The organism is uncultured Clostridium sp. (genome assembly GCF_947039605.1).
Lineage (GTDB): Bacteria > Bacillota > Clostridia > Clostridiales > Clostridiaceae > Sarcina.
This window is the reverse complement of record NZ_CAMQZG010000023.1, coordinates 1-54,868: the sequence shown is the minus strand read 5'-3', so window position 1 is coordinate 54,868 and position 54,868 is coordinate 1. Positions and strand designations below refer to the sequence as shown.

Genomic DNA, 54,868 nt, shown 5'->3' with positions numbered 1-54,868 from the left:
GTTCACCCTAATAAGGTAAGTCAAAGTATGCAAATAAAATATAGTGAATTAGTTGAACTTGTAAAAGGAAATAGAGAATTAAACTATAGTAGTAATAGTGAAAAGATAGATATAGCGTTAAATAGATTAATTTTTGGAGCGCCAGGGACTGGGAAAAGCTATAGAATTAGTTGTGATATAAAAAAATATAAGCTTGAGAAAAGATACGAAAGAGTAACGTTTCATCCTAATTATACGTTTAATCAATTCGTTGGGTCATATAAACCAGTTAGTAGAGTTATAGAAGGTGAAAAAAAGGTGTTTTATGAATATATACCAGGACCTTTTTTGCGAACTTTAGTAAAGGCTATGAAGGATAAGGAAAATAATTATTTATTAGTTATAGAAGAACTAAATAGAGCTAATCCAGCAGCTGTGTTTGGTGATGTTTTTCAACTTTTAGACAGAGAAAATAATGGTGAAAGTAGATATAGAATAAGTATATCAGAAGATATAAAAGATTATTTATTTGAAGAAAATTTAAAAATTGATACATTGAAAATTCCAGGGAATATGTATATTTGGGCTACAATGAATAGTGCTGATCAAGGGGTTTACCATATGGATTCGGCATTTAAAAGAAGGTGGACACCAGAATATATAGGAATAAATGAAAATAGTGAGGGAATAGAGAGTATTAAAATTATATTAAATGGAAAAGAATGTTTTTGGAATGATGTAAGAAAGAAAATAAATGAAGAATTATTGGAGAATAAAATAAATGAAGACAAGCTGATTGGAGCATACTTTTTTAGCTTAGAAGAGTTAAAGAAAGATGTGAAAGAGTTTGAAAAGATATTTATCGATAAGTTATTAGTTTATATATACGAGGATATATTGAAAAATAGAAAAATAGACTTTTTCAATGAAAATGTGATGGGAATATCTGATATAAAAAAATATTATGAAGAAGAAAAACTATTTACTTTTGATCTTTTGGCTGACACTATATTAAGCAATAAAGAAGTAGTAGAAAGTTTGTGCGAAGAGTAGTGATAATATGATGATATTTTTTAAAGAGTTGGAATATATGACTAGTTTAGAGTTTGAGAAAAAATTGCCTACTAAAAATATAGATGAATTATGGGCGTGTTTAATTAAAAAAAACATTATTAAATATAACAACAAAGAGCAATTTTGTTTTGACTATGTTGGAATAATAGCTTGGAGAGAGATTATTATTAGCATAAATCCTAAATATACGAGTTTAGGTGATAATAAGTACAGTTCTTTTAAGACTATATTTAAAATACTAAAAAAGATGTATTTAGAAAAAAGTGTTGAAAGAAATATATTTGTTGGTAGTGAATGGGCAGAAAGTAAGAAGATGAACAGTAAAATATATAATTCAATTTTAATTTTAGAAGATTATATAAGTAACGGGATATATTTTGAGGAATATAAATTAAAAATTATAAATGGAAATGGGGCTATTGATTGGGGAGATACGATAGATAGTTTAGATCCATTAGTATTTAATGGACAATATATTTATACAGAGTATTATACAGAGGAAAACATGGATGAAGAAGATAATTTTATTACAAAATTGCATTATTTTATATTAAATGATGCAATTGAATTCCTAAGAAAAAAAGAAATTATAGATATATTAGGGTATGAGATAGATATAAACTTAAGGAATATTATACAAATAGAAGATTTTATATTTTGTGCTGAAATATTGAAAAAAGAGTTAGAAGTACAATTTAAAGATAGCAAAATAAATACAATAACATACATGATTAATTATCTGGAAATGAAGAGTGTGAGTGAAGTTGATAATGAAATGTATTTTTATGGAACTCGAAATTTTAAGTATATTTGGGAAACTTTATGCTCAAGAGTTTTAAATAATGAAATAAAAAGCATTGAAGACAAGTATAAATTTGAAACACCAAAATGGGTAATTGATAATAAAGAAATGTATAATAAAAGAAATATATTAAAGCCGGATATTATGACGATGTGTGTATATGAGGGGAAAAAATATTTATTGATCTTTGATGCTAAGTATTATTGTATGAAATATGAAGATGATAAAATAAGTGCTAACCCAGGTATTTCTGATGTAACAAAACAATATTTGTATGAAACAATATGTGAAAAATATATAAAAGAAAATGATATTGACTATATATATAATATATTTTTATTTCCAAGTGAATTAGAAACTAGGAAAGTAGGTCAAGTTGAATTAGAATTTATGAAGAGTGTGAAAATAAAAGCAAATCAGATAGTTTTAATGAATATAAATGATACGGAGTTTATTGAAATATTTTCTTCTAATAAAGTTTTTAACTTTATAAAAATAATAAAGCTATTGAAAGATGTTAGATAAGTGTAAAGAATAGGGCGTTGTAAATGAAAAAAAATTATAGAGGTATTTAAGTTATCGAAATAATTAACTAATTACAACACCTGAATAGTTAGAATAAAATATAAGAATAAGAAAGCTATGCTAGAATTTAAATTTTAGCACAGCTTATTTTACTATAAAATAAAAATAATATTTATGAATATATTTAGAAAACTTTGGAACAATAGTATAGATAAATATTAAAAATAAATCCATATAATATTATAAAAGAAAATGAGGTGAAAAAATGAAATTAAGAAAAACTAAGATTATAGCTCCGTTAGGTCATTTTAAAGTTCCACTTCAAGGAAAGTTACAAAAAACATATGACAAACCACCAATTTCATCAATAGTTGGAATTCTCCAAAATTTATTTGGAGAAAATATAAATGATTTTATTTTGGGATTTACTTTTGAATATAAAAATATAAGTAAAGAGTTTAATAAAATATATAAAGAAGTTGATGGAAGAAAAAACAAATATACAGCTGGAAGAAGATTTACAGGTGATAACTTTATAACAGAACATCTAGTTGATACAGAGTTGATAATTTACACAGATATAGATAAGAAAATTATTTTAGATGAAACTTTAGTTATGGGTAAAGCAAATTATTTAGCAACATTAGTAAGTGATGAAGAAGTAAATCTTATAAATCAAAAAGCTCAAGGTTTTAATCAGTGGACAGATATGAGTATTGAAGGTGGAATGCCGGTAAGAATTAATACTTTGACTAAATTTAATTCTGATAAATGTGCATATGATTATGAAACGGAACTTGTTAAAAACAATAAAGAATTTGAATATGACAAATTTTATGATGAAGAAGAAGAACAAAACATATTCTTATGGAATTGGAAGGATGGTGAAATAAATGCAGTTAGATAGAAAAGTAATTCACTTCATAGCAAATGAAGATAGTGTAATAAATTATAACTATCAATATAAATCAATGCAAGATGCGTATAAATTAATGACTATGATAGATGCTGAAAAAACTAAAATAATTCATAATGAAGGATTTAAAGTTGAAAACAAAAGATATAAACTATTCAATTTTCATGTGTATTTTGAAGGTGCAAATTATACAAGAGAAGGAATTGAAATTAAAAAAGGTAGTGCGGTGAAGTTTACTATTAGTGGAGCAAATAAAGTTTTAAATTTATTATTCAAAGGTATTTTAAAAGCTGGAGTAATACAAATAGATAATTGTAATTTAACACTTAAATCAGTTGAAGATGATAAGAAATTTAGATTCAATAAAATAATGCTATACAAAGTTAGAAATCCAGTTGTTGAATCTATATATAATCCTGATATGAAAAAAGCAGAATTCTTAAATCCTTGTGATATGAGATATTATGAAGCATTAGGGAGAAATCTACTTAGAAAATACGAAGCAGTGTATAGTAAAAAATATGAAGGGGAATTATTCTTTGAAATAGAGGATTTCTGCAAGATAAAACAAAAGTTTATAAAAGATATACATAAAGATGGATTTGTCATAGGATTTTCAAATTTTGAAATATATATTCAAGCTGATGTAGATATGCAAAAAATAGCTTATAACTGTGGTTTAGGCCAAAATAATTCACTAGGTATGGGGCATCTTTCATATATATGTGGAAGGAATGAGTAGTTGTGAAAAGAACATACAATGTATTTGTTGATAATGGACTTTTTATATTGGCTTACTATTTAGATAAAGAAATAGAAGATATTACAGAACAAGATATAGAAGATAATATAGAAAAAATGAGTGAGAGAATATTTGATTTTACTGGATGTGAAAAGTATGCAAATTTAAAAAGTATGGTTTTTCCTAATTCGGCACTAACACAAAAAGGGAAGGGTTACAAAGAACTCTCAGAAAGTATTAAAACTTCATTTGAATTAAAAGGCACAGAAACTTGTTGTAGGTGTGGTGAAAAAAAAGTTAATATATTTAATTTAATCAATAAAACATATGTGCCAGGGATAGTTTCACTTACAATGTATAACTACTCTAATAACCTACAAGGTGTTAACATATGTTCTCATTGCTTAACTTTAACAGTATTTTCTATGCTTAATTGCAGAGTTGTGCAGGATGTTATTTTATATAATCACACAGATAATGATTTTATGTATGATTATACTGAAAAAATTCAAGTGCAAAACAATAGAGATATATCCATGAAAATAGCCAAGGATAAGAAAAATGAAGCAACAAAAGTAGACTTAATAAAAGAAATGTGGGGAATTAAAGTTAATAAATATTATAATGGCTCACTTGAGCAAGTTAGATTTAACAACATAGGTTTAGGCATGCCAACATTTGAAATAAAAGGTTTAGATTATAAAGATATAGAAATGTTTAATAAACTTAAAATCAATGGTTTGTGGGATGAATTTACTACACCGGAATATTACTTGCTTGTAAATATGCTAGAAGGAAGGCTCACAGATAGTTACATAAAAAATATTATAAAGTTTGATAAGTCTAATAATAGATTTGAGATAAAATGCAGTAAAGAATTATTAGAATTTTTAAATAAGGAGGTAAATAGATTGAATACTAAAACAATTGAATTAATAGACAAAATTTGTGATGGAGTTGTAGAACTAAAGAAAATACAAGAAAGTTATAAGACTTTAAAGTATCTGAAAGAAGGTATAAGTCCATTTGAGGATTTCCTTATAGATACTTTAGGATGTTACTTAGAGCTTACAGGTGAAAAACTATTTAATTCTGATGAATTATTAGTATTAACTAATAGAATGAAATATAGAAGTGTAAAAAATTTAATGATAGTAAAATTAATAGAAAGAATGTAGGAGCGGGTTAAATTATGATGATAAGCAATGGTACAAAAAGATTTTTAAATATAGGTTATGGTATAGAAATTATAAATGGTAGGCTTTCAGGAAGTGCATTAGATGTGGAAAAAAGCAATTCAACTAATACGACATTTGTTAAGAAGATAAACGGGAAAGGGATGCTTTCAACAGTATCTGCTAAGCATGGGCTAAAACAATTCATGGGAGAAGTTGATGGGTTAGAGCAGTCTAAAAAAGTTATGCAACCTGGTGAAAATGGAAATAAAAGTAGAATAATTTGTGATCCACATCCAGCTAAATTTGCTAATGATGATATATTTGGATATATGATGGCTACAAAAAAGGATACTATAACAGAGGAAGATTATAATGCGTTAGATGAAGCTTTAAAGGCAATGTATAGTGAAAAAGGAAAAGGAAAAACTTTAAAATATGAAAAGATTGGTTCAGGAACTATGAAAAGAAAATCAAGAATGCAAATGAGTCCAGTTGTAGCAGTTGGAAATGAAAGAGTTAATACAGAATGGTGCGTTTCAAAAGATGAAACAGGAAAAAACTTACCTTTAAATATAGAAACATATGCAGGTGTAAGTTATGGAATTGCTAATTTAAACATAGATAAAGTTGGTAAGTTTGTTGTGGCTGATGAAGATTTAGAGTTTAGAGATTATTCAAAAATAGCAGCAGAAAATTTAAATGTAAAGGATTTAGAGAATGATGAAATATTTAAAAGAATAAATTCAACTCTTAGAGCTTTAGAATACTTAGCAATACAAGGGAATCAAAATAACTATTTAACTGACACTAAACCAAAGTTTGTAATTTTAGGTGAATATTCATGGGGTAATAATGTATTCCAAGGATTAATGAATGGTAAAGGGTTAGATATAAAGATGTTAAGACAAACACTAGAAAAAAATGAAGAGTTTAGAGTAAGTGATGTATTTATAGGTGTAGATAGATTTAATGCAGAATCTTATAATGAGATTGAAGAAAGTTTAAAGGTAATAACAGAGGAGTTTGAGTTTGTAAAAGTAGATAATGTTCATAGAAGTTTTGGGGCTTATAGAGAGTTTTTAGCCAATTCACTTGATGTTACAATAGAAATTTGAATTTCACAGTAGATTTATTTTTGAGAGTACTAATTAAACTAAGTTAGATATAAAGACCGAATCGTCAATAATATTTATACAGCAACTTGGAAGTATTAATTAAACTATATTAGATTTTATAAAAAGGAGCTACAATAAAAAATGTTAGATGAAAAAAAATTGAAAGATATTCAAAATGAATGTAAGAAGTATAATGCAAAATCAATAGAAGAAGATAAAAATGTATTTGAACATAATCAAGATTTAGATGTGATAAGAAAAGAAATAAAAGAAGTTTTTGGATTAAATGAGGTAATAGAGAGAAAATTAGATTTAGCTTGCCAGCTTCATGATATAGGAAAATGTGTTAAGTATTTTCAGGATAACTTAGAAACTAAAAAGAGAACAATAAGACATGAAATTTATGGAGCATCCATTAAAGGTTTGCCTGATAATATTAAACTTGCAATCTTAACACATCATAAAGATTTAGATAAACTTAGGGAAAATATAGTAAGAAATGAGTATAAATCCGAAATGGATGAGTTAAGTGAAAAGTTTAATTTAGAATTTGAAGATATAACTCACTTTATAGATTTATGCAAAACAAGAAAAGGTAAAAAATTAGTTACTGATTTAGATAATATAATTTTAAAAGGGTTATTGAACTATTGTGACCATATGGCATCAGCTGGAATAACTACAATAGACAAAGGATTAGATACAATAAATAAATTTGAAATTCAAGGTAAACCTAACTCCATTCAAAGAGAAGTTATAGCATTAAAAGAAGAAATTGATATATTAATTATGGCTATGACAGGATTGGGAAAAACTGCAACTTCAATGTTTTGGAGTGATATAGTTCAGAATACAGATAAGAGTAAAAGAATATACTACATACTTCCATATACAGCTAGTATAAATTCACAATATAAAGATATGAATGAAATGGGGTTAAGTGTAGCAATGCTACATAGTAAAGCTGAATATTTTTTAGGCAAGTATAAAGATGATTTTACAAAAGATGATTATAAGGCGTTTAAGAAAAGTACGAAGCAAATTAATATTTGTACTATATTTCAATTAGTTAAAGCTATGTTTGGGTGTAAAAGATTTGAAATGTTACTGGCTCAAATGAAAAATTCAATATTTATAGTGGATGAAATTCATTGTTTTGATATGAAAGAGTTAAGTTATATATTAGAAATGTTAAAATGGCTTAAAGAAAATTTAGGTGCAAGTGTATGTATTATGAGTGCTAGTATTCCGACCTGTCTACAAGAAGTTATTAAAGAAAGGTTGGGAATAACTAAATTTATAACTGCTGATAAAAAAGATTTAAGAATAAGGCATAAAATTCATAGAGTAAGAAAAACTATTTTAGATGATTTAGATAAAATAGAAAAATGTTTAGAAGAGGGAAAGCAAGTGATTTTATGTGTAAATAATGTTGAAACTTCACAAGAGTTATATGAAAGGTTTTCTGTGAAATATCAAACTAAATTAATACATGGTAGATTTAATACAAGAGATAGAGAGGTTGCAGAACAAGGATTAAAAACTAATAAATTACTTATAGGAACACAAGCAATAGAAGTTTCACTTAATATAGATTATGATGTAATGTTTACTGAAATAGCTCCATGGGATGCTTTGCTACAAAGGTTTGGAAGAGTAAATAGAAAAGCTGAAAAAGACATAGCGGATATATTTGTTTATGATAATATTAAGACTATTTATGATGAAGTTTTGATAGAAAATACAGATAAAGTAATAAGCGAAGTTATAGAAAAAGATTCTAGTATAATTTTAGAAGAAAAAGTTAATTATTATCTTGATAAAGTATATAAAGAGTTTAACTGGGATGAGTATAATAAATATATAGAATATTTTGATTTACTAATAAAAGGTTTAAAAATTGGTTCTTATAATTCTGATGCTACAGATGATATGTGTGGATCAGAAACTATAAGTATATTACCAAAGTGTTTATATACAGAATTTAAAGATTTAATTAAAGAAAAGAAATTCCTTGAAGCTGAATCATTAAAAGTTAATGTAAGAAAAGTTAAAAAGTTTGTAGATAAGGATTTATTCACTTATGATACAGAGAATTATATTTATATAGCCAATTATAAATATGATAGTAAAACTGGACTTAAATTCGATGGAAATATATAAGATAATTTTGCATAAAAGCAATTTGCAGTAGACCTATTTGGGGATAAAAGCAATTTGAAACTAGTCATATCAATGCTTTAGAGGGTGTTTTTAGGAAGATTCAAAAATAGGACCGGCGGTCTACTGCAAAGGGAACTTGGAAAATACAAATTTAGGTACTACAAATGGCTTGAAATAGTCAAAAAAGCGCTAAAAATTTTGGGTATTAATTTAACTATATTAGATATAAACCTTGTAATTATTGATGAATTTAAAGTATTTTTATCAAGTATTAATTTAACTATATTAGATATAAACAGTTTAGATGAGCAAACAGATGTATTAGAAAACTCAGGTATTAATTTAACTATATTAGATATAAACTTTTTAAATCCAGCTAGATAACAAATTAAACCTCCGAGTATTAATTTAACTATATTAGATATAAACATATAGATATAAGGTTCGATTCAAACATCTAGTTTCGTATAAATTAAACTATACTAGATATAAATTATAAAATTATAAAAGTGAGTATAAATTAAACTATATTAGATATAATTATTATGGATTTTTGGAAATAGAGATTTGTAATTGATAGGAAGAAGGTGAATTTAAAAAGTTCATCTTCTTTTTTATCTAAATGCAAAATATTAAAAAATAATGATTAATCGTTAAAATAATAATAATTATAAAATAATTTTACTATACTTATTAATAAGCAATATTTAAAGGGTGTTATTTTGATTATATTTTTAGAGTACATTCTATATTTTTTCATTTATTCTTTTCTTGGTTGGTGCTGTGAGGTTATTTACTGTTCTGATTTTGAGAAGAAGGAGTTTGTGAATAGGGGCATGCTAAAGGGGCCAGTCTGTCCTATTTACGGAGTTGGTTCTTGTATTCTTATTTTTTCCATTTACAGGTTTAGTGAGAATATTTTATTAGTATTTTTTCTTGGGATTCTTATTACTTCTATTATTGAGTATTTTACGTCTTTTGCTTTAGAAAAGTTATTTAATGCTAGGTGGTGGAATTACAGTACATATCCATTAAATATTAATGGTCGTATCTGTCTTTTAAATTCTGGTATGTTTGGTATTATGGTAGTTTTTCTTATAAGGTATGTTCATAAAGAAATTGAGGGTATTATTTCTGGGATAAGTGATAATACTTTATTTATAGTAGCTATTATTTTACTTGTGATTTTTATCTATGATTTTATTTGTAGTGTTAAGAAACTTAGGGTATTTAATTCTAAGTTAGATGAGATTAGAGATTTAAATATAGAGCTTAAAAAATACAATATAAGTTTAAGAGATAGGTTAAGTGGAAAGCATGATTTTGAGTTTGATAAAAGAAAACATGATTTAAAAGAGAAGATAAATAAAATCAAAGCTTCATTTAAGTATGAAAAAAGGATATTAAAAGCTTTTCCAAGACTAGAGCATAAAAAATATGGTGAGGAAGTTAAAAGTATTAGAAGTTATTTTAGATGTAAAAATAAAAAATAGTGAGATAGATTAAAGTGATTTATAGAGGGGTGAATTTTGTGTGTTTAAGAGTGGGGATAGATGCTGGTTCTACAACTGTTAAGCTAGTTGTTTTAGATGATAAAGATAATATTATATATAAGAGTTATAATAGACATTTTTCTAAGATACGAGATGTAATTTTATCTGAGGTAGATAATATTAAAAGTATAGTAGAAAATCAAGAGTTTAAACTTGCTATAACAGGTTCTGCTGGGTATGGAATTTCAAGGGAAACTGATATTGATTTTGTTCAAGAAGTTTTTGCTAGTACTCTTGCGATTAAAAAAAGACTTTCTAATATAGATGTCGCTATTGAACTTGGTGGTGAGGATGCAAAGATAATCTTTTTGACTGATGGTTTTGAGGAGAGAATGAATTCTAGCTGTGCTGGGGGAACTGGTGCATTTATAGATCAGATGGCTCATCTTATGCATGTTACAAACAAAGAGCTTGATGATTTAAGTTTAAAGGCAGAAACTATTTATCCTATTGCTTCAAGATGTGGAGTTTTTGCTAAGACAGATATTCAGCCTCTTCTAAATCAAGGTGCTAAAAAAGAAAATATCTCTGCTAGTATATTTCAATCAGTTGTAGACCAAACTGTGGGAGGTCTTGCACAAGGGAGAGAGATAAAAGGAAATATACTATTTCTTGGGGGACCTTTGTATTTTTATAAAGGTCTTAGAAAGAGATTTAGAGAAACTTTAAATCTTGATGAAAAGACAGGAGTGCTTGAAAAAGATGCACAGATATTTGTGGCACTTGGGAGTGCTATATATGCAAAAGATAGTGAGAAGATGTATTCTTATAAAAAACTTACTGAGCTTTTGAATGATAAATCAAAGCTTAGAAAAACAACTGATATAGTTCCATCACTTTTTAACTTAGAAGAGGATTATATAAAGTTTAAAGAAAGACATGATAAAGCAACAGTAAATTATAAAGATATAAAAGAATATAAAGGAAATATATTTCTTGGTATAGATGCAGGGAGTACAACTACAAAGCTTATTCTTATTGGTGAGGGTAAAGAAATTTTACATACGTATTACTCATCAAATAGGGGGAACCCAATAGAGGTTATAAGAGATGAGCTTACTCATATATATAATTTGCTTGATGATGATAAAAGAATTATTTCTTCATGCGTTACAGGGTATGGAGAGGAACTTATAAAGTCAGCTTTTGGAGTTGATTTTGGGATAGTAGAAACAATAGCACATTTTAAGGCTGGGGCATTTTTTAATCCTGATGTAGACTTTATCTTAGATATAGGTGGGCAGGATATAAAGTGTTTTAAGATAAAGAATAAGATTATTTCAAATATAATGCTTAATGAGGCATGTTCTTCTGGTTGTGGGTCTTTTATAGAAAGTTTTGCAGGACAGCTTGGATATAGTGCTAAAGAGTTTGCTAAAATGGGGCTTTTTGCAAAGAATGTTGTGGACCTTGGTTCAAAATGTACAGTGTTTATGAATTCATCAGTTAAACAGGCACAAAAAGAGGGGGCTACTATAGATGATATATCAGCTGGACTTTCTATTAGTGTTGTTAAGAATGCTTTGTATAAGGTTATAAGGATAAGTGATGCTAAAGAGCTTGGGGAGAATATACTTGTTCAGGGTGGAACAATGCATAATGATGCAATTCTTAGAAGTTTTGAACTAGAGCTTGGTAGAGAAGTTATAAGATCAAGTATTGCAGGACTTATGGGGGCATATGGTGCAGCACTTTATGCTATAGAAAATCAAAATATTAAAACATCATTTATTAGAGAAGAGGAGCTTAAAGACTTTACTCATAAATCATCTGTAACAAGGTGTGGAATTTGTACTAATAGATGTAATCTTACTATAAATACTTTTAATGGTGGAATAAGATTTATATCAGGTAATAGATGCAAAAGACCAGAGGGAAAAAAGAATCAAGGTGATATAAAGAGTATATATGCTTATAAGTATAAGAAAATAAGAGAATATAATTCAAAAGAAGAAAGAAAAGATAAGGTAGGTATTCCTTTAGTTATGAATATGTATGAGTTTTTACCTTTTTGGAGTAAGTTTTTTGAAAGTTTAAATATACAGGTAGTTTTATCAGATGATTCTACAAGAAAGCTGTATACAAAAGGACAACATACAATTCCATCTGATACGGTATGTTATCCAGCAAAACTTGCTCATGGACATATAGAAAGTCTTTTAGATAAGGGGATTAAGAATATATTTTATCCATGTATGAGTTATAACTTAGATGAGGGGCTTGCTGATAATTGTTTTAATTGTCCTGTGGTTGCATATTACCCAGAACTTTTAAATGCAAATATGAAAGTGTTAGAGAATAAGAATTTTATAATGCCATATTTAGCATTGAATGATAAAAAACTTTTAGCAAAAGAATTATACAGTTCACTTAAACATATTTTTGATATTAAATTAAAAGATGTTAAAAAAGCAGTTGAGCTAGGATTTGAGGAATATAATTTATATAAAAATAATGTTCGAGATGTAGCTAGGGAATATATTGATTTTGCTAGAGAAAATAACAAGAAGATTATAGTTTTAGCAGGAAGACCATACCATATAGACCCAGAGGTTAGTCATGGAATTGATAGGGCTATAGCAGAACTTGGAGTGGTTATAATATCAGAGGATTGTTTAAGTAGCACAGATGATATAGCACAGGTTAATATTCTTAATCAATGGACTTATCAAGCAAGGCTTTATAGTGCGGCTAAAAGAGTTGCAAGAGAGACAGATATGGAGTTTATACAGCTTGTATCATTTGGGTGTGGGACAGATGCAGTTACAGCTGATGAGGTGAAAGAAATTTTAGAGAAGAGTGGAAAGATATACACGCAGATAAAGATTGATGAAACAAGTAATCTTGGTGCAGCAAAAATTAGGATAAGAAGTCTTTTAGAGGCTATAAGGGAAAAGGATGGTGAGGGTATTGAAAAGTAGAAGGTATCCAGAGTTTACAAAGAAGATGAAAGAAGATTATACAATAGTAGCTCCAACAATGCTTCCTATACATTTTAAAATAATATCTAAACTACTTGGTGAATATGGCTATAATCTTGAATTTTTTGAAGGAGATTCACAAACTGCTTTAAAAGAGGGGCTTAAAACTGTGCATAATGATATATGTTATCCTGCTATGATAGTTATAGGGCAACTTATACATGCAATCAAAAGTGGTAAGTATGATAAAAATAAAACTGCGTTTATAATTACTCAGACAGGTGGAGGGTGCAGGGCATCAAATTATATTCATTTACTTAGGAAAGCACTTAAAGACAATGGATTTTCTAGTGTACCTGTAATTTCTTTAAATGGTTCAGGACTTGAGTCACATTCAGGATTTAAGTTATCACCTATACTTCTTTTAAAACTTGTTAATGTAATGTTTTATGGTGATGCACTTATGTATATATCTAATCAGTGTAAAAGTTATGAAAAAGTAAAAGGTAGTACTATAAAAGTAGTAGATAAATGGATTGATATAATTGCAGAAAAATCTAAAGATATTAGTGTGTTTAAGAGTGATAAGATATATAAACTTATGTTAAGTGATTTTTCTAGGATAGAACTTATTAAAGAAGAAAAAATTAAAGTTGGAATTGTAGGGGAAATTTATATGAAGTATTCTCCACTTGGAAATAATAAACTTGAAGAGTTTCTTCAAAATGAAGGGTGTGAGGTTGTGATGTCTGGAGTTTGTGATTTTTTTATGTATTGCCTTGCAAATTCACAGGTAGACAATAAGCTTTATGGAATGAATAAAAAATCAAAGAATATTACAAGGATAGGTTATAATTATTTGGTTATACAGCAAAAAAAAATGATAAAGGCTATTATAAAATATAGTGATTTTAAAGCGCCAACAAAGTTTGAAACTGTAAGAAGTTATGCTAAAGGTTATATAAATGAAGGTGTCAAAATGGGTGAAGGGTGGCTTATGACAGCTGAAATGTTAGAACTTATAAAAGATGGAGTTAATAATATAGTTTGTGCACAGCCTTTTGGATGTTTGCCTAATCATATAGTTGGAAGAGGCATGGTTAGAAAAATTATGAGCACGTATAAAAATGCTAATATAGTTGCAATAGATTATGATCCATCAGGAACAAAAGTTAATCAAGAAAATAGAATAAAACTAATGTTGTCTAATGCAAAAATGAATAAAGTTTTAGATGTATAAAAATGGCTTAATTAGAAATTAGGCTATTTTTTTTGTATTATTTTAGGTTTACATAAGTTTTTAGGGAAATTTTGTATATATAAAAGGTTTTTTTAGTATATATATAGAATATATTAGCTTTAGGGGTGATGTTAGTGAAGATAGTAATAGGAAGTATATTAATTTTAATATTACAGCTGCTTATGATTGTATTTGGAGCTGGTATTTACTTTAGTATTTGGACTAATCCAATAGGAGTTCTAGGATTAATTTTATTTACAGTATCGGTAGATGTGATAACTGTATTATTTATAATAGATAAATTTTTTTATAGGGTAAGTTAGGTGATAAGATGGAAGATTTAGCAGGGATAATAATTGAAAAAAAATATCAACTCATAGAAACAGTTGGAAAAGGTGGGATGGGAGCAGTTTATTTATCAAAAGATTTAAAACTTAATACGTATTGGGCTATAAAGGTAATAAAAAAGAATAAAGATGGTGGAAATTTACTTGCAGAACCTAATATGTTAAAAATGTTACAACATCCAATGCTTCCAAGAATTACAGATATTAGCGAGTCTGATAAATACTTTTTTATAGTTATGGATTTTGTAGATGGAAGAACTTTAGAGAGTATAGCAAAGGAAACTGGGGCTATAAAAGAAGCAGTTGTAATTGAATGGGCAAAACAAATATGTAATGCACTTGATTACCTACATAATTTAAAGCCCAATCCAATAATATATAGAGATATGAAGCCGGAAAATGTAATGCTTACAAAAGAAGGTAGCATAAAGGTTATAGATTTTGGTATTGCAAGAGAGTTTAAAGTTGATGCAAGTGAAGATACTGATTATCTTGGGACTAGAGGATATGCAGCTCCAGAGCAGTACAGAATAAGTAACAGTCAAACAGATGCAAGAACAGATATATATGGACTTGGGGTTACTATGTACAGGCTTTTGACAGATAAAACTCCAGATGAGCCGCCCTATGAAATTAAGCCAGTAAGAGAGATAAATAAAAAGCTTAGTGAAGGTATAGAACATATAGTGATAAAATCTACAGCACTTGACCCTAGTTTAAGATATAAAAATATTAGAGAGATGCTTTACGATTTAGATAATGTTAAAAATATTGGAATCGAATTTGAAAGAAAAAATAATATTAGAAGAGCTAAAACTTTAATGACTATTGCTGTTATGATACTTTCAATTAATACAATTTCAAGTGGACTTGGAAATTATAGAAATGAATTAAATGAAAAATATGATGATTATATGGAAGCTGGAAGCGAAGAAAAAATAAAAATGGATTTTATAGCATCAATAGAAGAATTTAAAGAAGCACAAAAGTATAAACCAGGTGATGAGGCGAGCTCTTATGAAATAGTGAAGGCATATATATGTAACTGGGAAATTGAAAAAGGAATTATTTATTTAAATAATTTGATAGATACTGATAAAAAGTTTGAGGATGATGAATATTTTAATTATCTTTTTGGAAAATTATCTTTTTTAAATGAGGAATATGAAAAAGCAGTTGAGTATTTTAATAAGGTTGATAATAAAAAGCGAGTAGATGATGACTTTAGTGCATTAAATAGGCTGAGTAATGAACTTAATCAACCACTTAAACCTAATAGTAGCAAAATTATTGTAGATGCAATAACTGAATTTGAAAGATTTATAAAAGAGAATGAGGTAGATAAATTATTAGCAATAAATTTATACTCTGCAATAGCTAATATATATTCAAGTTCTGAAGTTTCTAAAATTGTAGAAGATAGTATAAGTAAAAAAATAGTTATATTAGAAAAGGCTGATGATCTGTTAAATGGCGATTATATAATTGCAGAAAAATTGGCAATAGCTTATAAAGAACAAGCTGAAAAGATAAAAAAAGAGGGCAAACATGGTGTAATTGATATACTCGGAAATGAAAGTAAAAGTAAATATGAAAAATCTTTAGAAAAGTCTTTAGAAAAATATAAAAAATGTATAGAGATACACCCCAAAGTAGATATATACATGAATATAGGTGATATTTACTTAGAACTTGGAATTTATAATGGTGAAATTAAGAATAACAAAGGTGTAAGTGAAAGTTATAAAGAGGCAATTGAGAGTTATGAGAAGGTAATAAGTTTAGAGGGTGAAAGTTATTTAGCTAATTTAAGAATAGTAAATATATATTATAGGCAGGGAAGAATTGATAAAGCAAAAGAAAATTTAGAAAAAGCTGAACAGTGTGTAGGATTTGATAAAAATAATACTGAATATAAAAGATTAAAAAAGAGTTTAAGATAGGTGATGTTTAAATGAGTATAGGGATTTTGAAAATGATAATAGGTACTCTAGGGCTTATTATTTCAGGAATTCTTTGTTATATGTATGTAAAACAAGGGGTTAAAGTTAAAAAAAATAAAATGGATATGAGAAAAGTAAGAAAAAATATGTATATGAAAAATGAAATAAATATATCTAAACAGGAAATGAAAAATTTTAATTATGATACAGATTATTTAGAAGAAATTGTAGCAGGAAGTAAAAATGATACAGATTATTTAGAAGATGATACGGATTTTTTAGATGACTTTTTAAGATAGTATTTTTAAGAAAAAGGTGGGGAGAAGAAACTTGAATATAAAGGAAGATATAAAAAACAATACACTTGAGATTAATGTGAATAAAAAAGAAGTTTTAGCTTATCAAATAGGTATGGTTAATAGAAATGATGCAATAAAAATAATGAAAATAGATAACATAAAAATGAATAGTCAAAATATAATATTATTTGATTTAACGGGTAGAATTTCATTAAAAAAATATCTATTAAGCAAAGAGTTTACTAAGGAGGAGGCATTAGAACTTTTAATTAAGATAATAGATATAGTTTTAGAGTCAGTGAATTATTTATTAAGTGAAAATAATTTTATTATAGATTCAAGATATATATATTATGAATCAGAGAGTACAGATATTAATTTAATTTACATCCCAATTAATGAGGAAGTTAATAGAGATATAAACTTAGAGTTTAGAAAGTTTGTTAAAGATGTAATGGTAGATTTAATTACTTTTTCAGAAATTTATGAAACAGATGGGTTTATAGGTATTTTATTAAATTTAACTAAAGAGAAAAATTTAAGTATAGAAAATTTCAAACAGAGAATAGAAGAACTTTTAAATATGCATCTAGCTAAAACTAAAAAAAGTATAAGTTCAGCAATATATTTAGATTCAGAAAAAATAGAAATAGTTAAGGAGATAGGTGTTACAGAAACTAATAGGGCTAGTGAATATTATAAATATAGTGATAGTTTAGATGAGTCTAGTATTAGCGGTGTAAATAAGGGTGGAAAAGAGAAAAGACATATAGCACTAAATTGGGTTAGGTATGGAATTATTCTAGTGCAGGTATTTGCAATCGGAATAGTGAGTATGTTAATAGTAATGGAAATTGAAACAAAAATGCTAATGTTAAGTTCATGTATCTTAATTTTAGTTGATTTAATCATAGTAAGATTTTTGATGCAACACAAAATGAATCATGATGAGATAAGTATCGCGAAAGAGGAGTCAGAATTTTTGGATAAGCAAAAAAATGATGAAAAAGGTTTTATAAATATAGGGAAAAAAGAAATAGTAAGTCAGAATGTTTATAGAACTGAAATGCTAGAAAAATCAGAACCATATTTTTTACTTATAAATGAAGGAATAACAGAAAGAGTTTATTTAAATAAAAATAATTTTATCATAGGAAGGCTTGGAGGAGAGTGTGACTATGTGATAAATAATAATACAATTGGAAAAAGGCATATAAAAATAACAAAAGTAAATAAATCAATGTATTTAGAGGATTTAAGTTCTAAAAATGGAACTTATATAAATGGGAAAAAGTTAGATGTTGGAAGACTTTATAAATTAGAGGAAAACTTTAAAATTAAAATATCAAATATATTATTAACATACAAAGAGATATAAAGGAGCTTTTATGGAGGGGAACAGATTTGAGGTAGGAGCTTTAAGTGAGGCAGGACTTGTTAAGCCTAATAATGAGGATAATATATTAGTGCAAGTTGGGGAATATAAAAACAATGATTTTGGACTATTTGTTGTATGTGATGGGCTTGGAGGGCTTGCTTATGGAGAGATAGCCTCGGCAATGGTTATAAATAAATTTAGAAAATGGTGGAATGAAAAGGTTGTTAGGATAGTATTAGCAAAGCATGATAGTTCTGTTATAGAGTCATTAAAGCAAGTAGTGTATGAGGCTAATCAAGACATTATAAATTATAGTAATAGAATTAAAAAAAGAATAGGAACAACAGTATCGGCTTTATTAGTATTAAAAGAGAGATATTATATTGTTCATGTAGGGGATTCAAGGATATACAAAATTAGTGGAGGTATAGAACAATTAACAGAAGACCATTCGTATGTAGCAAATGAAGTTAAATGTAAGAGAATGACTATAGAAGAAGCTAGAGTAAGCAATCAGAGTAACTTGTTGTTACAGTGTGTTGGAGTAAAAGAGGATATAAATATATTTTCAAAATGTGGGGAAAGAAGAGAACGAGATATATTTTTAGTCTGTAGTGATGGTTTTTATGGGACACTAAGTAATCGATATATTCAACAAATAATAAATAGATGGAAGTATTCATTACATCGAAAAGATATAAATGAAGTGATGAATAGCATGGTAGATGAAGTTAAAAGAAATAAAGAAAGGGATAATATATCTATAATTCTTACAACTTCAGCTCTTAAACAAAAGAATATGGAAAAGGATACGTCAAGATTATAGTAAAGGAGGATTAATATGGGGAAAATTAATTTAGTGCTACTAAGTGAGGATATATTTTATTTAAATAATTTGAGAAGTTATATATTTAAAAATTATAGTGAAAAGTTTAATATATTTTGTATGAGTAATGAAAATATATTAAAAATTGAGTTAGAAAAGATTAAGAGTGGCATAGTGTTAGTTAGTGAGAGCTTGTATACTGAAAGTTTAAATAGTTTTAAATTTGATCAGATAATTATACTAAGTGAAAAGGAAGAACTAGGTCATAAAGATGGAAATAAAATTTTAAACAAATATATAGCAGCTAATTTACTTTGTGAAAATATAATTAGTATTTATAGTAATAAAGTAAATGAATTTAGTGAAGAGGAAAGTATAAAAGATATAAAGACTAAGGTTTTAAGTGTCTTTTCACCAATAGGAGGAGCTGGGACAAGCAGTATAGCAAGTTCAATAGCGATATTTTTAGCAAAGCTTGGAAAACAGGTTTTATATATAAATTTAGAACGTATAAAGAGTACAGAGTGCTTTTTTGAAAATAGAGAGTATAGTGATATAGCATTTGAGGAAAATGATGAAATACCATTTTTAGCAACAATGCAAAGTGGCTTAAGGAAAGATGAAAAAACAGGTGTGTATTGTTTTGATTATTTTGAGGATAAAATAAAAGAACTTACAGATTTAAAGAAGGTATTAGATTATATAGCAGATACTAAAATGTTTTCAGAAATTATTATAGATGTAGATTCTAATATTAGCGTTTTAAAAAGAGGGATATTAAAATCTTATGATAAGGTTTTAATTCCAATTTTGAATGATAGAGTTGCATGTTTAAAACTTAAGTATTATATAGAACATTACGGAATTGATGGAGATTTGAAGTTTATTTTAAATCAATATAAAAAAGAAAAAATAAATGAAGAAATTTATGAAGCTTTAGGTGAAGTGCAAATTAGTAAGGTTATGTTTGCAAAGGGGCTAGCAGATGGAGTGTATAAAAATATATATGAATCAGTAAAGTTTATGAGTTCTATAAGTGAGATTGTAGATGAGGTTCTTTAAAAGGGTTTTAAATAAAAGTTTTAGGAGGATTTATGAAAAAGATATTTTTAGTTGCAGTTATGGGGATAGCGTTAACAGGGAGTTTTATAGGGTGTGGAGCTAATGAGAAAAAGACAGAGGGAAAAGGAAGTGTAGTAGAAAGAAAGCAAGAAGAGAAAAGTGCATCAGAGGGAACAAAAGAAGCAGATAGTGATGGAAAAGTAGAAGAGGAAAAGTCAGAAAAAGATAGTAAGGTAGAGGATGAAAAAGAGGAAGCAGATAGTACTAAGGTAGATAAAGAGGTAAGACCGGAAATTTCAGAGGTATTAGAAGAAAATAGTGCAAAAACTAAAGATAAGATTACAAAATTATTAGAAGAAAATTCTATAAAATATAGAAATGAAGAAAGTAAGGGGCTTGAAAGAATAATAGCACAAGACCAAGTTTTAAAAGATGGTGATATAAATCATGGTCTTTCTGTAAGTATAAATTATAATACAGGAGTATTTAAGTTTACAGATTTCATAGGTTATGATGAAGAGATTATAAAATCTAAAAAGCCAGTTATGGATTTAAATAGTGGACTTACTAAAAAGTTTATAGATGGTATAGTAGGAGAAAATGTAGATTTTGCTGAATTTAATAAAAAGGTTAATGCACAGATAGAAGATAATTATCCAAAACTTGTTCATGAGGATTTAGAAGAGTTTAAAATTGAAGTAAATGGATTTAGAATTAGTGTAATTCCTAACATGGGTATGTATAAAAAAGGATTAATATTAACTATCGAAAGTGATATATCAGAATAATATTGATAAAATAAAATATGAAAGATAAGGATAAACTATAAGTTGAAATACTATGGATTATTTTTATTTACTTAGAAGTAAGAATAAAGTGACAATTAAGAAAATATAAAGAATTGTATTTTCTAAGTGTTTTAATTTATAATTAGTTTATTAGTAAACTAATTGGAGGGTTGAAACTGTTAAATGAAATATATAAATATCTATAAAAATATATTGTTATAGATATGGTTGTATAGTTAAATTGAGGTGATTATTTATGAAATATTACTCAATAGGAGAATTTGCAACTAAAATAGGAAAAACAGTTCAAACTCTTAGGAATTGGGATAAAAATGGAACATTAAAACCATCACATATAACTGATGCTGGAACAAGGTATTATTCACAAGAGCAACTTAATCACTTCTTAGGTTTAAAATAAGAGGTGCAACTAAATAAAAAGACTGTTGGTTATTGTAGAGTTAGTTCTCATAAACAAAAAGATGATTTAGAAAGGCAAATAGAAAACGTTAAAACGTATATGTTTGCTAAAGGTTATTCTTTTGAGATTGTCACAGATATTGGGAGTAGGATTAACTACAATAAAAAAGGATTAAATCAACTAATAGATATGATTACTAATTCAGAGGTTGATAAAATAGTAGTTCTTTATAAAGATAGATTAATTAGGTTTGGTTATGAACTTATAGAAAATCTATGCAAAAAATATGGAAAAACTATTGAAATTATTGATAATACTGAAAGAACTGGTGAACAGGAATTAGTTGAGGATATGATACAAATAGTTACTGTATTTAGTGCCCGACTTCAAGGTAAAAGAAGTCATAAGGTTAAGAAGATGATTAAGGAGTTGTTAGAAGATGATACTTGCGAAAAAGGTTAGATTATACCCAACAGAAGTTCAAGAGCAAAAGCTATGGCAATCCGTTGGTACTGCAAGATTTATCTATAACTGGACTATTGCAAGACAAGAAGAAAATTATAAAAATGGTGATAAATTTATTTCTGATAACGACCTTAGAAAAGAAATAACAATTATTAAAAAAACTGAACTTACTTGGCTTACGGAAGTTTCAAACAATGTAGCAAAACAGGCAGTTAAAGATGCTTGTGATAGTTATAAAAGATTCTTTAAAAAACAATCTGATAAACCAAGGTTTAAGAGCAGAAGAAAATCTAAAGCATCATTTTATAATGACAATTGCAAGTTAAAAATTAAAGATAATGCAGTCAACTTTGAAAAAGTAGGTTGGGTAAATATTAAACCTTACTCAATTCCTTTAGATGTGAAATATAGTAATCCTCGCATTAGTTTTGATGGGAAGTATTGGTATATTTCAGTAGGACTTGAAAGGGAATTACCAAAAGTAGAACTTACAGATGAAAGCGTAGGAATTGATGTTGGAATAAAGGATTTAGCCATTTGTAGTAATGGTATGGCCTTTAAAAACATCAATAAAACTAAAAAAGTTAAAAGACTTAAAAAGGTCTTAAAAAGAAAGCAAAGAAAAGTTAGTCGTAAATACGAAAATAATAAAATAGAGAAAGGTGGTGAAAACCGTTGTCAATTCAAAAAGACTAGCAATATTATAAAACTTGAAAAGCAGATTAGATTACTTCATAGAAGATTAACTAATATAAGAAATAATCATATTCACCAAGCAACGAATAAGATAGTGAAAATCAAACCATCAAGAATAGTTGTTGAAACGCTTAATATTAAAGGAATGATGAAAAATCGTCATTTATCAAAAGCTATTGCAGAGTAATGTTTATATGATTTTAAAACTAAAATAAAATATAAATGTGAGTTATATGGAATAGAATTTGTAGAAACAGATAAGTGGTTTCCATCATCAAAAACTTGTAGTGCTTGTGGAGCTATTAAGAAAGATTTAAAACTTAAAGACAGAATCTATAAGTGTATCAATGATAAGTGTAATCTTACTATTAATAGGGACTTTAACGCAAGTTTAAATCTTTCAAAATATAAATTAGCATAATATCACCTAAAAGATAAATGCTAATATGTACGATTCGTTGTATCGGAATTTAAGCCTTTGGACTGTCATATAAAATGAAAGTAGCTTTGAATTTATTCATTGTAAAATCAGACAGGATGAATAAGGAATTAAACAAGATTTGTAGATATTTATAGATTTTTGGCAACGGTAATAATGAAAAATTCAAAGCTCAATAAAGAAGAGGGTTATAAGTATATAATTTATTTTAGAAAAGCAAAAAAACTTTATAAAAATTGTGTTGAGAAGGATTTGAAAAAATATAATTTAACTCAAAATGAGATAGAAATAATAATGTATATAAATAGAACTGCAAATCAAAATACAGCTAAAGATTTAGTTGAATATTTAGGGCTATCTAAAGGCATGATTTCTAGAACTATAGATCAATTAATTTCTAAGGAAATTTTACAAATAGAAAAAGATAAAATTGATAAAAGAATTTGTAGGTTAAATATAAACCCAGATTGTACAGGACTTACAAGTGATTTGAAAAAATCACGAACTAAGTTTTTAGCAGCACTTGCAAATAATATAGAAGTAGAAAAATTAGATATATTTGCAAGTGTGTTAGAGGATATGATTGATAATTTAAAGGAACTTGAAAAATAGTGGTTAATTTTATTAAATGTTAAGAAAAGTTTACAAAAGTAATAAAAGTTATATAATAGTATAGTGGATTAAGTTAATTTTTGATGATTTTGGATTGTATAGCTACTAAATTTACATAATAGGGGTATTAATGTATTAAATAGATTCAAATTTCAAAGACTAAGTATAGATTAACTAAGGGGGAAGTTTCTCTTACAAAATAATAAATTTTGGAGGAATATAATGAAATACCTTAAAGTCTTACTTATATTTGTTCCTATAAGTATTATAGGAATGTTTTTAAAGTGGTCACCGACCCTTTTATTTGTGGTTTCAGCTTTAGCAATTATACCACTAGCTGGAATGATTGGAGAAGCAACTGAGGAGCTTACTTTTTATACAGGTGCAAAACTTGGTGGGTTTTTAAATGCCACTTTTGGAAATGCAACTGAACTTATTATTACATTTTTAGCTATTAAAGAAGGTCTTTTTGAGCTTGTAAAAGCTTCAATAGCGGGTTCTATAATAGGGAATTCTCTTTTTGTATTAGGAGCTAGTATGCTTGCGGGTGGACTAAAGTTCAAGATACAAAAGTTTAATAGAAGAACTACTGATACGACAGCTAGTATGCTTTTATTTGCAGTTATAGGACTTTGTATACCAGCTATATTTATGCATACAGTAAAGCCAGCAGAAAGTGCAGGATATGAATATTTAAGTATTATAGTTGCGGTTGTAATGTTTATTATTTATATATTAAGTTTAATTTTCTCATTCTTTACTCATAAAGAAGTTTTTGCTGTTATTCATGAAGATGTTGAAGATGCAGACGAAGATGCAGAACCTGAAACTGCTAAATGGTCACTTGCAAGATGTTTAATAACTCTTGTGGGAGTTACAATATTTGTTGCTCTAATGAGTGAAATTTTAGTAAGTGCTGTAGAACCTATGACTAAGACTATAGGGCTTAGTGAGTTCTTTGTTGGTATTATAATAGTTCCGATAGTTGGGAATGCAGCAGAGCATTCAACAGCAGTTGTTATGGCTCTTAAAAATAAAATGGATGTTGCTGTAGAAATAGCTCTTGGTTCAAGTTTACAAATAATATTACTTGTATTACCACTTGCTTTATTCTTTAGTTTATTCTTTACTCCTATGAGTATAATCTTTAATCCATTTGAACTTGTAGCACTGTTAGCTTCAGTTGTTATTGCTAATAAGGTTGCTAGTGATGGTGAATCTAATTGGCTCGAAGGAACATTACTCATTGGAATTTACATAATACTTGCCCTTGGATTCTTTATATTAAAATAATTATTTTAGACATACCCAATATTGGTATGTCTTTTTTATACTTATAAATAGTAAACTTTAACAAATGCTAAACCTTAACTATAAAAGGAAGATTGATTTTATTTAAATTATCATTAAGGACATTCTTACTAATTTTAAAAAAATGGGAAAGAATAAAATAGAGGTGATTTATATGAAAATATCACATAAAAATAAATATGATAAATTACAAACATTACTTATGTGTTATCCAGTAAATTATGATGTGACTAAAAAAACAGTAAATTTTAATTTAATGTTTCAACAATATAATAATTTTATAAATCTTTTAACTAAAGAAGGTGTGGATTTATATTTTTTAGATCCTATATATGGTGTGAATCAGGTATATACAAGGGATATAGCATTTGTAATTGATGATATACTCTTTATTTCTAAAATGACAAATGAAGCAAGACAAGAAGAGCATAAATCAATAGAAGAATATATAAAAGATAAAGATTTACATAGTTATAAAATGAAAAATAATATAGAGGGTGGAGATGTTATTGTATATAACCAATATGTTTTAGTTGGTATGAGTAAAAGAACCTCTTTAAAAGCTGTAGAAGAGCTTCAGGAGTATTTAAATAAAAGTGGGAAGGAATATAAGGTAATACAAATAAAGTTTGATTGTGATGTTATGCTTCACTTAGATTGTGTGCTTAATATTATAAATAAAGATAGTTGTATTGCATCTAATTTTATTTATGACAAAGATAAGATTGAAAATATCTTCAAAAATTATTATTATATAGATAACAGAACTTCTTTGGAACTTGGAACTAACATTATCTGCTTGGGTAAAAATAAAGTAATTTCTGGAAATAAACAAGTCTGTAAACTATTAGAGGATAAAGGAGTGACTACATTTTATATTAATTATTCTGAAATTATAAAAGGTGGAGGGGCTTTTACATGCACAACTCTACCTATATATAGAAAATAATTTCTTGGGAAATATTAGGGGTTTAAGGCAAGGCAAAACATAAGACTTAATAGGAGGTACAAATGAAGCAATTACAACATAATTCAATTGTAAAAGATGAAGAAAAAATTAGGGAAGTTAAAAGATTGGTGAATAATAGAGAAAAAGAGTTTTTAAATTTCTTTAATCATAATGATCATCATAACGGATTGGCAAAGGAAAATCATGAAAATATACATGAAAATATAGTGGAAAATAAATATATAGTTCTTATAAATCCTAGTACGGATGATGAGGAATTATATAATTGTTTTGCAACTTTAGATGCTGCAAAAGATGCTTATAGAAGAATTAATGAAGAAAACAAAGCAATTGCAACCGGAAATATTACTTATAAAATGATTCTAGGTGTTATTTTTGTAAAGAAGTATGAAATAGAAGCCTTTATAGATATTAAAGAGGTTTAAGAAAAAGATAAAACGCGAAAGAATTTAGTAAATTCTTTCGCGTTTTATTTTTTAGTTAGCTTTTTGACACCAATAGTTACTTGATGAAGCATCAAAAATTATTTTACCACTTGCAAGTTCTACAATTCTACTTGAAATAAGTTTTGCAAAATCCATATCATGAGTTATTATAATTACTCCAATATCTTTTGATAAGTTTTTTATAATATTTGCAACCTCGAGTGTAGTTTTAGGATCAAGTGCAGAGGTTGGTTCATCAAAACATATATAGCATGGATTTAAAATCAAAGCTCTTGCAATAGCAACTCTTTGCTTTTGCCCACCAGAGAGTTCATATGGATAAGAATTTTCTTTTTCTGAAATACCAAGTTTTAAAAGAAGTTTTTTAGCATTTATAATGGCATCTTCTTTTTTTGCTTTGTGAACATATACTGGTGATTCTATTATATTTTCAAGGACTGTCATATGTGGGAATAAGTTAAAGCCCTGAAAGACGAGTCCAATTTTTTTTCTAATATTTAAAAGTTCTTTTGAAGAACAGTATTTATTATCTTTTAAAAGGTAAGTATCCTCAATTTTTATAGTTCCAGAATTGCATTTTTCAAGTCCAGTTAATGAGCGAAGTAGAGTTGTTTTACCAGCTCCAGATTCACCAAGGATACTTAAAATATCGCCCTTAGCTATATTAATATTTATATTTTTTAAAGCAGGAACATTTTTAAAATTTTTATTTAAATTTCTTATTTCTAACATAATAATAGCCCCCTAATTATAATAAGAATATTTTTTTTCAAGTTTATTGAAAATTAATGTAAGGATTGCAATGACGATAAGATAAATAGCCCCAACTAGTAATAAAGGTACAAGTGATGCATCTCTATTACTAGCTATCTTACCAGCACGAAGAAGTTCCCCAAGTCCCACTACATATACAAGTGAAGTGTCTTTTACAAGAGTTATAACTTCATTTGCAATTGCAGGAAATACTTTCTTAATCATTTGTGGCATTACAATTCTTAAAAGTGTGTGTGCTTTAGAAAATCCAAGGATTTCACTTGCTTCTATCTGACCATTATCAACATCAAGTATACCAGCTCTAAATATTTCCCCAAAGTAAGCGGCATAGTTTAGGATAAAGGCAAGTATAGCAGCAGGAAATCTATCTAAATTAATATCAACTAAAGGCAAGCCAAAGAATATGACTACAAGTTGAAGCAGTAAAGGAGTTCCCCTCATTACCCATACATAGATTCCACTGATTGATTTTATTATTTTAATGTGTGATATTCTACAAAGTGCAACACCCATACCAAGAGGTACAGAAAATAGCAATGTAACAATGAACACTTTTAATGTAACTACAAGACCTTCTAACATTTGTGGTAATAGTGAACCTACATAATCCATAACTAAAACTCCCTTAAATTATTATTTAAACCATTTATCTTTTATTTCAGCAAACTGCCCAGATTCTTTCATTTTTGCAAATTCAGAGTTAAGAGCATCTAAAAGTTCAGTATCATCTTTTCTAACACCAACACAGTATTCTTCATTTGCAAGATTATCTTCTAACACTTTATATTTTGAAGAATCTTTTTTTGATATATAATATCTAGCAAGTATTTCATCAGCTACAACGGCATCAACTCTACCAGCTTCTAAATCCATAAAGGCTTCGTTGTAAGTATCAAAAAGTATTGGCTGCCCATCTTTTATTGCAGTAACAATAGTATTATCTTTATTGATAGCATCAAGTGAACTAGATGCTATTTGTGTTGCAATAGTTTTATCTTTTAAATCTGCTTTTGAGTTTATTAGTGAATCACTTAGAGTGATGATAGCTTGTGTATTATTCATATAAGAATCAGTTAAAGCAACCTTTTTAGCTCTCTCTGGTGTGTTAGTATAACCATTCCAAATTGCATCTATTTTGCTGCTGTTAAGTTCAGTTTCTTTCATGTCCCAGTTTATAGGTTGGAACTCAAATTCATATCCAAGGTTTGCAAAAACAGCGGTTGCAAGGTCTACATCAAATCCAGTAAGCTTCCCAGTCTCATCTCTAAATCCCATAGGTACAAAAGTGTCATCAAGTCCTATAACTATTTTTCTTTTATCAGATTTACCATCTGTTGTTTCAGTAGAAGAACCTCCACAAGCTGTAAATAATGAAGTAGTAAGTATCATACTAAGTCCTAAAAGTATTGTTGGTTTAAATTTAAATTTCATTTATATATCCCCCTTAAATTAATAATTTCGCAATTAAAACTCTATCTATTTAACACTTTACTATGTTAAAGCGACGAAGTCAATAAATATTTGTAAAATAAATCCATAAATTTTATTTTGAACATTTATACTAAATAGAATTATATGTATTATAATGGTTAGTATATTACTAAGAGATGAAAAAGGAGACAAAATTTTGAGTTTATACAAAGATATAGATTTTGATAAATTAGAAGAAATAAGATTATTGAGTGAAAATTTATTTGCTCGCGTTTTAAATAGAAATATTGCTAAGGGAAAAAGAGTACATAGTGCTAATAGCGGAACAAAGCTTGATATAGTAAAAAAAAATACAGTTATAGAGTGCGATACAAAAATATTATCAGAGCAAGGGTTTGGAAGATATGATGTAAGCTTTGCTGTTAGAAGGAAAGAAAGAGATTTATTTAGATGTAGTTGCACTTGTATAGATTATAAAAATAATTCATATAGAAATAAAACTTATATGTGTAAGCATATTATCGGGGCTATATTTTGTTTGTTTGATAGCTTAAAGGAAGAAAATTGTTTTAAAGAAGATGAAGCAACGCAGGATATATTCTTAGATATATTTAAAGATAGTTTAGTAAAAAAAGATAGTGCAAATTTAGAAGTATTTATAGGTATCGATAGAAGAAATATAGTTTCAAATTTTGAAGTCAGTTTAAAGATAGGGCATGAAAAATTATATGTTGTAAAAGATATTATTGAGTTTTTTGAAAGTAGAAAAAAAGGGTTAGAATACCCTTTAGGCAAGCAATTTACTTATAATATTAAAAATAAATATTTTACAGAAACTAACGAGAGATTTTTAAATATATTAGAAAATAAGGTGAGTAGTCTTGAAAAACTTAGAATGTCTTATGGTGTTAGAGGAATTAGAACTGTTGGTGTAAAGGGGAAGCTCATAAAGCTACCATTAGAAGCTTTAAGGAGTTTTTTACAAGAAATAGCTTTTATGAAGGTTAATATAACTATAGATGGTCAGATGTATGAAAATACAGAGGTAGTATTAGCAGACTTGCCATTAGAGTTTACTATTAAGTGTGATGAGGATGTTGAAATTATATCAAAACCTTTTGATTCACTTAATGAGGATAATGATGTTTTTTATTATGCTGAAAAACTATATATTCCAAGCTATGAACAAAGAAGTTATTTTTCTAAAATAAATAAGATATTACTTAGAGGCGATTCTATAAAACTTCCAAAGGAGAAGCTAACTACTATTTTTGAAAATGTATTACCTGTTTTAAATTTAATTAGTAAAGAAGTAATACTTGATGAAAAAATCAAAGAAAAAGTAGAAGATGGAGTATTAAAAACCGAGTTCTATGTTGATAGAGAGAGAAAAGTAATTAAGATAGATAATAAAATAATGTATGGTGAGAGTACACTTGGTATTGATAATGGGAAATATATAATTAGAGATTTAGAGAAAGAAAATGAAATATCTAGGGTTTTAAATGAGCTTGGGTTTATACAGTCAAATGCGGTATATAGATTTACTCAAAGTGATGATGAGTTATTTTACTTTATAAATAAAGGAGTAGAAAAATTAAAAAAACTTGGTGAGGTATTCTATTCAGAAAGTTTCAAAAAATATCAAGTTATTTCAAAACCAGCTATGAGTGCAGGGGTGAAAGAGAAGAAAGATTATCTTGATTTTACATTTAAAATTGAAAAGGTAGATAAAAAGAAAATTCCAAAGATATTAGAAGCATTTAAAGAGAAGAAAAAGTTCTTTAAACTTGATGAGGATAGTTTTCTTGATTTATCAGATAGAGAGTTATTTAATTTTATAGCTCTTATAGATAATATAGAGAATGTAAAACTTTCTAGTGGTAAGGATTCTATTAGGGTAAATAAAAATAGAGCATTTTATTTAAATGATTATATTAGTGAAAAAAATCTTAGCTTTATTAAGGGAAAAGAGTTTTTAGATGAAATTTCAACTAAATTTAAAAATATAAAAAGTATGGAGTTTGATGTTCCAAAAGAGCTTTGTGCAGAACTTAGAGATTATCAAGTAGAAGGTTATAAATGGCTTCAGACACTTAGCTACTACGGATTTTCAGGGATACTTGCTGATGAGATGGGGCTTGGAAAAACAATTCAAACTATAACATATATACTTGCAAATAGGGGGAAGAAAAGTTTAGTTGTAACTCCAACAGCACTTATATATAACTGGAAAAATGAGTTTGAAAAGTTCGCACCATGTTTAAATATAGGAATAATTCATGGAAGCAAAAAAGAGAGGGAGAAAGTTTTAAATAATCTGGGTGATTATGATGTTATATTAAGTACATATGGTACTGTGAAAAATGATGTTGAGTCATATAAAGATTTAGAATTTGATATTATGGTGATAGATGAAGCTCAAAATATTAAAAATTCTAATGCAAAGTCATCACTTGCAGTTAAAGCTATAAATGCTAGGCAAAAATTTGCATTAACAGGTACTCCAATAGAAAATAATCTGTTAGAACTTTGGTCAATTTTTGACTATGTTATGCCAGGATATTTATTTAATAAAAGTAAGTTTACAAATAAGTTTGTAAAAGGAAGTAATGAATATGAGGAGCTTAAAAGAGCTATTGAGCCTTTTATTCTAAGAAGAGAAAAATCAGAAGTTGCAAAAGAACTTCCTGATAAAATAGAAAAAAAATTCTTTGTAGAACTTTCAAAAGAGCAGAAAAAACTTTATAGTACGTACGTAAAATCAATTAGAAAAGATATGGAAAATAAAGATAGTAATAATAAAATTGAAGTTTTCTCATATCTTATGAAGCTTAGACAGTTATGTCTTGAACCAAAGATTGTATATAATGACTATAGTGGTGAGAATAGTAAACTTAATATGGCTATGAATCTTGTAGACGGGTATGCTAGTGATGGCCATAAAATACTTTTATTCTCACAGTTTACAGGAGTTTTAGATAGTATAAAAAATGAAATTGAAGCAAAAGGAATAGAGTATTCTTATATAGATGGAAGTGTAGAGGCTAGAAAAAGACTTGAATTAGTTGATCAGTTTAATGAGAGTGATACAAAGAGAGTATTCTTAATTTCATTAAAAGCAGGAGGAACTGGTCTTAATTTAACATCAGCAGATGTTGTAATACATTATGACCCTTGGTGGAACCCAGCAGTAGAAGACCAAGCGACAGACAGAGCACACAGAATAGGGCAGGAAAATAATGTAGAAGTTATAAAGCTTATATCTAAAGGGACTATAGAGGAGAAAATATTAAAGTTACAGGAATCTAAGAAAAATATAATAGAAAAAGTGATGACAGGTAAGCTTGCTAATGCAGGGTTACTATCATCACTTAGTGAAAATGAACTTATTGATTTATTTGAAAGTGACTTTTAATTAAGTATTTTCTTTAATGATTCAATAAGAAGCTTATTTTCATTTGGTTTTAAAATACAAACCCTAAAGTAGAATTCTGAAAGACCATCAAAAGATGCACAATCTCTTATGATTATTTTATCTTTTACTAGTTTTTCATAAAGTTCTCTAGCAGTTAGAGATTTGTTTTTCAAATCACATAAAATAAAATTACCAAAAGTATTAAATACTTTTAAAGAAGAGATAGAGTTAAGTTCTTTTAGAAGATACTCTCTCTCTTTTTTTAGTTTTTTTGAAGTTTCTTCTATATAGTCTTTATCAGTAAACATAATCTCACCCATTAAAGTAGCAAAGATGTTTACATTCCAAAGGTCTAAAGATTTTTCCATAGCAGAAAAGATATTTTTATCAGAAATAAGTCCATAACCAAGTCTAATACCAGGAGTTCCAAAGAATTTAGAAGTTCCTCTTATTACAAATAATTTACTGAATTTATCTATAAGGTCTGTACTTGAGAATTTAGCCATATCTGTAAATTCTATATAAGTTTCATCAACCATTATATAAGTATCAGTTTTTGATAGAAGTTCATCTAAATCCTTTCTATCAAAAGCAAAACCTGTTGGATTATTAGGGTTACAGATAATGATTAAATCATAATTTTTACTATTAATTTTATTTATAAAATCAGTAGTATCTATCTTGAAGTCTAGTTCTTCTTTTGCAAAATACATATCAGTACTACAATTAATTTTATTTAATTCTTTTTCATATTCTGAATATGATGGAGAAAGCAGTAGTGCATTTTTGGGATTTATAGTTTCTATAAATGATGAAATAAGCTCTGTTGCACCACTTCCAAGAAGAATATTCTCTTTACTTGCATTACAATAAGCACTTATACTATTTTTAAGTTTTTTATATTCTGGGTCTGGATATAAAGAAACCATATCTATATTTTCTATTATGTAATCTTTAGCTTTTTTTGATGAACCAAATGGGTTTATATTAGAACTAAAGTCCATAAGTTCATTTTTATTTACTCCATACATTTCACAAAGGTCAAAAATATTTGCACCATGTTTAATACTCATAAAATCACTCCTATATAGTAAATTATACTAATAGTGTAACCTTAAATAAGAGATAAATCAAAGTGCATATTATAAGATTGATATTGAGAGGAAATTTCCATTATAGTATAATTAAAGAAGATTATAAAGTAGATTCTCTGAAAGGAAGTTATGTTATGAAAAAATATTTAATAGCCTTAGATCAAGGAACAACGAGTTCAAGAGCGATTATATTTGATAAAAAAGGGGCGATTGTTGCATCAGCGCAACATGAGTTTGAACAAATATATCCCAAAGCAGGATGGGTAGAACATGACCCTATGAGAATATGGGGAACTCAAAGTGGTGTTTTTAGAGAAGTCTTAGAAACTGGGAGAATAGAACCAAATGAAATTGCAGGAATAGGTATTACTAATCAGAGAGAAACAACGATAGTTTGGGATAAGAAAACAGGTAAACCAGTATACAATGCAATTGTTTGGCAGTGCAGAAGAACTGCTGATATATGTGAAGAGCTAAAGTTAAGTGGTTATGAAGATATGATAAAAGAAAAAACAGGGCTTCTTATAGATGCATATTTCTCAGCTACAAAAGTTAAGTGGATTCTTGATAATGTAGAGGGGGCTAGAAAAAAAGCAGAAAAAGGACAACTTCTGTTTGGAACAGTTGATACTTGGCTTATTTGGAATTTGACAAGAGGAAAAGCACATATAACAGATTATAGTAATGCATCAAGAACTATGTTATTTAACATAAATACTCTTGAGTGGGATGATGAAATTTTAAGAATTTTAGAAATTCCAAAATCTATGTTACCAAAGGTTAAATCATCAAGTGAAATTTATGGTTATACAGATAAAAAGATGCTTGCAGGTGCACAAATTCCAATAGCAGGTTGTGCAGGTGACCAGCATGCAGCACTTTTTGGACAAAATTGTTTTGAAAAGGGTATGGCAAAAAATACTTATGGTACAGGGTGTTTCATGCTTATGAATACTGGAGAGAAAAGAGTACAGTCAAGAAAAGGACTTTTGACAACTATTGCATGGGGGCTTAATGGAAAAGTTGAATATGCTCTAGAGGGAAGTGTATTTATTGCAGGAGCAGCAGTTCAGTGGCTTAGAGATGAACTTAAAATGGTATCAGATGCTAAAGAAACAGAGCTTTTTGCAGCAAGTGTGAAAAATAGTAATGGTGTCTATGTAGTACCAGCATTTACAGGGCTTGGAGCACCTTATTGGGATATGTATGCTAGAGGATGTATAGTTGGGCTTACAAGAGGAGCTAATAAAGCTCATATTATAAGAGCGACACTAGAGTCAATAGCTTATCAAACAAAAGATATTTTAGAAGCAATGAAAGAGGATTCAGGAATTGAACTTAAAAGTTTAAAAGTAGATGGTGGGGCTTGTTCTAATAATTTTGTACTTGAATTTCAATCAGATATTTTAGATATTCCAATAGTTAGACCAAAGATGGTTGAAACAACAGCTCTTGGTGCTGCATTTTTAGCAGGACTTGCAGTTGGTTTTTATAAAGATAAAAGTGAAATAGAAGAAATTATAGAAATTGATAAAGAATTTACATCAACAATGAGTGAGAAGAAAAGAGAACTTCTTTACAAAGGTTGGTTAAAAGCTGTTAAGAGGTCATTTGAATGGGAAAAAGAAGATGAAGACTTTAAAAATGAATTAGAAAATTTAGAGAGCTAGCAAGTTGCTAGCTCTCTTCAATTTCATTTAATAATTTATCAATGGATAATAATAAATTATTAGATATTTCAAATCGTCTTATAATTTTGTATGTGCTAATGAATAATAATCGTTCTTCATTTTCCTTTAATTTTAACAAGCTAGCTTTTTCTACATTTTTAATATCATTGATTAAATCTTCTTCTATGTAGTAATCGCAAGAGTGTCGAGTAAATGAGAGTTTAATATTTTCATTAAGATTTTGAATAATTTCTTTGCTTTGCGGTTTTTTACAAAGTGCAAAGAATAGAAAATAAAGTTCATTATTAAGAATACGTTGGTTATAAATAAATTTTTTAACAACAGTACTATTTAAATGTGAGTTGTTAGATAGTATTTTATTTTCTATAAGTTTAGATATAAAGACTTTATCATTTAAATCTGTTAACAGTAATTTGTTATGGTGAAACTTAAATCCATCATGAACAATATCTTTAGTTAAAAGATAATGGTTTTTAGTGAATTTTTTTAGTGAATCTTTTAAAGTAAATGGTAGTATATGTTTTGTTGCAAGGTATCCAATTAAAATACCTAAACTAATGAATAAAAGTCTATCAAAAGCTGCAATTTGAGGGTCTATTTCTGAAATAGAGACAAGACCAAGGACAGTTGCAGTAAGAAGACCTGTTTTTAATGTTGATTCACTAAGTATTATATAAAAATAATAAAAAACAAGGAAAATTATAAGTTGATATTTGTTTAATGGTATAAATATTGTTAGTGCTAAAAATATACCAATTCCAAGTAAAGTCCCTTTGAATTTTACAGGGATTTTTTTACTAGATAATTCTGAGTATGGCTGGATTAATGGGAAGATAGTCAAGGGTAACCACTTACCTTCTTCAAAGCCTAGATACTGAACAATAAAGAAACTAACCGAGATAAGTAAACTAACTCTTAATGCATAACTAAATCTTAATGAATTGAAACTTAAAAACTCAAGGTTAAAAATATTATCAAATTGAAATTTATTTGGAATATTAATCTGTTTATTATTAATAAATTGATTTTTTTCACAAACTGAAAATTTTAGTGTTTTTAAATTTTGAATCATTTCATACATAGAATAATTATTTTTAGCAAGAGGTACATACATTTCTAATATAGTATGTAGTTTTTTATTGAGTTCTAAAATTGTAGAATCATCTTTTAGTGAGTCTGGTATGCTTTCTATTATTTTTGTTAAATCTAAAAGAAAGCTTTTATAAACTTCATCTGAGCTAGGGTGAATTAATTCATCTAAGTCAAATTTAAGTCTTTCAAAATATAGAGCTATATTTAAAATAATTCTATCTTTTGAATTAAGGTGGAAATAATTATTTCTTTTTTCATAAATAGTTTTTATGATAACATCTATATTTTTATTAAGTATTGATTTTTTTTTGACCTTAAATTTATTATTAATTATTAAATTTATTTTTATATTAGTATCAGTTGAAAGTATTATCAGATTTTTTCTTATAGTTTTTTTTGATTTTTTACCATTAAATATTAGTTGCATTGCAATTATAATTAATGCACCAACTAATAAACTTAAAAGTCTTATGGGCATTTCTTTTAATCCTACGGGGTGTAAAAGCATAAATATATAGCCAAATATAAATGGATATGAAATTGATGTTTTTAAGTCATAGGTAAGTGTATAGGCTAGTATAAAAATAGCTATGAAATTTATTAAGGGACTTGCAAAAAGATTAAGTGATGCAAGATAAGAAAAAATTCCTATGTATAAATTAATAGATATAAATTTTATAGTCATAGATTTTATAGAACCTGTTAAATCGTAATTAAGCAGTAAAAATGATGCTTGAATTACAGTTATTCCTACAAAGACATTTTCATGTCCAAATAAAAATTGGAAAAGTATATAGGTTAAAATTGATATTATAAATAATAAGTTATTTCGTAAAAATTTGTTTTTGTTTATTTTAATCATTAAATCATCCTTAGTTAGTTTTTTATATCTAAGTCTATCCTAAAATAGAGATTATCTCAAATATTAAATTTTATTATAGTTAGCTTGTGAGAAATATATATTATTATGTAAAGAATATAAGTTCAAAGTTGATAGAAGGTCTATAAATATGTATAATTAAGAGCAAATAATAATAATGGAGTGATGTGAAAAGATGAGAATGAGAAGAAAAGCTTGGGCTAGACCAGAACTTGAAGCGAGTGATTTATTTGTTATAAATCCAAGTGAGAATAAAGGAAACTGGAAAAATGCTTTTAAAGATCCAAGTAAGCCAATACATTTAGAACTTGGTGCTGGTAAAGGAACATTTATAGCAGTTCTTGCAGCAAAAAATCAAGATATAAACTATATGGCCATTGATATAAAAGATGAAGTAATTGTAGAAATGAAAAGAAATATAGAAAAGTCTTATAAAGAGTATGAAATAGAAAGTATAGATAATGTTAAGGTTATGTCACAAGAGATAGCATTAATAGATAATGCTATCTCAGATGGAGATGTTATAGAAAGAATATATATAAACTTCTGTAATCCATGGCCTAAAGATAGACATAAAAAAAGAAGACTTACTCATACAAGACAACTTGAGGCATATAAGAAATTCCTTGAGAAAGGAAAAGAGATTAGATTCAAGACTGATGATGACGAATTATTTGAGGAATCACTTGAATACTTTAATGAAGCAGGATTAGAAATTAAGTACATTACACGTGATTTACATAATAGTGATTTTGTTGGAAATATAACAACAGAGCATGAAGATATGTTCTCAGCTAAAGGAATTAAAATTAAATTTTTAATAGCAGAATATAAATAATTTTTTAGAAAAATATCTTAGTAGTAGATTGAAAAGTCGAGCTAAGATATTTTTTTTATAGAATTTTATGTAATATGAAGAACAGAATTTAGTGTTTTGAATATGATGTAAGATACAGAGATTTTAATAAAGTTTAGAGGAGGCATAATATGGTTACTCATAAAAAAACTAAAAAAAAGAGAATACTTATGATGAGAGTAAAGAAACTGGTAGCAAAAGAGCTTATCAGTAGAAACTCATCACAAGGGGAGTTAAACGATTCCAATGGTGTTCATAAATAATAAGAGTAAATCCTTATTATTTATATATTTTAAAAATAAAGTTATAAAATAGAAATTTATTATTTACATTATTAAGTTATAGTTTTATAATAAAGCTTGTAAAGAGAATATTGTAAAACGTTGAAAGAGAAGAGTATATGAGTTGTAAATTTAGAGAGAGTTAGCGCTGGTGGGAAGCTGATAATTTAGCCTATAGAAAGAAGCTCTTGAGTTATAGTTTGAAAATCACATTGTGGAGTAAAACTATGGGGTGATTCCCTTAAAGATTTAATTAAGTGGGTTAAATTTATTTAATCAATTTAGGTGGTACCGCGAATAAAGTTGTATATAACGACCTTTCGTCCTAATTTTATGTAGGATGATGGGTCTTTTTTTTATTTGTAAAAAATTGTTAAGCATTAAAAAGAGCGAGAGCTTTTTTATATAATAAATAATAAAGTTTGAAAGGAAGTTTTAAAAATGAGTTTTGATAAATTAGCAGATTTAATATTCCCAAATGTTATAGAAACACCAGAGGATTATTTTAATCAATATGCAAGAAGAGATTTAAAAGAAGGCGCTAAAGTTTTAAGATATGCACCAAGTCCAACTGGATTCCAACACATAGGAGGAGTTTATGCAGCGCTAATCAATGAAAGACTAGCTCACCAATGTGAAGATGGAGTTTTTTATCTTAGAATAGAAGATACTGATTTAAAAAGAGAAGTTGCAGGTGCAATAGATGATACTATTAAAACAATGCATTATTTTGGAATGGATTTTGATGAAGGTATAACAGGGGAAGCAACAGAAAAAGGACCATATTCTCCTTATAAGCAAAGTCAAAGAGGACATATATATAATGCCTTTGTTAAAGATTTAATCAAAAAAGGTAAAGCTTACCCATGTTTCATGACATCAGATGAGCTTAATGAACTTAGAGAAAAACAAACAGCAGAAAAAATAACACCAGGATGTTATGGTATATATGCGAAGTATAGAGATTTAGATCCAGCAGAAGCTATGAAAAAAATAGAAGCTGGTGAAGAATTTATTATTAGAATGAAATCTCCAGGAGATGCAGAAAAAAGAGTGGAATTTAAGGATATGATAAAAGGAAAAGTATCATTCCCAGAGAATCTTCAAGATACTGTTATCATTAAAGGAGATAAACTTCCAACATATCACTTTGCACATGCAATTGATGATGCTTTAATGGGTACAACACATGTTATAAGAGGAGAAGAATGGTTATCATCACTTCCAATTCACCTTCAAATGTTTAGAGTTTTAGAACTTAAAACACCTAAATATGCACATGTACCTACAGTAATGAAAATGGATGGAAATTCTAAGAGAAAACTTTCTAAGAGAAAAGACCCAGAAAGTGCTGTTAGTTATTATAATGAAGAAGGATATCCATCAGTATCAGTTGTTGAGTACTTATTAAATATTATCAACTCATCATTTGAAGATTGGAGAAAAGCTAATAAAGATCTTCCAGGTGTGGATTATAAAGTAGAACTTAACAAAATGAGTAAGAGTGGAGCTTTATTTGACCTTGTTAAATTACATGATGTAAGCAAAGATGTTATTTCAAAAATGACAGCAGAAGAAGTTTATAACTATTATGTAAATTGGTCAAATGATTATGATAAAGAAATGCATGACTTAGCAGTAGCACATAAAGATACTACAATAGCTATGTTTAATATAGAAAGAGAAAGTGCAAAACCTAGAAAAGATTTTGCTAAATGGAATGAAGTTAAAGCACACATATTCTATATGTATGATGAATTATTCAGTAAAGAAACTGCTGAAAATGTAGAGCTTCCAAAGAATATGACTATAGAAGAAGCTAAAAGAATAGTTGAAGCTTATAAAGTAGCTTATAACTTTGATGCAGATAAAATGCAATGGTTTGAAGATTTAAAAGCAATTGCAACAACTTTAGGATATACAGCTGATAGAAAAGCATTCAAAGCAAACCCAGAAGAATTTAAAGGAATGGTTTCAGATGTTGCAGGAGTTGTAAGAGCAGCTATAACACACAGAACTAATACACCAGAGCTTCATACAATAATGAATATACTTGGTAAAGATAAAGTAGAAGAAAGATTTACAGCTTTTTTAGCACTTTAGGATAGTTCAAAAGTCAGTATGTAGCTTACATACTGGCTTTTACTATATATAAGCTCGGTTTAAATATAGTAAAAGCTAGTATTTTATAAAAGATTGAGTTGTAAACATCTAATACAAATAGTTGATAATAGCAACTATTTGTATTAAAATTAATACTAAGATTACAATGTTGGAGGCGTATATGTTAAATTCAGATTTAGATAGAAGATTAACTAAGGAACTTAGTTTTGGAAAGGTTCTTGAAAGCATAGGAAGACACAGACATTATTATGTTGGTAAAAAATTAGAAAAGTTTGATTTAAAAAGAGCCGAATATAGATTATTAATTCAGGTTTATATAGAAGAAGGATGTTGCCAAGATGATATAGTAAATAATCTTGGGATAGATAAATTTGATGCTTCTAAGGGAATTAAGTCTTTAATTGAAAAAGGGTATATATTAAAGCAAAAAGATGAGATTGATAAAAGAAGATGTAGACTTTTTCCAACAGATAAGGCAAATGAGATAAGGGAAGAGTTTACAGATATTTTAGTTGATTCAGCGGGACTTCTTACTGAAGGTATTAGTACTGAGGATAAAGAAGTTGCATTAAGAGTTATGATTAAAATGGCTCAAAATATGTATACGCAGAGTTGCAAGCTTAGAGCAGAAAAATAATAAGAGTAGCTATATCAGATGGTATAGCTACTTTTATTTATGATTTTTGTTTAGTTGGCGCAACTACAATTTCTCTAATACAAAGATTTTGTGGTTGGCTATATATAAAGAAAATGGTATCAGCTATATTATCAGCTTCTATACCACCACCCATAGCTTTTTTCATATCAACATAATCATTTTTTATTGACTTATTAGTTGTATGTTTAAGTAGAGATGTTTCAACTATGCCAGGTGCAATAACTGAAACTCTAACATTAAAATTTGAAACTTCCTCTCTGATACTTTCAGATATAGCATGAACAGCATACTTAGTAGCACAGTATACTGAATGGTTATCAAAAGTTTTTCTTCCAGCAATAGAACTGATATTGATTATAGTTCCTGTTTTTCTAGTTTTCATGTCATTTAAAACACAGCTTATGCCATTTAGAACACCTTTGATGTTTGTGTCTATCATATCATTCCACTCAGAAATATTTTGCTTAAAAGAATCTCCAAGAAGCATTATCCCAGCATTATTTATAAGTAAGTCAGTTTTACCATATTTATTTTCAGCATCAGTTATAGCTAATTGAAAATTTTCTAAATCAGTCACATCAAGATGTTTGCATATTGTATTTGGAAGATTCAACTCTTCTAAAAGATGTTTTCTTCTTGATAGTAATAAAAGTGGATGTCCTTCTTTAGAAAGTTTTATTGCAGTAGCTTTTCCTATTCCAGAGCTTGCACCAGTTATAACCGCTAATTTTTTCATTCAAATCAACTCCTCTAAATATTTAAATATATTTGTAGTATTTCCTTTATCTGTTTAATTATTCTCATAAAAGTAGATAAATGGTTAATATAGTATATTTAAAGCTTTCCTTAAATATTACGTAATATTTAAATTGTTGAGATAGGAATTGATATTTCAGTTAAATAATCATTTTCTTCTTTGAATGATAAGAAGTCTAAAAGTGAAGTTTCATAAGAATCACCAATAATTTTATAGTTATTACTATTTATAAAATCTAATAGCTTTTTGTATGAATTTTTAGTTTCTGAGTAGGTTCCTTTATGATTTATACAAGCATAAATTCCTGCCTTTTTTTCTGTAAGAATAGATTTATTCGTGATATTTGTTAAATCAACTTGCGTAAAAAGAAAATTAACACCAAAAAGATTATCTTCAAGATTATAAAATTTCACAATTGCACCAATAGGATTAGTTAATTTAATTTTACTATCAGAACATAAATTTATAAAATCTACTAACTCAGACATAAAGTGTTCAAGGTCTAATTTATTAGATACAAATAAGTATTCAGGTTCACAATGTTTAACAAATGGTTTATTTGATTCATAGTATTTAAGCCCAGTATATGTTCTTTCTATAGCATTTTCAATTTTTTTAGAAATATCTTTTAGGTGATCTATTTTTTGTTGAACTTTTTTATGTTCATCACTTAATAAGTTAAGAAAAACATTTGGAGTTCTAGAATCCATATAAGTTTTTATTGTTTCAAGAGGTACCCCAATTTCTTTAAGTGAGTAGAGTAAATCAAAATTATTATATTGGTCAAGAGTATAATACCTATAATTATTTTCATCTTTGCATTTAGGAGAGAATATTCCAGTTTTATCATAAAATATAAGTGTTTGTCTTGAAACACCACAAAGTTTTGCAAATTCACTTATAGATAAGTATTTTTGTTTTGTTGCAATCATAGAGGTCTCCTTTTAAAAATATATTGACTGTATAGTAACTATATAGATTATTATACTCTATGTTAGATTAATTAAGGGGGTCTTTAGTATGGAAAATTTATTTTCGCAAGAATTTAATATGAAACAATTTTTAAAGTTTGTATGGCCAGCAGTAGTATCTATGATATTTGTATCATTATATACGATTGTAGATGGAGTATTTGTATCGGTTTTAGTAGGGTCGGATGCACTTGCTAGTATAAATATAGTAATGCCTATATTTAACGTTATTATAGGGGTTGGAATTATGATGGCAACAGGTGGTAATGCTATTGTAGCAATTTCACTTGGTGAGGGAGATAAAGAAAAGGCTAGTAAGCAATTTTCATTTATAATGTTAGTTTCATTTATTTTAGGACTTGTAATAATGTTTATAGGACTTATATATATAAATGACATTGTTAAATTTTTAGGTGGTGTAGGAGTTTTAAAAGACTTTTCAATTATTTATGGGAGGACTCTAATTATAGGTGCACCAGTATTTATATTAAAATTTGCAATAGAGTATTATATTCGAACAGATGGTAGTGCAGGTTTTAGTTTATTTGTTTCAGTTCTTGGTGGGATTATAAATATGGTATTTGATTATGTATTTATAGCTATTTTAGGTCTTGGAATAGCAGGGGCAGCATATGCAACACTACTAGGTGCGTTGATATCATTATTATTTGGTCTTTGGTATTTTGTTAGAGGAAAATCTAATATTAGATTAATGAAAAAGTTTGAGTTTGATTTTAAACTTATAAAGGAGACTATGATAAATGGTTCATCAGAGATGGTTACTGAATTATCAGGTGGGATTACAACATTTATTTTTAATATGATAGCTTTAAAATATGCTGGGCCAAATGGAGTTGCAGCACTATCAATTATTCTTTATGCTCATTTTCTTATGATATCAACATATTTAGGATTTACAGCAGGAGTATCACCACTTTTAAGTTACAATTTTGGTGCTAAAAACAAAGCGAAAATCAAAGAAACTATTAAATATTCAAAGAAATTTATTGTAGTGTCCTCTGTGATTGTATTTGTGACATGTTTTACAGGGGCAAGATATATTGTTTCTATATTTGTAGAGCAAAGTAATCCAACTTTTGACATAGCTTTCATCGGATTAAAGCTATTTTCATTTGGATTTTTATTTATAGGCATGAATATATTTGCATCAGGAGCTTTTACGGCTTTTTATAATGGAAAAGTATCAGCAATAATATCACTTAGTAGAGCTTTTATTTTTGTATTGATAGGAACAGCTATTTTTCCAACTTTATTTGAGTTAAATGGTCTTTGGATGATAGTTCCATTTGCAGAGTTTTGTACAATTGCTGTAAGTTATTTTTATATAAAAAAATATAAAGGTAAATATGGATATTAAAAAAGATTAAAAAGATTAATATACTTTAAAATTGAAACTTGAATAAATTTAAGATATAACGTAATATTTAACTATGAAACTATAACAAATTTATGTGAAGATTAGAAAGGTGAATTTTATGTTTTTAATAGTTAAAAAAGGTACGGGTATATTATTATGTTTAGAGGCTACTGAAGCAATTCTTGCTACAGTATATGCGTCGGCAAAAGAAGAATATAAGGAATTAGAATTAGATTTAGATTTAGTTTTTGATAAACCTAATGTGGAGATAGTCTATAATATAGTAAGATTTGTAAGAATACTTGATAGTATAGTAGGTTTAAGTACTTATTCTAAAGAGGAAGATACAAAAATAGAAACTATTGAATTATCAATAAGTGAAGCTGTAGAGATAGAGGATGTACAAGAAGGGGAATTTGAAGAAGTATCATTATTAGATGAATCGGAAGACCTTATAGTATACGAAGAAGAAATAGAAGAACCTATAAACTTCTCTGAAGAAGATGAAGAAGATACATATGAAGTGGAAATTTCACTAGAAGAACCAATAGTTGAAATACAAGAGCCAAAAGTTGTAATAGAGGAAGTAGAAGTGGAAATTGATGAGCCGGTGAAAGGGGAAGAGGCTCCAAGAGTTCCTAATACACCTGGTGACAGAATGATGGAATCTCTTAAAGAACAACAAAAAGTTGAAGGCTTATTAGAACTTGAGGGTGATAAGGTAAATACGCTTGCTTATAAAGAGCATTTAGTAAATTATATGAAGCTTGGGTATGCTAGTGGACTTTTAAAGAAAAAAATAAAAGATTGTAATGATACATCAGAGCAATCAAGATTATTTAATTTCTGCGAGGGCGTTGACAAAAGAACAGAAGAATATGAAATAAGATTTAAGCAAATTGGTCTTACAACTGGTCAAGTTTATACTTTTAGAATGGAAGTTTTACGAGATATAAGAAAGTATCAGGATGATAGCATAAAACAAATATGTGAGTATATCAATAAATTATATTCAGTAAGTGATAGTTTAATAGCAATATTAAAGTAAATTAAAGCGTACAAGTATGTACGCTTTTTTCTGTGATTTTGGAAATTAAAAAATATTCACAGGGGGTAGTGAATGTTATATAATGATATATGAATAATTTGTATACAATTTGTATAAGAAATGAGTTTGGTTATAAAGTGGTTTGAAAATTAGGGAGGTTATTATGAAAGTAGGATTAGTATTATCAGGTGGAGGGGGAAAAGGAGCCTATGAATTAGGTGTTTGGAATGCTTTAGGAGAGTTAGGATTACATAAATATATAAAGGTAATTTCAGGAACATCTATAGGAGCCTTTAATGCTGTGTTATTTGCACAGGAAGATGAAAGTAAGGCAATAGGTCTTTGGGAAGAGGTAACGATGGACAAGCTTATTCCACTTACAAAATTTCAGCTAATGAGAAAAGGAGTAGCATTAGCAGTTGGATCAAAAGCTATCAATTTTACAAAAAAACATATGAAAAATAGATGGGATTCTGTTAAGAGTGCTCCAAAAGATGGAGTTATGCATATGATTGATAAATATTTAGATATAGATAAAATGAAAGAGTCAGGGCGGATATGCTATGCAGCATGTACAGAACTTCCAAATTTCACTCCTAAATATTTTAAATTAAATGATTATAGCACAAAGGATGCTAAAGATATAATTATGGCATCAGCTACATTACCAATAATTTATAAAAGTACAAGAGTTGAAGAAAAGAAGTATTTTGATGGAGGGATTGCAGATAACACACCAATACAGCCAGTTTATGGTGAGGGGTGTGATATTATAATAGTGGTACTTTTATCTAGTGATGAAAGTGTAGATAGAAGTTTGTATCCAAATACAAAGATTATAGAAATAGGACCTAAAGTAGATAGTGAAGGCATGATAAATGGAACTTTAAATCTTGATGCGGATGCAAAAAGAAAAAGGATTAAACATGGATATGATGATACTATAGCATTATTAGAGCCAATTTTTTATATGGCAAAAACTTCATATTTAATCGATCTTGAAAAAAAATACCCAAAGATATTTAAATTCGTAAGATTTTTAAATAAGTTTAAAAGACGAAATTCTAATATAAATTAATTAGGTGTTAGAATTACTTTTTATAAAGGAAATAATTAGCATATTAATAGCTAATTGCGGATTATACTTAGAAATTTAATAAAAAATTAATAAGTTGTTGACGCAAGGTAAGTTATAGATGATAATTAAGGAAAGAAAAGTTAATAACGAGGTAGAGGAGCAAAAACCATTACTATTAATATGGAGAGTAAGCATCTTTGAAATATTAAAAAAGGGGATTTTGCCGAAGTATATAAGATTGCTTGAATTTTATATAGCTGGGATTGTATAGAATATATATAATACTGTCACAATATAGTTGTGGGGTGCTATCATTAATGTGAATTTTTGAATTTTTGAATTTTAAAATTTGATTTTTAACCCCAAACTTATATTAAGTTTGGGGTTTTTTAAATTTCGATTAATTAGCTACCTGTTATAACTTATGGAAAACCATAAGAGGAGGAACTAAAGATGAGTACAAATAATGAAGGTGAAGGTTTACAACGAGGCTTAAAAGCTAGACATTTATCTATGATTGCCCTTGGTGGAGCTATTGGGACAGGAATCTTCCTAGCTATGGGAGGAACAATTCATCAGGCTGGTGTTGGTGGAGCGTTTCTTGCTTATGCAATAGTTGGAGTAATGGTATATTTCCTTTGCACAGGTCTTGGAGAAATGGCAACATATTTACCAGAAACGGGTTCATTTGGTAGTTATTCAACAAAATTTATTGACCCAGCACTAGGTTTTGCTATGGGATGGAATTATTGGTATAACTGGGCTATAACTATTGCAGCAGAAATGGTTGCAGGTTCTATTGTTATGAAATTTTGGTATCCACAGGTTCCAGCAGTAGCATGGAGTGCCTTATTTTTATTAATTATTGTTGGACTTAATTTATTATCAGCAAGAGCATATGGTGAATCAGAATTTTGGTTTGCAACTATAAAAGTTATTACTGTTATTATATTTTTAGTAGTCGGAGTTTTAATGATTATTGGTATTCTTGGAGGTAAAGCTGAAGGGTTTACAAAATATTTCCAAGGTGGAGGACCCTTTATTGGTGGAAGTAAAGCAGTATTTGCAATTTTCTTAGTAGCAGGATTCTCATTCCAAGGTACAGAACTTATTGGACTTGCAGCAGGAGAAAGTGAAAATCCAGAAAGAGATGTTCCAAGAGCTGTAAATACAATTTTCTGGAGAATAGTATTATTCTACTTAGGAACTATAATAATTATAGGAGCAATAATAGCACCATCAGAACTTACAGTTACAACAAGTGCATTTACTTTAGTTTTTGAAAGACTTGGAATTGCAGGGGCAGCTAGTATTATGAATGCTGTTATTTTAACTTCTGTTTTATCAGCAGGTAACTCAGGAATGTATGCATCAAGCAGAATGCTATATGCAATGTCAAAAGATGGGATGGCACCAAAAGCATTTGGAAAAGTAAATAAAAGAGGTGTACCTGTAAATGCAATACTTCTTACAACTGTGGTTGCATCAATTAGTTTCCTAACAGGAAGCTTTGGAGATGGTACGGTTTATACATGGCTTGTAGCAGCTTCAGGGTTATCAGGATTTATTGCTTGGCTTGGAATTGCTATGTGTCATTATAGATTTAGAAGAGCATATGTTGCACAAGGTAAAAAGATAAAAGATTTACCTTATAAAGCAAAACTTTTCCCTCTTGGACCTATAATCGCATTTGTATTATGTTTTGTTTCTGTAATAGGGCAAGGGTATGCAAGTATAGGTAGTGATGGTATTGAGTGGGGGAATTTAATTTCAGCATATGTAGGAATTCCATTATTCTTAATAATATTCTTTACATATAAGATAAAACATAAAACAAAGTTAATTCCATTAGATAAAGTTGATTTAAGAAGACTTGAAAAATAATGTTAAGATATAGAGAATAATTATTCTCTATATCTTTTTTTATTGTATAATGATTTATAAGAAATAGTTAGGGAGAATAGATGTGATTAAATTAATTGAAGTAAGTAAAGAGAGTTTTTGGTTAGTTACAAAGTTAGTAGTAGAAGAAAATCAAAATGATTTTATAGAGAGTAATGCACAATCAATAGCAGAGTCAAAATATTATAATTACTGGAAGCCTATGTGTATATATTATAATAATGAAATGATTGGATTTACAATGTATGGAAAGATAGATAATGAGAACGGTCGGGTATGGCTTGATAGATTTATGTTAGACAAAAGGTTTCAAGGAAAAGGCTATGGAGTAAAAGCTTTAAAATATATTATAAATGAATTAGAAAATATATATAATTGTGATGAAGTTTATATAAGTATATTTGAAAAAAATACAAAAGCACTTGAAATGTATAAAAGAGAAGGTTTTGAATTTAATGGTGAACTAGACTATGATGGTGAAAAAGTTATGGTTAAAAGTTTAAGAAAATAAAAATCTGATTTTTTAGAAAAAAGGAGGAGGATAATTTATTGTTTAGTGTAGATGGGTTTGTAGAGATTTTGAATAATTATGCATATTTAGCAATTCCAATAAGTTTATTAGTAAGTATAATTGTAGCACTACTTGGTATTGTACCTTCATTTTTTGTGACAGGTGCTAATATCATATTTTTTGGACCGGTAAAAGGCTTTTTAATTTCGCTTTTAGGTGAGGTTATCGGTGGGGTTATTACCTTTTATTTATATAGATTGGGATTTAAAAAGAAGGCAGAAAATTTATCAAGATATAAAATGATAGGTAATATAATACAAAGTAAAGGAAAAAAAGCAGCTATGCTAATTTTTGAGGCAAGATTACTACCCTTTGTTCCATCAGGATTTGTAACACTTGCCGCAGCTATAAGTGAGGTATCAATAGTTCCGTATACAGTAGCAACAATACTTGGAAAGATACCATCTATAGGGCTTGAAGCAATTGTTAGCTATGACCTTATAAATATAAATGATAATTTTATAAGATTGTTTATAACAATCGCTTCAATAATATTAATTTGGTTTACAATGAAAAAAAGAAAATAAAAATAGCCTAGCCATCAAAAATGGATAGGCTATTTTTACATTATAGGTGAAATTAATCTAAAGATAGCTTCAAAGAATTTAGTAATTATACTACGTTTTTTGAATGATTTTAAATCAAGTTTTTCGCAGTGGTTTAAATCATCTTTAAATTGTCTTTCAAGTTCAAGTGCAATTTTTTCACCATAAAGAATAGCATTTGTTTCAAAATTAAGAGTAAAGCTTCTAATATCCATGTTAGCAGTACCAACACTAGAAATACTAGAATCTGAAACAATGGTTTTAGCATGTATAAAACCATTGTTATAGAAGTAAACATTAACATTTGATTCTAATAATTCATCTATATACTGATTTGAAACCCAAGGCATAAAGAAGTGGTCCGGCTTACCAGGGAGCATTATATTAACATTAACTCCAGAGAGTGCTGAGAGTTTTAGTGAGTCTAAGATTGAGTCATCAGGTACAAAATAAGGACTTTGGATATAAATGTTTTTTTTTGCATTATTAATAATTTTCATATAAACATTTTTGATATGAGCTTGTCTATGGTCAGGACCAGAAGATATAATTTGAAGTGGTGTTATTTCTTCATTATCAATATAATTAGTATGTTTAAACATATATTTCTTATGTTCATCTGTAAGTTCTTCTCCAACTGAATATGTCCAATCAAGAAGGAATCTTTCTTCTAGATCATTTATAGCAGGACCTTCAATTTTAAGGTGAGTATCTCTCCAATTACCAATTTTACTATCTCCAAGATATTCATCACCAACATTAAAACCACCAACATAAGATATAGAACCATCAATCACAATTATTTTTCTATGATTTCTATAGTTAAGTCTTAAGTTTAAAAAGTGAAGAACACTTGGGAAAAATACAGAATATTTAACACCAGAATTTTTTAGTCTTTTAACATCCTTTCTTTTTATACCATTACCCATATCATCAATTAAAAGTTTAACACCAATACCTTCTTTAGATTTTTTACAAAGGATATCAAGTAGTTCTGTTCCAATTTTATCACTTCTAAAAATATAAAATTCTATATGAATATATTCTTTAGCATTGCTTAAGTTTTCTTTTATGTCATTAAATAATTCTATACCATCGGCTAGAAGGGTTACTTTGTTCTCTTCAGTATAAACAGCATTACAATTATTATAATTCATAAATATAACATCTTGATTTTTTATTGAACTAGGGTTACATATATGTTTTTCTTTGAGATTTTTAAAGTAATTATTCTTAGTTGTATCATCTATTAATTTCTTATTAGATAATTTTTGTCTATTCAAGTTTAGACCAAATAATAAATATAAGATAAATCCTATAATTGGAATAAATATTAAAATTAAAAGCCAAGCCCAAGTAGTTGAAGGACTCTTTCTCTCAAAAAATATTAAAAATATTATAAGAATAATATTAACGACAATACCAAGGCTACCCATTGCAAACCAGTGCTGAAGTTCCATTTTAAGTCTCCTTTTTGTATGTATTAAGTTTATTATATATTAAATAAGTTTATAAAACTAAGTTAGAAAGAAAAATATTAAAATAATATGATATATACTCTAAATAGAGCGTATTGTTAATTTATTCTTAATATACTTAGCATTTATATATTATATAATGAAAATAAATCAATATTTATTAGAAATACTAAAGGGGTGTTAGAGTGATGCGGAAAAAATTAATTATTGTTTTAATAAGTTTAATAGCTTGTGCTAGTATAGCAGGAATTATATATAATAATAAAAATTCTAGGGTAGTACAAGAAAAGAAGATTGAGGATACTGTTGCAGTTGAAATATATAAAGTAGAAAACTCACATATAGAAAAATATAAAAAGTTTTCAGGAATTGTAGGTGCGGGTGAAAAAGAGGTGGTTACGCCTAAAGCATTATCAAACATATTAAGTATAAAGGTTAAAGTTGGAGATTATGTGAAAAAGGGACAAGTTTTAATGATACTTGATTCAAGTAAACTTGATGAACAGATTTCACAACTAGGTGAGGCGAATGATAAACTTCAAGGTACAGTTGCGCAAACTCAAACAAAGATAGATGAATTAAAAGAAAAGAGTAATGGGATTTTACTTACTAAAGGTAGTTTAGAAAAAGAAATTGAAGAACTAGAAAATAGTAACCTTGTACATGATGAGGCTATAATTTTATTAGAAAGTAAGTTAGAGAGTGGAGAAATTATACAAGAAGAGTATGATAAAAAAAAGTTGGAAGTAGAAGGATTAAAAGCTATAAACAATACTAAAATTTTAAAAGATAAAGCAGAGATTAAAACATTAGAGTTAACAAAAGCTACTTTAGATAAAAGTATTACTGAATTTGAGGGTATATTAAATAGTTCTTCTAATAATACTGAAATTTCAGATATGTTAAATGGGTTATATGATAAAAAAGGCAATTATACAGTAATTTCAGGTATATCAGGCATAGTTAAAGAGTTAAATCTTAAGGTGGGAGAAATGCCTATAAGTTTTACTAAACCTGGTCTTTTGATAGAAAATAATAGTACTGTAGATTTTGAGTTTCAAGTATCAAAAGAAGATTTAGATAAGTTTAAAGTTGATATGGAAGTTAAAACGTATGTAGATATAAATGGAAAAGAAACGGAGAAGATAGCAAAAATAGAAAGTATATCTAGTAAACTTGATGAAAGAACAAAACAATATAAAATTATAGCAACATTTGTTAATAATAATAATGAAGAGGTAAAGGTAGGTAGTTTTATTAAACTTATGCTTGGGACAGAAGTTAAGAAAGATATAATCACAATTCCAAAAGATTCTATAATCCGAGAGCTAGATAAAAATTATGTTTATATAGATGTTAATGGAGTAGCAAAAAAAGTTGAGGTTAAAACAGGAACAGAAAATCATAATGAGATAGAAATAAAAAATGGTTTAAAAATAGGTGATAGAGTAGTAGTTAAAGGAAAAGAGTTTATAAAACAAGGTGAGAAAATAAATATAGTTAAAGAGGTGAATTTAAATGAAGATAACTAGTTTTAGTATAAAACGCCCTATAACTGTATTTATGGGTATTCTTATCGTTTTAATGTTTGGTGCAGTTTCATATTTAAAGTTAAATATTGATATGCTACCATCATTTAATCTTCCAATGCTTATGATGATGACACAGTACAGTGGGGCAGGTCCTGAGGAAATAGAAGATCTTGTTACAAAGCCACTAGAGGGTGTGCTTGCAACAGTTGGAAATGTTGAAGGGATAAATTCTATAAGTGGTGATGGAACATCTATGCTTATGATAGAATTTGCAGATGGAACAGATATGGATTTTGCATCTCTTGAGATGAGAGAGAAGATTGATATGGTTTCAGGGATGCTTCCAAGTGGAGTAGGTAAGCCTATGATAATGAAAATGGACCCTAATATGATGCCAATCATGAGTTTTGCATTAAATATAGAAGGGAAAGGCATAGAAGAACTTTCTGACTTTACAGAAAAAACTCTAAAGCCAATGATAGAAAGAATAGATGGTGTTGCATCGGTTGATATTATGGGTGATTCAGATAATGAAATTAAAATAGTTGTAAATCAGGACAAGCTAGCAGCGAATGGTTTAACTATGAATAATATAACATCAGCCTTAAAGTCAGATAATATGAATATGCCAATAGGGACAATAGTTGAAGGCAGTTATGATTTATTAGTTAGGACTACATCAAAAATAGATTCTATTGCTGATGTGGAGGATATCCTTATAACAAATAGAGAGGGTGAAGTTTTTAAGTTAAAAGACTTAGCTACAATTGTTAAAGGAAGAGAAGCTAAAGATAATTATGCAAGACTAAATGGTGAAGATGCACTTATATTTAGTGTGCAAAAAGAAAGTACAGCTAATACTGTAAAAGTTTCTAATAATGTAAAAGATGAAATTGAAAGTATGAAATCTAAAATAGAAGGTCTTGGAAGTACAATAGTTTTAGATCAGGCACAGTTTATTGAGTTTGCAATTGATTCTGTAAAAATGAATGCAATTCTTGGTGCGATACTTGCAGTTTTAGTAATATTTATGTTCCTAAAAGATGTTAGAAGTACAATAATAATGGCAGTATCAATTCCAATATCGGTAGTATCAACATTTATAATGGTATATTTTGCAGGGTTTACTCTTAATATGATTTCTCTTGGAGGAATAGCACTTGGAGTTGGAATGCTTGTTGATAACTCGATAGTTGTTATAGAAAATATATATAGGCTAAGAAAAGAAGGTAAAGATAGTATAACAGCAGCAATAGAGGGGACTAAAGAAGTTGCAATGGCAATTTCAGCTTCAACACTTACATCTATATGTGTATTTTTACCGATAGTATTTGTTGAGGGGATGGCATCAGAGCTATTTAGAGAAATGGCATTTTCAGTAGCCTTCTCATTAGTATCATCATTAGCAGTATCATTTACTTTAGTACCTCTTTTAGCATCAAGATTATTTAAAGAGGATACAGAAATTAAAGAAAATAAAACTTTTGAAAAAATAAAAAGATTCTACTTAGTTATATTAACTTGGAGCATGAATCATAAAAAAACAGTTATGGGGGTTTTAGTAGGAATTATTTTATTTGGAGGATTTATTTTTACAAAAGTAGGATTAGAACTTTTCCCAGCAGCAGACCAAGGTGTTGTTTCTGTTAAGATAGTAACTCCAAAAGGCTTAAATATAAATAGTGTAAATGAAATTGCCTTAGAGGTAGTTGAAAAAATGCAAGGAATAGAAGGCATAGAAAGTGAAGCTGTAATGGTTGAAGAAAATGGTGCTAATATTTCAGTTATGCTAAAGGATAAAAGAAAAGTTTCTGATAAAGATGTTGCTAGAGAAATAAGAAATAAAGTTTCTAATACCGCAGGAGCAAAAATAGAAGTAGTAGCAATGTCAGGTGGTATTAGCACAGGTTCTTCACCACTTGTTATAAAAGTTTCAGGTCAAGATTTTGATAAGTTAAGTGAAATAACAGATAAAATTAAGCGTGAATTAACTAAAGTAGAAGGTGTTATAGATATAAAATCTTCTAATGAGAAAAGTTCAGAGGAAATTAGAATTATTGTAGATAAAGAAAAAGCAGCGAGTTATGGTTTAAATAACTTAACAATAGCACAAGCAGTTCAAGGTTCATTTAGAGGGATAAATATAGACCAAATAGGAATGGATGATAAAAATTATGATATCGTTGTTTCATCAAATATAAGTGATGGAGCTAGTTACAGTGATTTAGAAAATATAACTATTAATACTATGAGTGGTGGGAAAATTCCTTTATCAGATATAGCAAAAATAGAAAGAGGTAAGGGGTATAGTGAAATAGCTAGAGAAGATGATATGAGAGTTGTAACAGTTAATGCAGGTGTTGATGGAATATCACTTGGGGATGCTGTTAAAGAAGTAAAAGCAAATCTTGCTTCATACAATCTTGAGTCAGGTTATAAAATTCAATATGGTGGAGAAGTAGAACAAATGGTAGATGCATTCTCACAAATGGCATTAGCATTAATTGTAGCGATACTTTTAGTTTATATGATAATGGCAGCACAATTTGAATCATTGCTAAATCCATTTATAATAATGTTTACAATTCCGTTAGCTTTTGTTGGAGCTATATTCCTTCTGTATATAACAGGAGTTAATATAGGTATTACAGCTCTGATCGGGTTTATAATGCTAAGTGGAATTATAGTTAATAATGGAATAGTGCTTATAGACTATATAAATAGGCTTAAAGAAGAAGGTAAGTCTACTAGAGAGGCTATTCTAGAAACAGGACCTGTTAGGCTTCAACCAATACTTATGACAGCTCTAACAACGATTATGGGGCTTATACCTATGGCAATAGGTTTAGGCGAGGGTTCAGAACTTCAATTACCTCTTGCACTAACAGTAATAGGTGGGCTGACATTCTCAACATTACTTACATTAATAGTAATTCCTGTTGTTTATGCAATATTTGATTCTTTAAGTTTAAGAATTAAAAGAAGAAAATTGAAAAAAGTTAAAGAGGTTTAAGGTAATAAAAAAGCTCCATCAAACGATGGAGCTTTCAGATTGTAGACAAAAGGTACATTTCTAAAATATAGAAATGTACCTTTTT

The 54,868-nt window shown here is 28.0% G+C and carries 43 protein-coding genes, 2 pseudogenes, 1 CRISPR repeat array, 1 riboswitch and 1 other annotated feature; of the genes and pseudogenes, 37 read left to right on the top strand and 8 right to left on the bottom strand.

What is annotated here, in order from left to right; genetic code table 11:
* From Q0V24_RS10125 to Q0V24_RS10015, 23 genes and pseudogenes are all read left to right on the top strand, one after another.
* Positions 1–1,032 (top strand): AAA family ATPase (locus Q0V24_RS10125; protein ID WP_297521057.1); only part of this gene is annotated, 1,032 nt, incomplete at its 5' end.
* Positions 1,033–1,039: 7 nt separating this feature from the next.
* The gene (locus Q0V24_RS10120) at positions 1,040–2,380 is read left to right on the top strand and encodes an LlaJI family restriction endonuclease (RefSeq protein WP_297521055.1); all 1,341 of its coding nucleotides are present in this window, start codon (positions 1,040–1,042) and stop codon (positions 2,378–2,380) included.
* Positions 2,381–2,645: 265 nt separating this feature from the next.
* Complete coding sequence (gene cas5 / locus Q0V24_RS10115; RefSeq protein ID WP_297521053.1) at positions 2,646–3,287, top strand: CRISPR-associated protein Cas5; 642 nt, start codon at positions 2,646–2,648, stop codon at positions 3,285–3,287.
* Positions 3,274–4,038, top strand: a complete 765-nt coding sequence (gene cas6, locus Q0V24_RS10110; protein ID WP_297521051.1) for a CRISPR-associated endoribonuclease Cas6 — start codon at positions 3,274–3,276, stop codon at positions 4,036–4,038. Before cas5 ends, cas6 begins: the two co-directional genes overlap by 14 nt.
* Before the next feature lie 2 nt (positions 4,039–4,040).
* Positions 4,041–5,216: a hypothetical protein gene (locus Q0V24_RS10105; protein ID WP_297521049.1), complete on the top strand. Its 1,176-nt coding sequence runs from the start codon at positions 4,041–4,043 to the stop codon at positions 5,214–5,216.
* A gap of 14 nt (positions 5,217–5,230) precedes the next feature.
* Positions 5,231–6,331, top strand: a complete 1,101-nt coding sequence (locus Q0V24_RS10100; protein ID WP_297521047.1) for a DNA repair protein — start codon at positions 5,231–5,233, stop codon at positions 6,329–6,331.
* A gap of 141 nt (positions 6,332–6,472) precedes the next feature.
* Positions 6,473–8,494, top strand: a complete 2,022-nt coding sequence (cas3, locus tag Q0V24_RS10095; RefSeq protein ID WP_297521044.1) for a CRISPR-associated helicase Cas3' — start codon at positions 6,473–6,475, stop codon at positions 8,492–8,494.
* Between the two features lie 201 nt (positions 8,495–8,695).
* A CRISPR array of direct repeats spans positions 8,696–9,035; the repeat unit is 28 nt; unit sequence GTATTAATTTAACTATATTAGATATAAA.
* A 181-nt stretch (positions 9,036–9,216) separates the two neighbouring features.
* Positions 9,217–9,987 (top strand): putative ABC transporter permease, encoded by a 771-nt coding sequence (locus Q0V24_RS10090; protein WP_297521042.1) that lies wholly within the window; start codon positions 9,217–9,219, stop codon positions 9,985–9,987.
* 38 nt (positions 9,988–10,025) lie between these two features.
* Positions 10,026–12,968 carry an acyl-CoA dehydratase activase-related protein gene (locus tag Q0V24_RS10085; protein ID WP_297521040.1) on the top strand — a complete coding sequence of 981 codons (2,943 nt, stop codon included), beginning with the start codon at positions 10,026–10,028 and terminating at the stop codon, positions 12,966–12,968.
* A 25-nt stretch (positions 12,969–12,993) separates the two neighbouring features.
* Positions 12,994–14,208 (top strand): 2-hydroxyacyl-CoA dehydratase, encoded by a 1,215-nt coding sequence (locus tag Q0V24_RS10080; protein WP_297521059.1) that lies wholly within the window; start codon positions 12,994–12,996, stop codon positions 14,206–14,208.
* Between the two features lie 134 nt (positions 14,209–14,342).
* Positions 14,343–14,531 (top strand): hypothetical protein, encoded by a 189-nt coding sequence (locus tag Q0V24_RS10075; protein WP_297521038.1) that lies wholly within the window; start codon positions 14,343–14,345, stop codon positions 14,529–14,531.
* Between the two features lie 8 nt (positions 14,532–14,539).
* Positions 14,540–16,498: a serine/threonine-protein kinase gene (locus Q0V24_RS10070; RefSeq protein ID WP_297521036.1), complete on the top strand. Its 1,959-nt coding sequence runs from the start codon at positions 14,540–14,542 to the stop codon at positions 16,496–16,498.
* Positions 16,499–16,509: 11 nt separating this feature from the next.
* Positions 16,510–16,797 carry a hypothetical protein gene (locus tag Q0V24_RS10065; RefSeq protein WP_297521034.1) on the top strand — a complete coding sequence of 96 codons (288 nt, stop codon included), beginning with the start codon at positions 16,510–16,512 and terminating at the stop codon, positions 16,795–16,797.
* A 31-nt stretch (positions 16,798–16,828) separates the two neighbouring features.
* A complete protein-coding gene (locus Q0V24_RS10060) occupies positions 16,829–18,175 on the top strand; it encodes a DUF6382 domain-containing protein (RefSeq protein ID WP_297521032.1) in 1,347 nt (448 codons plus the stop codon).
* 10 nt (positions 18,176–18,185) lie between these two features.
* A complete protein-coding gene (locus tag Q0V24_RS10055) occupies positions 18,186–19,001 on the top strand; it encodes a PP2C family serine/threonine-protein phosphatase (RefSeq protein WP_297521030.1) in 816 nt (271 codons plus the stop codon).
* Between the two features lie 15 nt (positions 19,002–19,016).
* The gene (locus Q0V24_RS10050) at positions 19,017–20,063 is read left to right on the top strand and encodes a division plane positioning ATPase MipZ (protein WP_297521028.1); all 1,047 of its coding nucleotides are present in this window, start codon (positions 19,017–19,019) and stop codon (positions 20,061–20,063) included.
* A gap of 32 nt (positions 20,064–20,095) precedes the next feature.
* Positions 20,096–20,851: a hypothetical protein gene (locus Q0V24_RS10045; protein ID WP_297521026.1), complete on the top strand. Its 756-nt coding sequence runs from the start codon at positions 20,096–20,098 to the stop codon at positions 20,849–20,851.
* A gap of 256 nt (positions 20,852–21,107) precedes the next feature.
* A pseudogene (locus Q0V24_RS10040) lies at positions 21,108–21,734 on the top strand (IS607 family transposase).
* Positions 21,712–22,854: pseudogene (locus Q0V24_RS10035) on the top strand (transposase). Before Q0V24_RS10040 ends, Q0V24_RS10035 begins: the two co-directional pseudogenes overlap by 23 nt.
* Before the next feature lie 159 nt (positions 22,855–23,013).
* Positions 23,014–23,484 carry a MarR family transcriptional regulator gene (locus tag Q0V24_RS10030; RefSeq protein ID WP_297521024.1) on the top strand — a complete coding sequence of 157 codons (471 nt, stop codon included), beginning with the start codon at positions 23,014–23,016 and terminating at the stop codon, positions 23,482–23,484.
* Between the two features lie 222 nt (positions 23,485–23,706).
* A complete protein-coding gene (cax, locus tag Q0V24_RS10025; RefSeq protein WP_297521022.1) occupies positions 23,707–24,777 on the top strand; it encodes a calcium/proton exchanger in 1,071 nt (356 codons plus the stop codon).
* 172 nt (positions 24,778–24,949) lie between these two features.
* Positions 24,950–25,744, top strand: coding sequence for a dimethylarginine dimethylaminohydrolase family protein (locus tag Q0V24_RS10020; RefSeq protein ID WP_297521020.1), 795 nt, complete (start codon positions 24,950–24,952; stop codon positions 25,742–25,744).
* A gap of 62 nt (positions 25,745–25,806) precedes the next feature.
* On the top strand, positions 25,807–26,190 hold the full coding sequence (locus Q0V24_RS10015; protein WP_297521018.1) for a hypothetical protein: 384 nt from the start codon (positions 25,807–25,809) through the stop codon (positions 26,188–26,190).
* 51 nt (positions 26,191–26,241) lie between these two features.
* Here Q0V24_RS10015 and Q0V24_RS10010 read toward each other — a convergent pair whose 3' ends face one another.
* The 3 genes from Q0V24_RS10010 to Q0V24_RS10000 are packed head-to-tail and all read right to left on the bottom strand — an operon-like array spanning position 26,242 to position 28,416.
* Entirely contained in the window at positions 26,242–26,943 is a 702-nt protein-coding gene (locus Q0V24_RS10010; protein WP_297521016.1) for an amino acid ABC transporter ATP-binding protein, read from the bottom strand.
* 12 nt (positions 26,944–26,955) lie between these two features.
* Positions 26,956–27,597, bottom strand: coding sequence for an amino acid ABC transporter permease (locus Q0V24_RS10005; RefSeq protein ID WP_297521015.1), 642 nt, complete (start codon positions 27,595–27,597; stop codon positions 26,956–26,958).
* 21 nt (positions 27,598–27,618) lie between these two features.
* Positions 27,619–28,416, bottom strand: coding sequence for an amino acid ABC transporter substrate-binding protein (locus Q0V24_RS10000; RefSeq protein ID WP_297521013.1), 798 nt, complete (start codon positions 28,414–28,416; stop codon positions 27,619–27,621).
* Positions 28,417–28,612: 196 nt separating this feature from the next.
* Between Q0V24_RS10000 and Q0V24_RS09995 the strand changes: the two genes are divergently transcribed.
* Complete coding sequence (locus tag Q0V24_RS09995) at positions 28,613–31,834, top strand: DEAD/DEAH box helicase (protein ID WP_297521011.1); 3,222 nt, start codon at positions 28,613–28,615, stop codon at positions 31,832–31,834.
* Here Q0V24_RS09995 and Q0V24_RS09990 read toward each other — a convergent pair.
* Entirely contained in the window at positions 31,831–32,907 is a 1,077-nt protein-coding gene (locus Q0V24_RS09990; RefSeq protein WP_297521009.1) for a histidinol-phosphate transaminase, read from the bottom strand. The genes Q0V24_RS09995 and Q0V24_RS09990 overlap by 4 nt on opposite strands.
* 155 nt (positions 32,908–33,062) lie before the next feature.
* Here Q0V24_RS09990 and glpK point away from each other — a divergent pair, with 155 nt between their 5' ends.
* The gene (gene glpK, locus Q0V24_RS09985; RefSeq protein ID WP_297521007.1) at positions 33,063–34,598 is read left to right on the top strand and encodes a glycerol kinase GlpK; all 1,536 of its coding nucleotides are present in this window, start codon (positions 33,063–33,065) and stop codon (positions 34,596–34,598) included.
* A gap of 7 nt (positions 34,599–34,605) precedes the next feature.
* Here glpK and Q0V24_RS09980 read toward each other — a convergent pair whose 3' ends face one another.
* Positions 34,606–36,573: an FUSC family protein gene (locus Q0V24_RS09980; protein WP_297521005.1), complete on the bottom strand. Its 1,968-nt coding sequence runs from the start codon at positions 36,571–36,573 to the stop codon at positions 34,606–34,608.
* A gap of 193 nt (positions 36,574–36,766) precedes the next feature.
* Between Q0V24_RS09980 and trmB the strand changes: the two genes are divergently transcribed.
* The 4 genes from trmB to Q0V24_RS09960 all read left to right on the top strand — a co-directional run bounded on the left by trmB (position 36,767) and on the right by Q0V24_RS09960 (position 40,489).
* A complete protein-coding gene (trmB, locus tag Q0V24_RS09975) occupies positions 36,767–37,429 on the top strand; it encodes a tRNA (guanosine(46)-N7)-methyltransferase TrmB (protein ID WP_297521003.1) in 663 nt (220 codons plus the stop codon).
* Positions 37,430–37,578: 149 nt separating this feature from the next.
* Positions 37,579–37,710 carry a hypothetical protein gene (locus tag Q0V24_RS09970; RefSeq protein ID WP_297521000.1) on the top strand — a complete coding sequence of 44 codons (132 nt, stop codon included), beginning with the start codon at positions 37,579–37,581 and terminating at the stop codon, positions 37,708–37,710.
* A 111-nt stretch (positions 37,711–37,821) separates the two neighbouring features.
* Positions 37,822–38,059 (top strand) — a binding site (T-box leader).
* A 110-nt stretch (positions 38,060–38,169) separates the two neighbouring features.
* Complete coding sequence (gene gltX / locus Q0V24_RS09965; RefSeq protein ID WP_297520998.1) at positions 38,170–39,831, top strand: glutamate--tRNA ligase; 1,662 nt, start codon at positions 38,170–38,172, stop codon at positions 39,829–39,831.
* Between the two features lie 181 nt (positions 39,832–40,012).
* Positions 40,013–40,489 (top strand): MarR family winged helix-turn-helix transcriptional regulator, encoded by a 477-nt coding sequence (locus Q0V24_RS09960; protein WP_297520996.1) that lies wholly within the window; start codon positions 40,013–40,015, stop codon positions 40,487–40,489.
* A gap of 37 nt (positions 40,490–40,526) precedes the next feature.
* Here Q0V24_RS09960 and Q0V24_RS09955 read toward each other — a convergent pair whose 3' ends face one another.
* Both Q0V24_RS09955 and Q0V24_RS09950 read right to left on the bottom strand, forming a co-directional pair.
* Positions 40,527–41,246, bottom strand: a complete 720-nt coding sequence (locus tag Q0V24_RS09955) for an SDR family oxidoreductase (RefSeq protein ID WP_297520994.1) — start codon at positions 41,244–41,246, stop codon at positions 40,527–40,529.
* Positions 41,247–41,374: 128 nt separating this feature from the next.
* Complete coding sequence (locus Q0V24_RS09950; RefSeq protein ID WP_297520992.1) at positions 41,375–42,199, bottom strand: MerR family transcriptional regulator; 825 nt, start codon at positions 42,197–42,199, stop codon at positions 41,375–41,377.
* 88 nt (positions 42,200–42,287) lie between these two features.
* Here Q0V24_RS09950 and Q0V24_RS09945 point away from each other — a divergent pair, with 88 nt between their 5' ends.
* The 6 genes from Q0V24_RS09945 (at position 42,288) to Q0V24_RS09920 (ending at position 48,742) form a co-directional block, all read left to right on the top strand.
* A complete protein-coding gene (locus Q0V24_RS09945) occupies positions 42,288–43,616 on the top strand; it encodes an MATE family efflux transporter (protein WP_297520990.1) in 1,329 nt (442 codons plus the stop codon).
* 118 nt (positions 43,617–43,734) lie between these two features.
* Positions 43,735–44,664 carry a hypothetical protein gene (locus Q0V24_RS09940; protein ID WP_297520988.1) on the top strand — a complete coding sequence of 310 codons (930 nt, stop codon included), beginning with the start codon at positions 43,735–43,737 and terminating at the stop codon, positions 44,662–44,664.
* Between the two features lie 163 nt (positions 44,665–44,827).
* A complete protein-coding gene (locus Q0V24_RS09935; protein ID WP_297520986.1) occupies positions 44,828–45,742 on the top strand; it encodes a patatin-like phospholipase family protein in 915 nt (304 codons plus the stop codon).
* A 144-nt stretch (positions 45,743–45,886) separates the two neighbouring features.
* Positions 45,887–46,061, top strand: a riboswitch (Lysine riboswitch).
* A gap of 134 nt (positions 46,062–46,195) precedes the next feature.
* Complete coding sequence (locus Q0V24_RS09930; RefSeq protein WP_297520984.1) at positions 46,196–47,626, top strand: amino acid permease; 1,431 nt, start codon at positions 46,196–46,198, stop codon at positions 47,624–47,626.
* An 82-nt stretch (positions 47,627–47,708) separates the two neighbouring features.
* A complete protein-coding gene (locus tag Q0V24_RS09925; RefSeq protein WP_297520982.1) occupies positions 47,709–48,155 on the top strand; it encodes a GNAT family N-acetyltransferase in 447 nt (148 codons plus the stop codon).
* Positions 48,156–48,193: 38 nt separating this feature from the next.
* Positions 48,194–48,742 (top strand): VTT domain-containing protein, encoded by a 549-nt coding sequence (locus Q0V24_RS09920; RefSeq protein ID WP_297520980.1) that lies wholly within the window; start codon positions 48,194–48,196, stop codon positions 48,740–48,742.
* A gap of 35 nt (positions 48,743–48,777) precedes the next feature.
* On the opposite strand, the gene cls is transcribed toward Q0V24_RS09920, so the two are convergent.
* On the bottom strand, positions 48,778–50,220 hold the full coding sequence (gene cls, locus Q0V24_RS09915; RefSeq protein ID WP_297520979.1) for a cardiolipin synthase: 1,443 nt from the start codon (positions 50,218–50,220) through the stop codon (positions 48,778–48,780).
* 206 nt (positions 50,221–50,426) lie between these two features.
* Here cls and Q0V24_RS09910 point away from each other — a divergent pair, with 206 nt between their 5' ends.
* On the top strand, positions 50,427–51,770 hold the full coding sequence (locus tag Q0V24_RS09910) for an efflux RND transporter periplasmic adaptor subunit (RefSeq protein ID WP_297520977.1): 1,344 nt from the start codon (positions 50,427–50,429) through the stop codon (positions 51,768–51,770).
* A complete protein-coding gene (locus tag Q0V24_RS09905; protein ID WP_297520975.1) occupies positions 51,757–54,783 on the top strand; it encodes an efflux RND transporter permease subunit in 3,027 nt (1,008 codons plus the stop codon). The genes Q0V24_RS09910 and Q0V24_RS09905 overlap by 14 nt, the downstream gene beginning before the upstream one ends.
* The last annotated feature ends 85 nt before the right edge of the window (positions 54,784–54,868 follow it).

Bases quoted from the DNA above. Each gene is read 5' to 3' on its own strand.
- Q0V24_RS10045 (WP_297521026.1), top strand. From the start codon at position 20,096: ATGAAAAAGATATTTTTAGTTGCAGTTATGGGGATAGCGTTAACAGGG.
- Q0V24_RS09910 (WP_297520977.1), top strand. From the start codon at position 50,427: ATGCGGAAAAAATTAATTATTGTTTTAATAAGTTTAATAGCTTGTGCT.
- Q0V24_RS10020 (WP_297521020.1), top strand. From the start codon at position 24,950: ATGAAAATATCACATAAAAATAAATATGATAAATTACAAACATTACTT.
- Q0V24_RS09935 (WP_297520986.1), top strand. From the start codon at position 44,828: ATGAAAGTAGGATTAGTATTATCAGGTGGAGGGGGAAAAGGAGCCTAT.
- Q0V24_RS09930 (WP_297520984.1), top strand. From the start codon at position 46,196: ATGAGTACAAATAATGAAGGTGAAGGTTTACAACGAGGCTTAAAAGCT.
- cas3 (WP_297521044.1), top strand. From the start codon at position 6,473: ATGTTAGATGAAAAAAAATTGAAAGATATTCAAAATGAATGTAAGAAG.
- Q0V24_RS09970 (WP_297521000.1), top strand. From the start codon at position 37,579: ATGGTTACTCATAAAAAAACTAAAAAAAAGAGAATACTTATGATGAGA.
- Q0V24_RS10100 (WP_297521047.1), top strand. From the start codon at position 5,231: ATGATGATAAGCAATGGTACAAAAAGATTTTTAAATATAGGTTATGGT.
- Q0V24_RS10010 (WP_297521016.1), bottom strand. From the start codon at position 26,943: ATGTTAGAAATAAGAAATTTAAATAAAAATTTTAAAAATGTTCCTGCT.
- Q0V24_RS09960 (WP_297520996.1), top strand. From the start codon at position 40,013: ATGTTAAATTCAGATTTAGATAGAAGATTAACTAAGGAACTTAGTTTT.
- cas5 (WP_297521053.1), top strand. From the start codon at position 2,646: ATGAAATTAAGAAAAACTAAGATTATAGCTCCGTTAGGTCATTTTAAA.
- Q0V24_RS10015 (WP_297521018.1), top strand. From the start codon at position 25,807: ATGAAGCAATTACAACATAATTCAATTGTAAAAGATGAAGAAAAAATT.
- Q0V24_RS09955 (WP_297520994.1), bottom strand. From the start codon at position 41,246: ATGAAAAAATTAGCGGTTATAACTGGTGCAAGCTCTGGAATAGGAAAA.
- Q0V24_RS10050 (WP_297521028.1), top strand. From the start codon at position 19,017: ATGGGGAAAATTAATTTAGTGCTACTAAGTGAGGATATATTTTATTTA.
- cax (WP_297521022.1), top strand. From the start codon at position 23,707: ATGAAATACCTTAAAGTCTTACTTATATTTGTTCCTATAAGTATTATA.
- Q0V24_RS10055 (WP_297521030.1), top strand. From the start codon at position 18,186: ATGGAGGGGAACAGATTTGAGGTAGGAGCTTTAAGTGAGGCAGGACTT.
- Q0V24_RS10080 (WP_297521059.1), top strand. From the start codon at position 12,994: ATGAAAGAAGATTATACAATAGTAGCTCCAACAATGCTTCCTATACAT.
- Q0V24_RS09940 (WP_297520988.1), top strand. From the start codon at position 43,735: ATGTTTTTAATAGTTAAAAAAGGTACGGGTATATTATTATGTTTAGAG.
- Q0V24_RS10070 (WP_297521036.1), top strand. From the start codon at position 14,540: ATGGAAGATTTAGCAGGGATAATAATTGAAAAAAAATATCAACTCATA.
- Q0V24_RS10000 (WP_297521013.1), bottom strand. From the start codon at position 28,416: ATGAAATTTAAATTTAAACCAACAATACTTTTAGGACTTAGTATGATA.
- Q0V24_RS09950 (WP_297520992.1), bottom strand. From the start codon at position 42,199: ATGATTGCAACAAAACAAAAATACTTATCTATAAGTGAATTTGCAAAA.
- Q0V24_RS10005 (WP_297521015.1), bottom strand. From the start codon at position 27,597: ATGGATTATGTAGGTTCACTATTACCACAAATGTTAGAAGGTCTTGTA.
- Q0V24_RS09990 (WP_297521009.1), bottom strand. From the start codon at position 32,907: ATGAGTATTAAACATGGTGCAAATATTTTTGACCTTTGTGAAATGTAT.
- cas6 (WP_297521051.1), top strand. From the start codon at position 3,274: ATGCAGTTAGATAGAAAAGTAATTCACTTCATAGCAAATGAAGATAGT.
- Q0V24_RS09945 (WP_297520990.1), top strand. From the start codon at position 42,288: ATGGAAAATTTATTTTCGCAAGAATTTAATATGAAACAATTTTTAAAG.
- Q0V24_RS09980 (WP_297521005.1), bottom strand. From the start codon at position 36,573: ATGATTAAAATAAACAAAAACAAATTTTTACGAAATAACTTATTATTT.
- Q0V24_RS10120 (WP_297521055.1), top strand. From the start codon at position 1,040: ATGATGATATTTTTTAAAGAGTTGGAATATATGACTAGTTTAGAGTTT.
- glpK (WP_297521007.1), top strand. From the start codon at position 33,063: ATGAAAAAATATTTAATAGCCTTAGATCAAGGAACAACGAGTTCAAGA.
- Q0V24_RS09905 (WP_297520975.1), top strand. From the start codon at position 51,757: ATGAAGATAACTAGTTTTAGTATAAAACGCCCTATAACTGTATTTATG.
- cls (WP_297520979.1), bottom strand. From the start codon at position 50,220: ATGGAACTTCAGCACTGGTTTGCAATGGGTAGCCTTGGTATTGTCGTT.
- trmB (WP_297521003.1), top strand. From the start codon at position 36,767: ATGAGAATGAGAAGAAAAGCTTGGGCTAGACCAGAACTTGAAGCGAGT.
- gltX (WP_297520998.1), top strand. From the start codon at position 38,170: ATGAGTTTTGATAAATTAGCAGATTTAATATTCCCAAATGTTATAGAA.
- Q0V24_RS10065 (WP_297521034.1), top strand. From the start codon at position 16,510: ATGAGTATAGGGATTTTGAAAATGATAATAGGTACTCTAGGGCTTATT.